Raw genomic sequence first — 57,671 nt, forward strand, 5'->3', positions numbered from 1 at the left:
CCGTCATATAATATATATATTTTTTTTTTTTACATCTTACCCTCTCTCCCTCCCCCCCCCGTCACAGGCCGGCCAGGGAAAAAGTTTTAAAAAAAACAAAAAATTTCTCCCCCCCTCTCCCCCCCCCCCCCCACGTGTGTGGTGTCAGCCCACCCCCACCAACAACTCCCCCATCTCTCTTGGGATGGTTTGTTTCCCACCGGGAAAAATATTTTTATTGCGCGGTTGGATGTGTTGTGGTGTTTTTTTTTTTCTGGGAGAGGTGGGTGATTTTTTTTTTTCGGCGGGGGCGGGGGGGAGATAAAGCTCCGGGTGGGGGACTTAAAGGAAAGAAAAATAAAATCACCTCTCCAACATCACTTTTTCTTTTCTTTTTTTTTCCACCATTTCTTCCTCTTATAAAAAAAAACCATTACACCCCCGCCAGAGGGAGGGCCTCCTGAGAGGTTTTTTGGTAAATTCACCGTGAATTTTTCTCCCCTTTAAGATTATCTCCCTAATAAGGACAATAGGGTGCACCTTATGTTTATTAAGATGAACAGGAATCATAATGTTTAAAAAATATTACATAAAATTTCCCAAAACCTTCTTAAAATTCTACTAATNTCAAATTTAAAAAANCCTTNATGGCCACCGGGGTGACTAGTCAGAGGGGGGGGGATCATCTCCCATGCCCAGTACGACGGTTTTCATCTGGTCGGTCAGCATTACCTTTGGGATGCCCCCAAAATATTCAAAAGCATGAATCAAGCAACGAAGAAAGCTGTGAATGTCACAACGCTTAGTGAACTCTATATAGGTGGAACGAGAGTACCCCAATACCATGACAAATACCGGCACTTTTCGGACTGTACCGTCCAAATCTACGTAATCACACAGTCCCCAGTCGACCTGTGCATATTCACCAGGTTTCGTCTCGTAACGAAGAACAGCGGGAACTTGTTTGGGAGGACGGAAGTCCTTCACATAGTCTTTCAAGATGGTACGTCCCCCGGTATACCCCTTTTCTCGTAGAAGATCGAATAAAACCTCGCAGTTATAGATACCTTCTTGAAGACGTTCCTGCAGGAACGGTTTATACGGATCAAGCTTGGAACCACGAGATTTACGGGTTCCCTTTTCGGGGGAGAATTCACCCCGGAGATATCGGCGAACTGTATTTCGAGAATGCCCCGTTAGACGGGCAATTTCACGAATACTCTTGCCTTCTGCCCTCATGGTATGTAACGATATCACTATCCCACTCCTTAGCATGTGTCTCCCTCCGAAGATTAACTTGGCCGTTAATTACGAAGGGGATATATTCGCTAAGGGTGGGTCATTTTCTTTCCGGCGAACCTGGGTCAATTATATCCCGGCGGTGACATAAGGCCGACTTATAATGCAGTTCGAAAATAAGTTTACTAAAATCCTTGTCAACCTTCTTCTTTCTAGTAAAAAGCCTTTTAAATATAGACATAGTAGCACCCTAAGAGGTTTTTGGTAATTTTATGTAATATTTCTACACATTATGATTCTATTCCTCTTATTAATATAGGTGCAAATAATGTCGCAATAAGGCGATAAGTTTATAAAACCAACTCCTCCTTTATTTTATCTATAGATAAAAGGGGGGTGAATGCTAAAAAGATATGTACTTATAAACTAAGAAAAAGTTAAAAAAGAGAGGAAGGAAGCATTGATGAAAAGAAAATCTTTAATGGCAATTATTATTTCTAGCATAATGTTACTGTCTTATTGCATGAACGCATTTGCAGGTATTGTAACCCCGCAAGTTGATTATCCGGACATTACTTCTAGCTTCAGTCAAAAAATGATTAGTAACGCCGCAAATATCGCTTATTATGCTCAGGTCGAAAAAGGACAAGGAACTTACCCACTAGCTACTGGTGAGTATTTTGCCAGTAAAGTAAAGTCTGGGGGAGCTTGGGACTACAAACGTACCTATGGAACATCTTCTTTGTACTATTTCAAAGGAAATATTAAATCAGGAGAAGACCTTGGTAATATGCACTATGGTTATGTAGGAAGAGCAGCTGGTTTTAGTAGCACCATACTTAAAACTGCAGCCGGAGCTTACCAAATATACTCTGGCACATCATACATTGGTTGGTACAATTCTTATTTTGATGATCCCAGAGACCAGACTCAAATCACCTACGGTATCAGCCTTTGGGATAACAATACCTTGCTGAGTAGCAGCATGAGTGCAGAAAGCCTAATTGAAACATTATCTGTTGAAGAGAAGGAAAAAATTAAACAACAAGTTATAGAAGATGTTAAAAAGATTAAAGAAAAGCAAAAAAACAAAGAATAATAATTTAATACAGCCACTAGTAGCTTCTAGTGGCTGTTACAGTACCTATTGAATATTTTTAAAGACCTATCATAAAATGGTATAGGGGTATAAATATGCTAAAAAAATCTTATTACAAAATAATAGCTGTAATATCTTTATTTTTGCTTTTTGCATACTTCGGTATACACTATTTCTTATTCTCACTTTCCTATCTGCCTGAAGGCACACTAATAAAACAATCATTATCTCCAAATGGAGAGTATACCGTTAATGCATATCTAGTAGATGGAGGATCACTTTCATCAAATGCTGTTCGAGTGGAGTTACAAAACAATAAAAGTGGTAAGAAGAGAAACATCTATTGGGACTATCGGATAAATACAGTTGAATTAACTTGGATAAATGATACCGATATCATTATCAACGGACATAAGATAGATGTTAAAAAAGATACATATGATTGGCGTAGAGATAAAACAAAGACACAATAGTATAAAATAAAAGGCGAAAACATGACACACCGGAGGGAATATCAAAGGTGAGAAACCCTACTTTTAAAAAGATATTAGAGCCAATTGCAAAATTCTTAGACCATATAACACACGGGTCTAAGAAGCGTAAGCGACAAACCAGCCGTCACCTAGAATCACAAATACAAAACTGATACACTGGGCTATGAAAAACTTGAAAAACCACTAGTGGTAAATCAAGACGAACAGGAGTATCAGCAATATGAATACTAGAGAAATTGCTGCGGAATACCGCCTGGCACACTGGGCACAGATAGTGCGCAGAAAAAATGAAAGTGGCCTTAGTATTAAAGCCTTCTGTGCAAGCGAGGGATTCCGTGAAAACACCTACTACTATTGGCAACGGAAACTGCGAGAGGCTGCCTGTGAACAACTGACAGAAATTCGAACTGAGCATACAAAGTTGTCTTGCCTAGTCCCACCAGGATTTGCCGAGTTGAAAATTACAGAAGCACCTGAAAAGCTGCCTGTCCAGAATGATGCCAAACAGAGTGAAATCCGCATTGAACTTGGAGGAGTGCGGATTGCTGCGGACAGTACCTATCCGGTAGAAAAGATAGCCGCACTGCTTGGCCTGTTTAAACAGCTATGCTAAGCCTTGCCGGAAAAAGGGTATTTCTTGCCTGCGGTCACACAGATATGCGGAAAAGCATCAACGGGCTTGCCGCCATAGTGGAAGGGAGTTTCAAACTTGACCCATGTGACGGGGCAGTGTTCGTATTCTGCAACAGAAGCCGCGACCGCATAAAAATATTGGAATGGGATGGCGACGGGTTCTGGCTTCACTTCAAACGTCTGGAAAAAGGACATTTTCGGTGGCCAACGTCCGGTGAAGAACAGACCCTTGTGCTAACAGGTGAGGAATTGTCAATTCTTTTAGGTGGGACAAGGGTGGCATTAAAGCTAAGGCGAGAAGAACTGATGGGAAAAAGAATTACATAAAAACAAGCAGAAAATCAACTAAAATAGACAAAATTACTTGCTTTTCAAAGTTTTCCATGAGAACATGGAGATATGGAAACTGCAAACAACTGGATCGAAATAATAGCCAAAAAGGATGCCCGTATAGCCGAACTGGAGATGCTCGTAAAATTTTACGAGGAACAGTTTCGGCTTTCTAAACATCGCCAATTTGGACCATCAAGCGAAAAGGGTACTTTGCCCGGTCAGCTTGGTCTGTTTGACGAGGTTGAAAAAGAGGCTGATTTACAAAAAACCGAGCCGGAGCTCGAAAAAATTGCCTATACCCGCCGCAAACGCATTGTGGCCACGCTTCGTCTAGTCAGGGGGGGGGGGGTGGAGACGGTGGAACATACACTTCCCGAAGAAGAACGAGTTTGCCCAGAATGCGGCGGGATGCTGCATGAAATGGGACATGATACCCGGCGCGAGCTTGTAATCATTCCGCCTCAGGTTAAGGTTGTGGAGCATAAACGTGCCGTACTATCCTGCCGGAACTGCGAAAAAAATGGCGACCATGTGCCTATAGTAAAGGCGGAAATGCCCAAGCCGCTAATCAGCGGAAGCCTTGCTTCGCCATCCGCAGTGGCCCACATCATAACACAAAAATATGTTCAGCATATCCCACTATTGGGGCAGGGTCGAGTAGTCAAAAGGCAAGGGGTGCGGCTTTCCCGCCAGACTATGGCCAACTGGGTCATCCGCTGCAGTGAGGATTGGCTGTTGCCCATTTATGAGCGAATGAAGGCTATATTCTGACGCAGGATGTGCTTCATGCTGACGAGACCACTGTGCAGGTTTTACGGGAACCTGGGAAGACTGCCGTTTCAAACAGCTATATGTGGTTGTACAGGACAAGTGGGGATACAAAACGGCAGATTGTTCTCTTTGAGTATCAACCCAGCCGGTCAAGCACCCATCCGCAGCAGTTTTTAAAGGGTTTTAGGGGCTTCCTGCACACAGACGGCTATGCTGCCTATCACACATTGCCCGAGGTCACAGTTGTGGGCTGTTGGGTTCATATGCGGCGTAAATTCGAGGATGCCCTTAAGGCCATTCCAGATTCCGAAAGGGCTGTATCATCAGCAAGTGATGCCGTTAGGCGCATCGGCTTACTTTTCCACCTGGAAGAACAGTGGGAAAGTTTAACCCCTGAAGAACGCTACAAACTGAGATTAGAGAAATCTAAGCCTCTGGCTGAGGCTTTTTTTGGCTGGCTTCAAACGCTGACTGTCCTTCCCAAAACCGCTATGGGAAAGGCGGTGCATTATGCATTGGAACAGAGCGAATGGCTAATGAATGTCTATCTTGACGGGCGTACCGAACTTTCGAACAACCGGTCAGAAAATGCCGTACGTCCCTTTGCCTTGGGCCGCAAAAATTGGTTGTTCTGCAATACGGTCAAAGGAGCTATATCAAGCTCGGTAGTTTATTCCATCGTAGAAACCGCCAAAGCAAACGGGCTGCTGCCCTTTGAATATATGAAATTCCTACTTGAAACTGTTCCATCTACATCAGTTGGGGAATTGGATGCCCTATTGCCTTGGGGCGAAGCCATCCCTGAAAAATGTCGCATGCCATTAACAAAGGAGAGTGCCTAAGATGTCCAGAGGCAGCGCAACTAAATTTATGATGACCTTTGTCCAGGAATATCTGGACGGAAAGCGTAGTCGCTTAGATTTTGATCTAGATTTTAACAAAGCACTATGCAAAAATGGAACGAGAAAATCCGGATCTTGCAGAGTGCTTTAATTATTACCTGGCTGAAGAGGGATTTGACCAAGCGGTGGGCCTGTCGGATGACCGGCACAGAAGGTTAATTCAAAAACAATTTAATAAATTCAAAGCAGCTCTGTGTGATGGATTTTTCTAGGGTGGAGTCAGTTATCCATATCCCCTTCATCCATTCCTGGGCGCTTTTTTTATATGTTAGCATACCCGTAGTGCTGACACTAGGTGATGTAGGGTTTGACGCTTACACATAATCAGTTATAAACTAAAATTATAATTAGGCCCTTATGTTTTTTTAGTGTTTATAGCATTTAGTAACTGTGTTTTCGTTTATTTTCAAAGTCGGAGAAGATGTGCCAAGTGCTTGAAGTGTCAAGAAGCAGTTATTATAGCTGGCGTAAAAGGCCAAAAAGCAAACGTAAAAAGGCTAATGAAAAATTGTTGGAAGAGATCAAGGACATCCATAGAAGATCCCGGGGATGCCTCCCGGCGAGGGCTGGGGTTTGGGGGCAGGCCCCCAAGGGAAATGGTGTAATACTGTGATTCACTTAAAAGTAGCAGTTCCGCGTGTCTATTTAATCGGGAACACCCCAAACTGAGTTGTTAAAATATCTAGAGAATTGGTTAATCAAATTTAGAAACTTTTTTATCACCGGATCGGTGAGTGAGTTATTATGTCTGCCCAGTTGTTAAGTTTTTGTACTTAAAATTATAAGGTTGGGAATCTTAGAGTTCCCAACCTTTTTGTTTAAAAAATATTGTACTTAACTCATAGCCATGAGAATTTTATTGTATAGTTCATCCTTCCGCTTTTGAAAAAAGGTGTTAAAGTCATCATTACGGATCGCATTTACATCAATAACATGTGTTCTTAACAATTGATCCAGATTTGCAGCGGGGATGTTATACTTGTTTTGCAGATTGTTTAAGTAAGTGCTTGGGGCATTGCCGCCAATAATTCCATTTGTCCTGCTGGATAAGGGGGTTTTATTGATTACAGAATTATAATCTTCTGGTGGTATTCCTTTACTGCGGCAGTAGGCAACCGGGAAAATATGGTGAATATCAATACTATCGTTGTAATATGTCTGAAGGTCAATAGGAACCCCCGATAAAAAGTCTTTACTACCCTCCCGCATAAGTAAGACGTGAACACCTTTATATGCAGCACTGTTTCTGGTTCTAAGACTCAACAGTCGGTTGGGATCAAAGTATGCCTCGGTAATTGTGTCCGGTAAGGCACCTCCCTTAATCCACTCAACCACCTGTGGTAAGTCCCGGGCAAACCGTGTTTCTACGGCACCCCCATATAGTTCTCCAAAAACGCCACACCAGTACCAGCGGGCAATCATTTGCCTAACTGTTTGGTTATGTGCCAGTGTTCCTAACTCCACAAAGATAGTGGCCAGGGGTATTAGCTGGGTGGCATAAGGTAAATCACGGTTGGAAAAGATTTTTTGCTCCATCAAAAACTTGGCGGCATCGTAGAATCCCTGTGTAACCTTGTCCGCCCATGTTTTGTAATCTTGTAAACTCAATTTTAAAATATCCTTACGTTTGCAACTCACTGCAGCTGAAGGGTTAGCTTTCTTCCGTTGATATGTTACCAGTAACGTAATGGCCTGTAAAAAATCAGTGTTGCTGAGTCCTTGTAGAATTGGGTCTTGTTTAAGGTGTGTATTAAATGTGTGACTTGCAGGACATTTGCTTCCTTCGGAGCGGCATTGCCAATCTTCACGAAGGGAAAAATTTTCGGCCGCAAAGCTGGCGGTCAGCAATTCAAATACCGTCAATGAAACGCCGCCGGTATTAACATTTTCAAACACCTGACAAACGGCATCTTTAGGAGTTGTGTTTAATAGCATAATGACCGGCACTTGATATTGGGTGAAAGCAGACTGGACAAAGGTGGTAAATTGAACCCATTTTACAGAACGCTCAGCTAGTTTTTGGTTGTCGCCTCCCAGATAATCGGCTTGCCATTTGAATAACTCCGGGGGGTTCATTATTAAGTGAACCGGAACGACACCGGCAGCACATTCCTTTTCTCTGGTTGAGTAATCTGCGATAACCTGATTGTGCATTCCACGCACAAGTTTATCCTCAGGAACCGAGAGTACGGCTTCTTCTTTATCCGAGTTAGGGTCTATGCACTTTTCAATGTCCAGGTAATACCAACGTTTTACTTTATTACCTCTGGTATCTTTGGTTATAACTGGTTTACCGGTGCACAGGGCTTGGTAAAGAGAGGTAAGGCGTTGCTGTCCGTCAAGTATCAAGCGATCGGGGTTAATCGGCCCATTTAAACTGACCCCTTCTATGGGACGGGGCAAGAAGTTCACATTGGGATTACCGGTTTGCAATAGCATAACAGCACCGATGGGGTACGACTGTAAGACACTGGCCAGGATACGGCGAATCCGCTCATCGTCCCAAACCCAATCCCGCTGGAAGTCCGGTAACTGGGTTTTTCCTGAACCAATGGAATCTAACAAAGTTGTTAGTAGCTCGGATGTACTGTGAAAAATAGTTGGCAAATGTTTCTCCCCCCGTTAATCAATAAATAATTAGGTTTTACTTTCTATGGACTTTGGTCATATCCTTTTAGCTTTAATTAACTTTTTGGTACTGGTATTGTTTTGACTCACAATTACAAATAACGAGAGTTTTGGCTTCCATCAATCTACATACGGTTAGGTTATATAAATCGCTCAAAAAATGGGGCGTTTTTTTATGCCACTGACAAACTGTGGTCGTGCCGGGTTGTTAACATTTAAGCAAAAGAATTGGTATAAATGCAGCCTTGTGTTGCAGAAATCCCGGTAGTTATCAATTAAACGGTGGTGCCTATGTTTCTGAAAATTTGTCCCGTGTGTGATAACAAATCCTACAGTGCAGCTTCAAAAGGACAGTGGATTTGCCCCTACTGTGGCAGTGATATCAGTAAAGAGCCATGCCAGCCGCTTAGGGAGAAAAAGAGAGATAAGGAGGTCAACCATAATGGAACAAATTAAAGTTGATCTGGCGTTAGACAAAACTTTTCTGCTACCCGGCAATAAGCAGGCGGCCTATCTCATGATTAAACTTACTGCACCGGAGCAAGTAGTTAAGGAAAGACCGGTGCAGAATCTTTCCTTTGTCATTGATCGTAGCGGCAGTATGTCCGGAGAAAAGCTGGACTACACCAAAAAGGCAGTTACCTTTGCCGTTGGCCATCTTAGTCCTCAGGACTATTGTTCGGTGGTGGCCTTTGATGACATGGTTACGATGGTGGCCCCATCCCACAAGGTGGAGAACAAAGATGATCTTAAGATGGCGGTGGAAAGTATCTATCCCGGTGGCAGCACCAATTTAAGCGGAGGCATGCTGCTGGGTTTAAGGGAAGTTAAGCTGGCTCACAAGGAAAACCAAATTAATAGGGTGCTGCTGTTGACGGATGGTATGGCCAATGTGGGAGTGACGGACCACGGTGCCCTGGTGGAGAAGGCGCGGGAAATGGCAGCCGGTGGGGTTAATCTCTCTATTTTTGGATTGGGTGATGACTTTGAAGAAGATTTGCTGCAGGCAATGGCCGAGGCCGGTGGAGGTAACTTTTATTATATAGAAACACCGGACCAAATTCCGGGGATTTTTGATCAAGAGCTGACCGGTTTACTCAATATTGTAGCCCAAAACCTGTCAGTGAAAGTGAAACCGGGTCAGGATGTAGCAATAACCGGGGTATTTGGCTATCCCTTTACCACCGGTGAAGGGGTTACCGTGAACCTGCCTGATATATATAGTGGGGAAACAAAAATTTTGCTGCTGGAACTGGTGATATTGCCGCTGGCTGAAGGGACCCATAAGCTCCTTAGTGTAGAGCTGGATTATGCAGACGTTCGGGAAAACCTGGCACTGGTTAACCTCAAGGCCGACCTGAGCGTAAATGCCAGTGCAGAACCGGGTGACGGACCTGCTGAAAACGTAGAAGTAATCAAGCAGGTGGAACTGTTCCGCTGTGCCCAGGCTAAGGAAGAAGCCATCCGCCTGGCTGATCAGGAGGATTTTGAGGCCAGTCGCTTTGTCCTGGAAAAGCAACTTTTAAAAATGCAGTCCCTGGGAGCTAGCTTATCCTGCAGTGAGATTAATATGGAAGTGAACGAACTGCAAGAAAACCTTTCTTATATGTCTGAAGGCAGTTATGACAAGGTTTTAAGGAAGAAAATGTCCTTTAATGTGTACCAGCGGAAGAAAGGGAGAGGTAATAATAAGGCATTTACAGGGTAGAGATGTTTTCAAGAGGCTGCAGAAAAAAGGGAGGACCATACAAATACCGGACCAATTGGGTTAAAGAACTGGATAAATATGTATTCTGTGGATGATTTAGGATAGTTTGAGAAGGTTTTTGTATAATCCCGCCGAATATTAAACATATGGAATATCCATTTGGAATTAGGGCGGGAGGTACCGGTATGAGTGTACGGCCAAAGAAAGATGCCACCCGGGGATTACGGCTTAATATGATGATCGATCTCATTAATAAAAAAACACCCTATGGCGGGGTAACTGTAAAAGAATTGATGGATAAGTTTGAAGTTTCCGAACGGCAAATTCACCGGGATTTAAACACCATTGTGAATGAAATGAGAGTCCCTTTAATAAAGCATGAGCGGGTTATCGAGGGCAGCAAGAGAACCTGCTACTGCCTGGAAGTTGGCTATTTACCCAGCCTGAGTCCGGAAAAGGCTACGGTGCTATTTTTAAGCCTGCTGCAGCAGAAGGGATCTGCCCTGACGGGTCATTTAAATGAATTAAAGGATGCGTTGGTATCTACCTTGTTCAAGTACCATTACGACCCCAAAGAGTTGGCAGTGGAAAAGCTGCAGAACCGTATCCACCTGGTGGAGGAAACCCTGGTGGAACCGGAACGGGTTGGTGAAATGTTCTCCAAGTTAGTCCAGGCCTTAAAGGATTGCCACAGAGTCAAGATTCGCTACTTTGTCACCCACAGCCAGAGGGAAACCGAACGAGTGGTGGAACCCTATGGCCTGATCTGCAAGCGGCAAAACTGGTACCTGGTGGGCAAATGCCTTACCCGTAACGCCATCCGGGTTTTCCGGGTTGATCAAATTAGAGATGTATTTCCCTATACCTCAGAAAAGTACCAATATCCCGCCGATTTTAATTTAAAAAAATACATGGCCCACAGCTGGGGCGTCATCAACGACGGTGAGGTCTGCCGGGTTAGGCTAAAGTTTAACCACCGGGTAGCCCACCGGGTAAAGAATTTGATTTACCATCCCTCGCAAGTGCTGGAGGAAGAACTGCCTGACGGTTCCATTATTGTTTCCTTTATGGTTTGTGGTATCAAGGAGATGAAAACCTGGATTGTCCAATGGGGGGATAATGTAGAAGTATTGGAACCGGGCTGGTTAAGAGAAGATATGTGTAAATTGGCGAAGGGGATTTGGCAGGTTTATCGGGATGCAAATTGAGATCTGTGCCTAAAAGAAGGTTTTTTATGAAAAGGTTAAAAACAGGGTTACTATCCTTGTGTTGTTCGGCTTTTCTATTTACTGCTGCAGCCTGTTCCTCTGGACCGTCTCCGATAGACGTTTCAAAAGGGTTTCTGGGGGCATTGAAAGAAGCAAATTATGAAAAAGCAGGTTTATACGGGTGGCAAATAAACAAATAAATTTGTTCCCCTGACACAGAAAAAGGCTTCTGGCAAAATTGCTAGAAGCCTTGATTTTACTGGCGTCCCAGAAGGGATTCGAACCCCTGACCTACGGATTAGAAGTCCGTTGCTCTATCCAGCTGAGCTACTGGGACATTTTTTTAATCAACACATGATATTTTAACATATGGTTTTGCGAAATACAAGCTAAAATTATTGTTTTATTTATAAACAGATTATACTTCCGGTAAAGTTTGGCAGTAAAATTTATGCCTCACGGTGGAAGGTTTTCTTTTTCAATCAAAAAGGAAAAACCCTGCCTTTTAGCAGAGTTAATTTACTGGTTGCGGGAGGAGGACTTGAACCTCCGACCTTCGGGTTATGAGCCCGACGAGCTGCCAACTGCTCTATCCCGCGCCAACCATCTTATTATAACTGGACTTTTAGGTAAAGTCAAATATTATTTGAGACATACCCTTGTTAGTTTTTCAACGGTTGGATCGTATGCGCTCACATATTTCATAAATAGCGGCCAACTCATCCTGGTCTGCTGTGGCCAACTTATTTAAGAAGTTGATTAGGCTTTCATCCATGTTCTTCTGATTTAGCTTAATTCTTTCCTGTTCGGAAAGAGGGGGGCGTTTACCCGTCTGTATTTCATGCAGCATCTCCATCATTTGTTTGGCGCTTTCTTCGCTCAATTGCATGGGAATATACATTTTCAACAATTCCTTTTCCTCCTCAGTGATAGAGGCAGGCTGAATTTGGTTTTCATTTTGCATATCCTGGCGCAACCTGTTGAGCAGATTAACCAGATCGTCTTTGGTAAGGTGGGACATTAATAAACCTCCAATCTGAAAGATAATAACACAATTTAATTTTATCAGAAAAATTTAGACAAATAAAACATTATCTTAAATATGTATACAGTTTAAATTTATTGATTTTTTTCTTAACTGCTTATATGATTGGCTTTATAGAACTGCAAGGTGGGTGAAAAATGTTAACAGACTATCATATTCATGTGGAACAAGGGCCATACACTGTAGAATGGCTATCGAAGTTTGCGCGCCGGGCCGAGGCGGCGGGGATTGAGGAGTGGGGAATTTCAGAACATGCTTACAGGTTTGTAGAGACCCGTCATATTTTCTGGAATGATTGGGTGGAAGCAAGGCAAAACCAGAGAATGGAAGAATATTTAGAGATGATTCTGAAAGCCCGGCAAGCGGGAATCAGGGTAAAGTTTGGCATTGAGATGGATTACTTTCCGGGCAAAGAAAAAGAAATAGAAGCATTTATTAAAAATTATCCTTTTGACTACGTTATAGGTTCGGTACACTGGATTGATGAATGGGGTATCGACCTGTCGGAGATGAAAGAGGAATGGAACCGGAGAAAAGTTGAGGAGGTTTGGCTGGCTTATTTTGAACGAGTTGAGAGTTTGGCACAGAGCAAGTTATTTGATATTGCCGGGCACCTTGACTTAGCTAAAATTTTTAAGTATGTACCGGAAGATGTAAACTTTCTTAAGGAGTTATACGACCGGGTTGCCAGGCTGCTGGCGGCCAACGGCACATGTATAGAGATCAGTACAGCCGGTTTAAGGAAACCGGTGGGGGAAATATATCCTCACCCGTTATTGCTGGAAGCATGCTATAAACAAGGGGTACCCATTGTCATCAGCTCAGATGCCCACTGCCCGAAGGATGTAGGGGCGAATTTTTCGCAAGCCGTTGCTTTGGCCAAACGGGTGGGCTATCGGGAGATACAGGTGTTTTCAAACCGGCAGGCAGTTGCCCGCCCATTGGGTTAAGAAGCAAAGGCGCTGAAATTACGAGCGCCTTTTTCTTTTTACATAAAAAAACAAATCTTACCTTGATTTATAGGGGGGTTGTTCACATGCCTTTATCCGGGATATTTCACTTTGTGGGTGCCAGAATACTAAAAACGGGAATTGCGGTTGCCCTGTCCATGTATATATGCACCCTGCTGCAAATTGAACCTAAAGTCTTTGCTGCCGTCAGTGCGGTGATTAATGTACAACCATCCATCTATCGTTCTTTCCGTAATGCGGTGGAACAAGTTATAACTCATATTATCTCGGTGCTTATAGCAGTTATTTGTGGCTATACGTTTGGTACAGGACCGATAATAATGGGTCTGGTCACCGTCCTCATCATTTCTACTAACGTCAAGCTAAATCTAAAACAGGGTATTTCTATGGGGGTTGTGGCCGGGATTTTTGTACTTGATGCACCGCAACATGATTTTCTGCAGCACGCCTTAACCAGGTCATATGTTATTTTTATCGGATTAGGCTCAGCACTTTTCATAAACAGTTTTTTATCCCAGCCCCGCTATAGCAACAATTTTTTAGTCCAACTGGCTAAATTAAATGAATTAACTGCCGGTTTTTTTACAGAATTGGTAAAAGGTTTTATTAAGCTGGAGCCGCTCAACAGAGATGAATATGAGAAGAAGCGAGCGGAGATTAAGGAAGTGCTGGCAGTATCGAAAAACCTGTTTGCTTTACACAAGGAGCAAAACCGCTATTTAAAGCATGTTCCGCAAGAAATGCAGGAATTATGGGAAAAATACTTGGATTTTAATGTAAAGTTATTTTATAAAAGTCAAGAAATTTACAGTGCCACCGAACAGCGTTTGATTTGGCGCATGGAAAGGGGAAACCCACCTATTTCGGATGAGTTTAACATGGTGTTAGCAATGCTGGAGAGGGGTATCGCATCTTTTGAAAAGTTAAATGAGGGCTTGTCTGAACATGTTTCACAGGGTAAACCCTTGCCGCCGGTACAAGTTAATGAGCAATTTTGGGAAGAATTAAGTTTTTTTATCGACCAATGGCACAGCAGGTTGACCGGTGCCGACTTTTTGCATGCCTTTATGTATGTGTCAGTGGTGGCAAATGATATCAAGTGGGCCAGCCGGAGCATTAAGGATTTTTCCCTGACGCAAAGGCAGGATAAGCCGACAGCTTTTTGAATAATTTTAACAAGTTTGTTGATATTTAACTTATTAGACAAAATTTTTATCATCACAACTAAATTGGCTATTTCATAGATTGGTAGAAAAAAGGGGTTGATCTGATGCCTTATGCAGAATCCTGCAATAACAACTTCTGGCTGCCGATTATTTGCTGTATTTTTCTTTTCCTGCTCATTATAGCGATAATTGTTCTGCTTATCTGGTTCTTATAATTTTGAGAACAGCACTGCTGCCGGCAGTGCTTTTTTCGTTGGCCGGCATATTTAATTGACTATGCATAACCGGCTCGTTAAAAAGCTAAACTAGTGAAGGTATTAATAAAGGCAAAGGGTATACGGCGTTATGTACATCAAAGGCCCTTATAAAAAAAACAGTCTCCCCTGGTTATGGCTTGCTTTTCTTATAGTTTTTATAGGCTTGGGATTTTTCCTCAAAGGTATCGCTGACAGGTCGGAAGCCCTAAATAAGCCAGGGCCTCAGCGCAAACCCCTGCCACAGCAACCGGTGGTTATCATTGACCCGGGCCATGGGGGCAGCGATCCGGGCGCATGCCGGGAGGGAGTTATGGAAAAAGACATTAACCTGGCGATTGCCAAACGGGTGGCCAGGCATGCAAAGGGTTGTAAAATAAAACTAACCAGGGATAAGGATATAGACTTTACCGGGGACGGCGTATATTCCAAGGAAGCTGAACGGCAGGATTTAGACAAGAGGATAGAACTGGCCCGCCAATACCGGGGTGATGTTTTCATCAGCATTCATGTCAACACCGGGCTGGGCCGGGACAGGGGGGCAATTACATATTATGATGCGGCCAACCCCGGCAGCACCCGTTTGGCTTATGCAGTTCAAAAGGAAATAAACCGGCTGCCCGGCATGCCGGTAAAAGAACCAAGGGCAGACACCTTCTATTTGTTTAAACATTTAGATATACCGGTTGTTATTGTCGAAACCGGTTGGCTTTGCAACCTGGAAGAAAGAAACAGGTTGCAAAATCCGCAGTACCAGGAACAACTGGCCAAAGCCATCGGACGTGGAACTATTCAATTCCTCACAAAAGACAACCCTAAAATACATTAAGAGAACTGTCAGGTAGCTGCCGGCCACTTGCCCAAGCATGAGCGAAGAAAGAAATCGGGGTGGCGCCCACGTCATGCGGGCGCCGGCCGAACCGGGCCATCCTGGCCCGGTTGAGACGATCCCAAGGGCGACCGTAGCAAATCATAGCGCTGTCGGTGCGTAGACCGGGGCCAAAGGAATCATAAACCACAGTTAAAGTTTGTCGACACTCTGAACAGTCCCCGGGGGGACTGTTCAGTATGCATCTTATGTTTGCGGTTGTACCGGTTGGCGGTTCATCCAACGTCCGCCGCCCATGCCGGGGCCTTTGCCAAAGCATCCCTGACCGCCGCCGGGGCAAATGTAACCGTTTTTAGCATGCCATTCCTTCATTTGGTCGAAATGCTGCTGCCAGGCTTGCCCCTGTTCCGGTGTCAGTTGGCCGTTTTTAACAGCCTGTTCAACCCAGGCCTTTTTGGCAGCAAACTTTTGGTCGAACCATGCTTTAGCCTGAGAGCTGACATCGTCAGCGGCAAAGGCGGTGGGAACTGTAAAGGCAATTACTGCCATAATTAAGAGGCCCACCAGGATTAAACGTTTGTTCATGTTCTCAACTCCTTTCTTTGTTTATTTATATAATAACCAGAAAGTTTTACAAACCAGTCTCCTAAATGTTACAAAAGTGTCACAGTTTTACCGGTTGCCTGTTTTAACGGGGCGGCAGTTAATGGTATAATGCTTTTTGTTATGCAGCAATACAGCAGCGGATAACAGGAGTGGGTGAAGATGAAAAGGTTAATTATACTGGCTTTAGCAGTAATCATGCTGGTGACAACCGGCTGCAGCCGGAATGCCCGTGATACTGCCGGTTTGCCAACGGCAGCCGTCAGTCCGGGTACAATGAAAGTTCATTTTATTGATGTGGGGCAGGCGGATGCCATTCTGGTACAAGTGGGCCAACAGAGCATGTTGGTTGACGCCGGTAATAACGATGACGGCGAAGCGGTGGTAAATTACCTCAAACAGCTGGGCATAAAGAAGCTGGCGGTAATTATGGGAACCCATCCCCACGAGGATCATATAGGCGGCCTGGATGATGTAATAAAGGCCTTTGAAGTTGAGAAAATATATTTGCCCAAAGTAAATCACAATACCAAAACCTACCGAGATGTTTTATTGGCTGTCAAAGAAAAAAAACTAAAAGCAATTGCTGCCCGGGGCGGACAAAGTTTCTCGCTGGGGGAAGCCAGGGTAGATATTTTGGCCCCTAACAGTGACAGTTACCAGGAACTAAACGAATACAGCATTGTTTGCAAAGTAACCTTTGGTGCCAGCAGGTTTCTTTTGACCGGGGATGCTGAAAAGGTATCCGAGAGTGAGATGTTGCAAAATAACTACGACCTGCAAGCAGATGTTTTGAAAATAGCTCATCACGGCAGCAGTTCGTCCACCGGTAAAAAGTTTTTAAAAGCGGTGGCACCCCAAATGGCGGTTATTTCTGTAGGGTCTGGCAACGATTACGGCCATCCGCACCGGGAAACCCTGCAAAAACTGGCGTCAGCCGGCATTAAAGTTTACCGCACCGACCTGATGGGCACAATTGTAATGACCACAGACGGCCAAAAAATTGAAGCGGCCACCCAAAGGACAGCTGCCGCAGGCAAATAGCCGGGTGTTTGGGAGGGGAAAACAGTGAAAGCAGTGATTGACCGTTTTGAAGGCGGCTGGGCAGTATTAGAGGCAGAGGGCCAAATTATGTGGAATGTGCCCAGGCAATTCCTGCCTCCGGAGGCCGGAGAAGGAGATGCGATAGAATTTACTTTTACGATTATCTCCCAACCGGAGTATAATAACAAAAACTTAGTAGATGAAATATTTGAATGATGTCGTTTTTGGTAAAAAATGTATAACAATCAATAAATTGGGTAACAATAACTACCGTAATCATAAATCTTTTCTGGAGGAGTGATAGCGGTGGAAATGTTATCCAGAGTTGCTTTGGTGCTGGTCATTGTAGGAGCTCTCAACTGGTTGCTGGTGGGGCTTTTCAGCTGGGACCTGGTGGCTGCCCTGTTGGGTGGGGATGCAACACGGGAATCATCCATGCTCAGTAAGATTATCTACAGCCTGATTGGTGTTTCCGGACTGATTCTCATCCCAACCCTGTTTCGTGACAGAGCACCGGTAGAAAACAAGTAAGTTATGAACAACAAAACCCTTTGCCTCTCCGGCAGGGGTTTTGTTGTTGGCGTAACAAACAACCTGTTCAGGCGTCTGAGGGTTGGTTATAATTGTAACATAACAGTTCCATAGGGAGTGCCTGTCATGTCAAAAGTCAAGTTTATACATTGTTCAGATATTCACCTGGGCCGGCAGCGGCTGGACGGTAAGCTGCCGGATACGGATTTTGCCCGGGCTCTTAATTTTATTGTGCGGTATACCATTGAACAAAAAGCGGATGCCCTGCTGATAGCAGGCGACCTTTTTGATTCGCCCAACATCCAGCCGCCGGTTCTCCAGCAGGCAACCGCCTGTTTGATGCCGCTGCAACAAGCCGGTATTCCTGTTTTTGCCATAGAAGGCAACCACGACCGGGCTACGCTGACCGGCGAGTCCCCTACCTGGGTGAAGTATTTAAATGATATTGGTTTGTTGCATCTGCTGACCATTCCTTTTACCTCCCGGGGACCGGTGATTACTCCCTGGGATGAGACCCGGCGATGCGGTTCCTATATAGATTTTAAAGGAATCCGCCTGGTGGGGGCAGGCTACCTGGGGGCCGGCACGGTAAAGCGGGCCCGGTTGATTGCGGAGGTGCTGTCCGGTTGGCGGCAAACAGCTGAGCCGGCTGCCCTGGTTATGCTGCTGCACGCCGGTCCGGACTATATCGTGCAGGAAGGCGGGGGGTTTTCACGGGAGAATTTGGAGTTTCTCCATGGGTGTGTGGATTACCTGGCCTTAGGGCATATACATAAACCCATGCATCATGGCGGGTGGGCTGTTAACCCCGGTTCTCCGGAACATGTAAGGCTGGAAGAAAGCCGTTATGATGGCCGGCCCAGGGGGTTGGCAGTGGTGGAGATAGACCCGGCTCACACCGTCCCCCTGCGGCGGGCAGAGATAATTGAAGTTCCCAAGCGCCGCGTTCTTAATTTGCGTTACGATTGTTCTCCCCACGGGAACAAAACCAAGCGGGCCATGGAAGCCATACAGTCCGATATTATAAACAACCTGCGTTCTTTGGGAGCATTGCCCGAGGATGCGGTGAGATTGGAATTAACCGGTAGCGTCAACCTGGGAAGGATTCGCTTGGATACTGAAGCACTGGCTGCTTATTTGCAGGAAAGCCTGCCGGTAATGGCGGTGGAAGTAATTTCCGGCGGCTTGCAGCCGGCGCTGGGCGAAGCAGCCGCGGCGGTTAAGCAGGCGGGTTCTACCAGGGAAGAACTTGAGTTGTCCGCCATCCATGAGGTGCTGCGGCAAAACCCCCTGCCCGGTTTAGAACAGCAGACTGAGCTGTTAGCCGGTCTGCTTTACCGGTTGAAAGAGGATGTGCGCAACCAGGTGTCGGCTCAGGAAATCAGGGAACGGTTGCATAACCATCCGCTGGTGGAGCAACTGCTGGCTGCAATTGTTGACGAAAAACAGGCAAAATTTGTCGCCGCTGCCAAGGACGGTGAAGGCTAATGTGGATACAAAAAATCAGACTGAAAAACATCAAAAGTTACGGCGAGGGCGAGAACGGCCGTGGTATTACCATATATCTGGAACCCGGCGTTAACCAGATTGCCGGTAAAAACGGATCCGGCAAAAGCACGCTCATTGAGGCTATCGGGTATGTTTTGTTTGACGCCGAGCCTGTTCGGGGCAATGCCAGGATGGCCAAAAACACCTACCTGCTAAGAAACGGCAGCAAGGCCGGGGAAATAGATGTCTGGGTGTGGCATCAGGATTGCCTTTACCGGGTGGAAAGGGACGTAGGCAACGGTGGCAGGCGCTGGAAGGTTGTGCGTGAGGATGATGATTTCATCGAAGCCGAAGGAGAACAGGAAGTACGAAAATTTCTGGCCCGACTGGCCGGCGTGGCAAAGCCTGAGCGCCTGACGGAAGTTTTCCACAGCCTGCTGGGAGTGAAACAGGGCCGCTTTACCCTTCCCTTTGACCTGAAGCCCGGAGATGCGAAAAACCACTTTGACCCTTTGTTAGATGTGGATATTTTCCGCCAGTGTTTTGAGTATTTAAAGCAGCCTTGTGATGAAATAGGGCAGGATATTGTCCGCCAGGAGGTTATGATCAGCCGGCTGGAGGGTCAGTTGGCCCAGCTGGCGGATGCACCGGATAAGCTGGCGGAGGTTCTTGGGCAGCAAGCCGCGTTGGCGCAGTTGGTGCAGCAGTGCCAAGAACGCTTGGACGATGCGGCACGCCGGCTGGCTGAGTATGACCTTTTACAAACCAAATACCAAACAGCCAAGCTGCAACTGGGAGAGGCCCGGGGCAAACGGGAGCAGGCCGGGGCAGCGGTGGCGGCAGACACCGCCAGATGGGAAGAAGCCCGGCGGGCGGCAGAACTTTTGCAGCAAACCAGGGAGGATTATGAAGCATATATTAAGCTGGAAAAACTTATTAACCAGTTAGAAAAGCAACGGCTTGAACGGGATAACTTAAATAAGGAACTAACATTTCTGCAAAAGGAAGAAACCATATTGAGCAAAGACCTGGCAGCGAAACAGCAGGAGGCGGCCAGGGATAAAGAAAGCGCAGCCGGCAAAGAGCGGCAGTATCAAGAAAGACTGGCGGTCTGGCAGCAGCAGGTGCAGTGCCACCGGGCCGGCGAAGCGGATGCCCGGCGCTGCAAGCAGCAGGCAGAGGAGCTAAAAAACTGCCTGGTGCAGGTGGTGGAGTGGCTCAGGGCCATGAGTGCCGTAAACAAACCGGCCATCCAGCAACTGGCGGAACTGGCGCATAACCTTAACCTGCTGGATAACCAGGTGGCTGCCCGGCTGGCGCTGGCCAAAGACAGATTGGCCGAAGCAGAATCCCGGGAACGTGCTTGTTGGGATAACCTGGAAAGAGCAAAGCGAGACAAGGTTATCCTGGAACAGCAGCTGGAGAAGCTGTCCGGCGGACAGTGCCCCCTGCTGGGTACTGCCTGCAGCCAGTTTAATCCGGACAAGGCCCGCCAGGATTTGCAGCAGCTTAACCGCAAAATTTCCGTTGCGGCTGCCGAACACCAGGAAAAACTTAAACTGCTGGCGGAAGCCGGAGAACGGTTGGAAGAATGGCGGGCTTTAGAAAAAGAACAACTGGAAAAGCAAGCTCGCATCCGTCAGCTGGGCAAGAGCATAGCCGGCTTATACCAACAACTGGAAGACAGCCGGGGCAGGCAGGCGGCTGCCGTACTGGCAGCCGCACTAAAAATCGGGGAACAGCCGCCCAAACTAAAGGGCTTAACCGTCAAAGACGAGATTAACCTGGATGTTTACCGGGCTGCTGTGCAGGAAATGAAAGAATTGCAAAAGCTGCTTTATGATAACTTTGAAAAGTGGAAGCCGCTGGTAGAACAACAATACAACGCCGCACAGGAAAACCTCACCGTGCGTCTGGCGCACAGCAAAGAGCTGGCGGCGGAAGAAAAAGCGCTGCAAGCATTGGCCGGGGAAATTGCCTCACTGCATCAAAGCTCCGCTGAGGCAGCCAGACAGGCGGCAGATCTTGCTGACTCCCTGGTTGCCACCCGGCGGCGAATTCAGGAACTGGAATCTCTGCTGCAGCCCTTTGCCGACCTGGACGAAAAACTGGCCTCAGCCAACCGGCAAAAAATTTGCCACCAGGCCGGTTACACCACTTACCTGGAAAACCGGCCGGTGGCTGAACGAATACAAGAATACCAGAACCGGCTGGCCCAAAGCACCGACCAACTGCGGCAGGCGGAGATTGCCCTGGCAGCGGCAGAACTGGCCTGCCAGGCTGCGGAAGCTGCCTACCGGCCGGATCAGCATCAAGAACTAAAAGAAATTTATGCCAGGGCTAACCTTGAGTTGGGGGAGGCTGCCAGTAAATTGGCTGAGGCTAACCGGGCGGTAGAGGAACAAACTCAGCGGGTCAACCTTTTAAACGGTTTGCAGAGGCAAAGGGACGAACAGGTCAAGGAACTGCTGCACCTGCAGGCGCAGAAAAGTATTCTGGAAAAGGCCCGGCAGGTGCTGAAAAACGCCCAGGAACCCTTGGTCCGCAATTTAACCGGGCGGGTAGCTGCCCAGGCTCAGGTTATCTATAATTCGATGAGCAACGAAGCAGCCCAGTTTCAGTGGCGTGCCGCTGATTACAGCCTGACCGTCGCTACGGTTTCCGGAGAAAAAAGATTTGCCAGCCTGTCCGGCGGGCAACAAATGAAAGCGGCTCTGGCCATGCAGCTGGCCCTGGTGAAAGAATTTTCAGCTGCCGGTTTTTGCGCCTTTGACGAACCAACCTATGGTCTGGACGCCGAAAGCCGGCAAATGTTGGCCGAGGCTGTTATGAAAGCACAACAGGAGTGCCGGTTTGAACAACTGCTGCTGGTTTCCCACGATCAGGCCTTTGATGACAAGGTGGAGCACGCCTTGCATTTAAACTATTCACCGGTGGAGGGAACCAAACTTTAAGTAATTGAATTTATGTAGGCTAAAAATTTGCGGAAGGTTATATTGAAACCGGCAATTTGACGCTTTAGCTGCTCATTAACCTGCAGCAGATTAGCCACAGACTCCTTGAGTTCCATTTTGCACACTCCTTCGCTTTTTTTACAAGCATACAATACAGGTATTAAACAGATATAAACTGTGTGTAAAATTTACCAAACACTCGGATTTAGGGGCGTAAATATTAACCGTCCGGTAAAAGGCAGAATTAATTTCCGGTTTTCAAAGATCAACATGATATAAATAATAAAGGGTTTATATTACCGTTCTTTTTAGGACTCTAAATATATGACACGAGGGGGTGTTTGTTTTGAAGCCTTCCATAAAAGGTTTTTTCTTTTTGGTGGGGGCGACCTTCTTATGGGGTGTTTCCGGGACAGTGGCGAAAATTTTATTTAACCATCAGGTTAACCCCATGCACCTGGTCACAATCCGGCTTACTTTATCATTCGCGGTGCTGCTGCTTTACCTGGCAGTTTGGCAGCCGCACCTGTTAAAGGTAAAAAAATCCCAGTTGCCCTACCTGGCGGTTCTGGGTACCGCCGGCGTCGGGCTGGTTCAGTTCAGCTACCTTTTTACCATCAGCCAAACTAACGTGGCAACAGCGGTGTTCTTACAGTATTTGGCGCCGGCTCTTGTGGCTGTCTACGCATTTTTGCGCCAGAGGGAGTCAAAAAGTCCCGTAAAACTGTTGGCTTTATTGCTTACTGCCGGGGGCGGCTATTTAATTGTCAGCGGAGTCCCGGGAGGAGGACTGGCAGTTAACTGGCCTGGGCTGGCAAGCGGCTTGGTTTCCGCAGCCAGCTTGGCTTTTTATACCCTTTACGGCAAAAAGGGCCTGGCTACTATGAATCACTGGACCATGCTTTTGTACTGTTTCGGCTTCGGGGCGCTGGTCTGGAATATTTTTCAACCGCCCTGGGTTGCCATGGTGGGGCACAGCCTTACCGAGTGGTACTTCTTCCTGTACATAGCTGTGTTTGCCACTGTGCTGCCCTTTGGTTTTTATTTTTGCGGCTTAAACTGCCTCACGCCGGTTATTACCAGCTTAACCAGCACCATGGAACCGGTGGTGGCTGCTGTGGTGGCTTTTTTGGCGTTGGGAGAAACTTTATACCCGCTGCAGTTGGTTGGCTGTTCCATGATTTTAATCGGTGTCATAGCTATCCAGTGTGTGCCGGAACAAGAAAAGTTGCCTGACAAGCAATCTGTCAGCCAAGAGGGATAATGTCCTTGCATATTTTAAAGATAATAGTTGACAACTAATATTAGCATACATATAATAAATAATTGTTCACGACAATATGTCTTATGCGGTATGGCAAAACACTTTAGTTTATGAAAAGTTATAAGCGCAATAACCCTTGACAAACATTAAAGTGTTTGCTAATATAATTTGTGCGAGTCAGCAAGTTGTTGTGGTGGATATAGCTCAGTTGGTCAGAGCACCAGATTGTGGCTCTGGGGGTCGTGGGTTCGAGTCCCATTATCCACCCCATAATATTTAAATATAGTTTACTGGGGCGTCGCCAAGCGGTAAGGCACCGGTCTTTGGAATCGGCATTCGTTGGTTCGAATCCAGCCGCCCCAGCCATTTTAGCGTGACCCATTAGCTCAGTCGGTAGAGCACCTGACTTTTAATCAGGGTGTCCCGCGTTCGAGTCGCGGATGGGTCACCATTTTGCATATATTGTGTTTTTTAATGCTTGCTACTTGCGGATGTGGCGGAATTGGCAGACGCGCCAGACTTAGGATCTGGTGCCCGCAAGGCGTGGGGGTTCAAGTCCCTTCATCCGCACCACTTGCTGCAAAACCCGAGGGTAAACTCCTCGGGTTTTAGATTTATTTTATGATTGCTCCGCCGCCTGGCGAATTAAGCAAAGAGGCCTAAGGATTGGGTAAAATCTGTGCGCCGGTGAAGGTAATCGGGCCGATTACGTTGGCTTGAGTACCGGTTAACGGAAGTTCTGCTGTCAAGAAATAACTTATTTTTTGGTGGCAGTGTTTATCACAGGGATCAAGGGGCAGCAGCGGCAGATCCACATGAGTAAATGTGGTGGTTTCATAATCACCGGCTTCTGCCGTCTGGCGGCAACTGAAAATTAAAGGACCGGATACCGGAGCTTCACGATAGATTTTAAACAATACATCTACCCTTCCCTGGCGGGATGTGTTGTCCGTCGCTTGCCAGCCAACGGTGGCAGTCAGGCATACCCGGCTGCAAACATCTAAAATATTTAAGGCGTCATGGCCCGTCAGTGCAGCAATGGTGGTGGGAGTTGATGTTAAAGGAACAGTTGTGGCGCCGCTGGTGTTTGATGGCTGCAGAGTTTTAAATGTAAACTGGGCCAGTAAACCCCGCCTGCCCAAAAAACCTGAAGATGTAATGGCGGCGTCTTGCTGGCTGACCTCGTCCGGGCTTTGTGTTTCTTTTAAATCATCCGTCATAGAGTTGAACCTCCCATGCTTGAAATATTTCTTTACAGTAATTGTATGTGAGAATACTTGGAAAGGTTACCGGAAAAAACAAAAACCGGTATCAATAACCGGTCAGTCAACACTGTTCATCAATTGATTGGCATAACATTCCGTGCAAATGTGCTCTTTTTTATACACACAAATGAGATGGCGGAAACAGATCCACTGTTTACAGATACTGCATTGCTCACTGCAAGAGGGGCATATCTCATGACCGCAAACGGCACATTCCAGGGGCTTGGGTATTGTCTTTTGACAAATATAACAGACATTTGACATCTTTCGCAATCCTCCGTTAAAATTATATTAACACAATTTTCAGTGTTTTTTCAATTATATAATTAATCTTGATAAAAAAATAATTGTTATATTAAGAAGTGTAAGTAATTGTTTGTAAAAGTTTTGCAAACCCATAACATTATGGTATAATTGTAGTAATTAGAGTAGCCAGGGTTATGCCCTGGTATTTTAATTATTGAGCATACTGGAAAAAATTGCCCTTTTTGGCTGGAAATGATTCTAACTTAAGCAGGAGTTAGATAACCCTTCGTAGAACTAAAAGCAGTATCCTTAACTGTAATTGGTTATACTACAAGGCCTATAAATAGCATCAGCCAGGGGAGGGTGTAATTTTATATAAAAACTCAAACGAATACTCTAACAAAACATGTAACTAAGGAGGAACATTGTTAATGAAAGCTACAGCAGAAAGGATAGAAAAAAACACCGTCCTTTTGGAAGTTGAAGTAGAAACCGAAAAAGTGGAGCAGGCCATGCAGCAGGCCTACCGTAATATTGTAAAAAAGGTGAACATCCCTGGCTTCCGCAAGGGTAAAGCCCCCAGGGCCCTGGTGGAGCGTTTTGTAGGCAAAGAGACCCTGTTTGGTGAAGCTGCTGAAATCATCGTTCCTGAGGCATACATGCAAGCCCTGGAAGAAACCAAAACCGAACCTATCGACCGGCCCAAAATTGACATTGTACAGGGAGAACCGGGTAAACCCCTTATTTTCAAAGCTACCGTAGAGGTTAAACCGGAGGTAACCCTTGGCGAATATAAAGGCATCGAAGTAAAGCGCCCGTCCACTGAGGTTTCCGATGAAGATGTTCAGGCAGAACTGGCACGCCTGCAAAATCGTTATGCCAAACTGGTTACCGTTGAAGAAGGCGAAGTGCAAAAAGACGACATAACCATTATTGATTTTGCCGGTTATGTTGACGGGGAAGCCTTCCCTGGCGGCACAGCGGAAAATTATTCCCTGACCATTGGTTCCGGAGCCTTCATCCCCGGCTTTGAAGACCAGCTTATCGGTGCCAAAGTTGGCGAAGAAAAAGAAGTTAACGTGACTTTCCCGCAAGAGTACCATGCTGAAGACCTGGCCGGCAAACCTGCTACCTTCAAAGTAACTGTTAAGGAAATTAAACGTAAGGAATTAGCGCCCCTGGATGACGAATTTGCCAAAGACGTCAGCGAATTTGATACCCTGGAAGAATTAAAGTCAGATATTCGGAATAAATTAAAGGAAGCTGCCGAGGCCAGGGCTAAATCAGCCGTAGAAAACGGCGTGGTGGAAGCTGTGGCAGCCAATGCCAGCGTGGAAATTCCCGCCGCCATGATAGAACAAAAAGTTGACGAAATGCTTAACAGCGTTGGTCAGCGACTGGCCCAGCAGGGCATCAACCTGGATCAGTATTTCCAGTTCACCAATACCAGCCTTGCTGACATGCGGCAGCGCATGAAGCCGGATGCTGAAAAAACCGTGAAAAACGAGCTGGTTCTGGATGCGGTTGCCCGGGCGGAAAACATTCAGGTTTCCGAAGAGGAAATTAACCAGGAGATCCGGAAGATTGCCGATTATGTTAAACAGGATGCGGAAATTGTACGCAAAACCCTGGAATTACAAGGTGAGCTGGGGCATATATCTCAAGATATAGCCCGCCGCAAAGCGGTTTCCTTCCTGGTGGAAAATGCCAGCATTGTTGAAGACACCGTCCAGGCATAAATTGCATAGATTGGAAAGAGTAAGCCCAAAATAGCCGTTTCATCAAAGATCTCTATAGATCAAGGAGGCGAGGGATTTGTCAGGCTTAGTACCAATTGTTGTAGAACAAACCAACCGGGGCGAGCGGGCCTACGATATTTATTCCAGACTGTTAAAGGATCGCATTATTTTTATCGGCGGCCCAATTGATGACCATGTGGCAGACTTGGTCATTGCCCAATTCCTGTTCCTGGAGGCGGAGGATCCGGAAAAGGATATTCATCTTTACATTAATTCACCGGGTGGTGTTGTAACGGCAGGTTTAGCCATTTACGACACTATGCAGTATATTAAACCTCCTGTATCCACCATCTGCCTGGGGCAGGCTTCCAGTATGGGTTCTTTCCTGCTGGCGGCCGGCACCAAGGGTAAGCGTTATGCTCTGCCCATGGCAAGAATTATGATTCACCAACCCCTAGGCGGTGTACAGGGGCAGGCTACCGATATAGATATTCATGCCAAAGAAATTTTGCGGATGAAAGATCTGTTAAACGAAAAATTGGCTTATCATACCGGACAGCCTTTGGAAAAGGTGGCCAGAGATACCGAGCGTGACTTCTTTATGTCTGCTGAAGAGGCTAAACAGTATGGAATCATCGATGAGGTGATGCCGTATAGGAAGTAAAGATAAAAGAGGTGGAAATATGTTTAACGAGAAAGGCCAGCTTAAATGCTCCTTCTGCGGCAAACTGCAGGACCAGGTCAAGAAGCTTGTGGCCGGGCCCGGAGTATATATCTGCGATGAATGCATTGAATTATGCAACGAAATCATCGAAGAAGAGTTAAGCGACGATCTCGGCCTGGACATGGGCGACCTGCCAAAGCCCAAAGAAATTAAAGCTATTTTAGACCAGTATGTCATTGGTCAGGAAAATGCCAAACGACAACTGGCTGTGGCCGTATACAACCATTACAAGCGTATTAATCTGGGGGGCAAGGTAGAGGATGTCGAATTGTCCAAGAGCAATATCGTCATGCTTGGCCCTACCGGGTGCGGTAAAACTTTGCTGGCCCAGACATTGGCTCGCCTGTTAAACGTGCCATTTGCCATTGCAGATGCCACCTCTTTAACCGAGGCAGGATATGTTGGCGAAGACGTTGAGAATATCCTGCTGAAACTGATTCAAGCTGCCGATTACGATGTTGAGAAGGCCGAAAAAGGTATCGTATATATTGACGAAATAGATAAAATTGCCCGCAAGTCAGAAAATCCTTCTATTACGAGGGATGTTTCCGGCGAGGGAGTTCAACAGGCCTTATTAAAAATCCTGGAGGGAACGGTGGCCAGCGTGCCGCCTCAGGGCGGGCGCAAGCATCCGCACCAGGAGTTCATCCAACTGGATACCACCAATATTTTATTTATCTGCGGCGGCGCCTTCGATGGCATTGAAAAAATAATTCAAAACCGCATCGGCAAGAAGCAAATGGGCTTCGGAGCAGAAATCCAGACCAAGAAGGAACAAAAAATCGGTGAAATTCTGGCGCACATTTTACCGGAAGACCTGCTTAAATTTGGGTTAATTCCTGAATTTGTGGGCCGCCTGCCGGTGATTGTTACGCTGGATGCCCTGGATGAAGATGCTCTGGTGCAGATTCTTACAGAACCCAAAAATGCTCTGGCCAAACAATATGAAAAGTTGTTTGAGCTGGACGGGGTAGCCCTGGAAATTCAGCCGGACGCACTGCGGGAGGTAGCCAGAGAGGCACTGAAGCGCAATACCGGCGCCCGCGGTCTCAGGGCCATTATGGAAGAGGTTATGCTGAATATCATGTATGACATTCCTTCCCGTAAGGATATTGCAAAAGTCATTATTACCAAAGAAGCTATTCTCAAGAAGGGTGAACCGCTTCTTATTACCGTTGATAATAAAAAGAAAAAAGAAGAATCGGCCTAACGGTTCAAAAAACACGGAGTTGCTGCTCCGTGTTTTTTGTTATGTGCCAAGAAATCCATCCAGTAATGTGTAAAACATGGCCTTTTTAGCAATAATACAATAAGGAACTGAACCTAAAGGAGGCAATGCTATGGGGGAACTTACCGGTCTGGGGGGGTTTCTCACCTTTATACAGGTATTCTTTGCGGTGGTTATCGGCCTTTACTTTTGGAATTTGCTAAAGGCACAGCAGAACAATAAAACCGCGGTAGAAAAAGAATCACGCAAAGAAATGGAGAAACTGCAGCGTTTGCGGGCTATTTCATTAACTGAACCGCTGGCGGAAAAAACCAGACCTAAACACTTTAATGAAATTATCGGCCAGGAAGAAGGCCTTAAATCTCTCCGGGCGGCCCTCTGCGGGCCCAACCCGCAACACGTTATTATCTATGGGCCGCCGGGGGTAGGCAAAACGGCAGCTGCTCGCCTGGTACTGGAAGAAGCCAAAAAATCGCCCAACTCACCCTTTAAAGAAAACGCTAAGTTTGTTGAGCTGGATGCCACCACCGCCCGTTTTGACGAGAGGGGCATTGCCGACCCGCTGATTGGCTCGGTACATGATCCCATTTACCAGGGGGCCGGCCCCATGGGTATGGCGGGCATACCCCAGCCCAAACCGGGTGCGGTTACCAAAGCACACGGGGGAATGTTGTTTATTGATGAAATCGGCGAACTGCACCCGATTCAAATGAATAAGTTGTTAAAAGTGCTGGAAGACCGCAAGGTTTTTTTAGAGAGCGCCTACTACAGCTCAGAAGACAGCAACATCCCTACCCATATTCATGACATATTTCAAAACGGTTTGCCGGCCGATTTTCGCATGGTGGGGGCCACTACCAGAACGCCCGAAGAAATACCCCCGGCTATCCGTTCCCGGTGTCTGGAAATCTTCTTTCGCCCGCTGCTGCCGGATGAAATTGAAAAAATTGCAGCCAACGCAGCTGAAAAAATTGGTTTTCCCTTGGAAGAAGGTGCCCTGGATGTCATTAAACGCTATGCCACCAATGGCCGGGAAGCAGTCAATATCATTCAAATTGGCGGCGGCATTGCCCTTACCGAGGGACGGCAAAATATCTTGGTGCGTGACATTGAGTGGGTAATCAACAGCGGTCAGTATACCCCGCGACCGGAACGGAAAATAAACCCGCAACCCCAGGTGGGAGTGGTTAACGGCCTGGCAGTATACGGGCCTAATATGGGTATCCTGTCCGAGGTGGAGGCCACTGTCATTCCGGCAGCTGCGGCATCAGGCAGAATTATTGTCACCGGTGTGGTAGAAGAGGAGGAAATCGGGGGCGGCAGCAAAAAAATACGCCGCAAAAGCATGGCCCGCAGTTCGGTGGAAAATGTTGTGACAGTATTGAGGCGGGTGATGGATGTAGATCCGCGCAACTATGATATTCATGTTAACTTTTTAGGCAGCGGTCTGGTGGACGGCCCGTCTGCCGGGGTTACCATTGCCACCGCCATATATTCTGCCATCAAGGGCATTCCGGTAGACAATACGGTGGCCATGACAGGGGAAATATCTATCAGAGGCTTGGTGAAACCGGTGGGCGGTGTTGTGGCTAAGGTTGAGGCAGCTCGCCAGGCGGGTGTGAAAAAAGTTTTTATTCCCCGGGAAAATTACCAGGAAATATTTAAAAACATGTCCGATATTACCGTGGTGGCGGTAGAAACCCTGGACGAAGTAATCAACGGGGCCTTGCTGAGCCAAACAACCGCTGAAGAACACAAATGGCAGCCCTTACCCAGCGGGCTGGAATTACCTGCGGCAGCCTTTTTATCGCAAGAAGCTGCCAAATCCTGAATATACATTTAAAAAATGCGAGATATGAAACAACCTGTCAGACAGCAGTGACAAATTTGCTGCTCTTAGCTTAAAAAACCCGGCAATTGCTGGGTTTTTTCCGTTACTGGGAATTATTGTTGTGGCGGGATTCTTATTTTTTATGTTATGATTACTGTATTCTAAATCAATTAGTCAACTATCACAGGATTAGTATACAAGGAGGTGCAGCAGTGAATTCCGTAATAAAATCTCTACCTCTGCTTCCTCTGCGGGGTATTCTGGTATTTCCTTATATGGTTATTCACCTGGACGTGGGTCGGGAAAAATCGGTGCAGGCCATAGAAGAAGCCATGGTACAAGACAGAATAATTTTTCTGGCCACCCAAAAAGAAGCCCAGACCGATGAGCCGACAGCAGACGATATTTACCAGGTAGGGACCGTGGCTGAAGTTAAGCAGCTGCTAAAACTGCCTGGCGGCACCATCAGGGTGCTGGTGGAGGGCATTGCCCGGGCCCGCATTGTTCAATATCAACACATGGAACCATATTTTAGGGTGGAAATTGAGCAGTACAGCGAAGAATTTGAGAAAAACCCTGAAATTGAAGCCCTCATGCGCAGTCTGGTTTACCAGTTTGAGCAATATGTAAAACTATCCAAACGCATTCCCCCGGAAACTGTGGTTTCGGTAGTTAACCTGGAAGAACCGGGACGCCTGGCGGATATTATTGCTTCTCACTTGGCACTGCGTATTGAGGATAAGCAAAAAGTACTGGAAGCGGTTGAAATCGTCGATCGGCTGGAAAAACTCTGCGCCATCGTTGCCAGAGAGCTGGAAATTGTTGAGCTGGAAAGAAAGATTAACATCCGGGTTCGCAAACAAATGGAAAAAACCCAGAAGGAATATTACCTCAGGGAACAAATGAAGGCGATCCAAAAAGAACTGGGAGAAAAGGACGAACGGGTAGCCGAGTGTGAGGAACTGCGGGAAAAAATTGCCAAAGCCAAATTGCCTAAAGAGGCTGAGGAGAAAGCCCTTAAGGAAGTAGACCGCCTGGAAAAAATGCCGCCCATGGCGGCGGAAGCCACAGTGGTGCGCAATTACCTGGACTGGCTTTTGAGCCTTCCTTGGAGCAAGAGCACCAGGGATCGTATTGATATTAAAGCCGCCCAGGAAGTGCTGGATAACGACCACTATGGGTTGAAGGATCCCAAAGAAAGAATTATTGAATACCTGGCCATTCGTAAGTTGGCTAAGAAAATGAAAGGCCCTATCCTCTGCCTGGTAGGCCCGCCGGGGGTGGGTAAAACCTCCCTGGGCCGTTCTATCGCTCGCGCCTTGGATCGCAAGTTTGTCCGCATTTCTCTGGGCGGTGTGCGGGATGAAGCTGAAATCAGGGGCCACCGGCGGACCTATGTGGGCGCCATGCCGGGCCGGATTATCCAGGGAATGCGCAATGCCGGTTCCAAAAACCCTGTTTTTCTGCTGGATGAAATCGACAAGATGGCCAGTGATTTTCGGGGTGATCCGGCTGCGGCGCTGCTGGAAGTGTTGGATCCGGAACAAAACAGCACCTTCAGCGATCATTACATTGAAACACCCTTTGATCTTTCCAACGTAATGTTCATTACTACCGCCAACAACATGTGGTCCATTCCCCGCCCACTGCTGGATCGTATGGAAGTTATTCAGATTTCTGGGTATACTGAAGATGAAAAATTGCAAATTGCTAAGCGCCACCTGCTGCCCAAGCAAATTAAGGAACACGGTCTGACGGGTGAAATGATTGGCGTTTCGGATAACACCATCCTGAAAGTGATTCGGGAGTATACCCGAGAGTCCGGGGTGCGCAACCTGGAACGCAAAATTGCTACCCTTTGCCGGAAAACCGCCAAGAAAATTGTGGCCGGTGAGGCAGCTAAAGTTAAAATTACGGCGCAAAACCTGGAGCAATTTTTGGGGATTCCCCGCTACCGCTACGGGGTGGCGGAGAAAAACGATGAGGTGGGGATTGTTACCGGCCTGGCCTGGACCGAAGTGGGCGGCGACACACTGGTGATCGAAGTAACCACCTATAAAGGCAATGGTCGCCTGACCCTGACCGGCAAGCTGGGCGATGTAATGAAAGAATCCGCCCAGGCCGGCTACAGCTATGTGCGCAGCCGGGCCCAGGATTTAGGCATAGACCAGGAGCTGTTTGAAAAGTGGGACTTACACATCCACATTCCGGAGGGAGCCATTCCCAAGGACGGTCCTTCGGCAGGCATTACCATGGCCACCGCTATGGCTTCGGTACTTACCGGACGCAAGGTGCGCCACGAAGTGGCGATGACCGGCGAAATTACCCTGCGGGGGCGGGTGCTGCCGGTGGGCGGCATTAAAGAAAAAGTTATGGCTGCGCACCGGGCGGGCAATAAAGTAATTGTGTTGCCGCTGGATAACAAAAAGGATCTGGAAGAAATACCCCAAAACATTAAAAAGCAGCTGGAGTTCAAACTGGTTGATCATATGGACCAAGTGCTTGATCTTGCCCTGCTGGAAAAAGAGGCAGCTGAAGCTGTGGTAGAGCCGGAAGCGGCAGCTGCCCTGGATGACGCTCACTTGCCGACCATGAACCACCAGGAAGTCCAGCCGCAAGGAGGAACCCAGTTACCGTCGTGAAAATAGTTGCCGCTGAGTTTCTAACCAGTGCAGTTAACCCCGGGGGTTATCCCCCGGGGGATTTACCGGAAATAGCCTTTGTCGGGCGTTCCAATGTAGGCAAGTCATCTCTCATCAACCGCCTGGTTAACCGTAAAGGTTTGGCCAGAACCAGCAGTACGCCGGGCAGGACGCAACTGATTAATTTTTTTAAAATTAATGACCGATTTATCATGGTTGACCTGCCTGGCTACGGCTATGCCAGGGTGCCGGAAGAAGTTAAGGCCAGGTGGGGCAAAATGATAGAAGGCTACCTGAAAAACAGGGAAAACCTGCGTGGTGTATGCCTGCTGTTGGACTGCCGCCATACCCCCACAGCCCAGGATATTCAAATGTACCGGTGGCTGCAGTATTACCGGCTGCCGGCGGCGGTGGTGGCCACCAAGGCAGATAAGCTGTCTAACAATCAATGGGCCAAGCAGCAGTCAGTAATTAAAAAAACCCTGTCCCTGGCGCCGGAACATTCTTTAATTGCCTTTTCCGCAGAAACCGGCCGGGGAAGGGATGAGCTGCTGGATGTTATTAAAGACTGGCTTCAGGCTGATCAGCCAAGAAATACTGAACAAGAGTAACGCCGGTTAAGCCGGCGTTTTTTTGTTAGAGCTTGCCGCCCCAGTTGCGAATAAATTGAAAAATATCGCCGGCATATTTTAAAATCGGGAAATTGGTATTGTAAATTAACTGTTTAATCACAGGAAAGGTGGCGGTGGCAACCAACCGGTCATAATCGTTATTGTCCATGGTGTTGATAATTTCCCGCAAACGGACAGATCTTTTCATTTCCAAATCTAATTCATTAACCATCTTGGTAAAACTACGGTTTTGTTTAATGGCCCGGGCCGCCAGGATACCGCTGCGCAAAGAAGAAACCGTGCCAAAGCCCAGAAAAGATTCCATAAAACCGCCGGCCGTACCCACCAGAATAACATTTCCCACCTGATGGGGGTAAACCGTACCGGACACATGCTCCAGCAAAAAATTTTCTTCAATGTGATAATTAAGATTTTCTTTCTTTAAAAAATCAGACCAGTATCCTTCCATTTCTTCCGGTTTGGCATTGGCGTAAATCAGCACCAAGCTGGCCCGGTCAGTGTTAAAGGCGGTTAAATAGGCATACGCTCCTTTGGCATAATCGTTGTCTACCCACATGATCAGTTCTTCCGGGTCAAACTTGCCTTGCACAACCGCTCCTCTGACTTTGGTACTGAAAATGTCTTTCCATAGGCCAAGGGTTGCGGGAATCTGCCGGTTGCCGGTGGCTACCACCACATAATCATACTCCCTGGCCAGGGCTGAGTAATCGGCGCGACAGTTAAAATGAATCCGGCTGCGGAGGCTGTGGGCCAACTGGGTTTCCAGGGAACGGTGGCTTTGCCCCCGTTCCACGAAGTAGCCAAATTTGCCCGAACGGGCAACTCCTTTAACCTTGGGCGCGTGCATGGTAATTTTTTTCCAGACGGCCAGCGGTTGGATCTTAATATAATAATCTTTTTCTAACCACACCAAGGGATCCCGCACCGGCCGGTGCATCAATTGCAGAATACCGGCCACATGAGGAAAAAGCTCGCCGCAGCGGGGTCGTTCTTCAAAAATATCCGGGACAAGGCCCAGCCGCTCCAATTCGTGGGCACAGGCCAGGCCGGACACGCCGGCCCCGATAATGGCAACGCGCAAGGGGGGGCACCTCCGATAACAGTCTGTTATTTATAGTGTGCCCGTCAACGCTTTGATTATTTCTTACTTAAAATCAAGGGTTTTAAGTTTCTCCCACCAGGTTTTTTCCTGTTGCCGGGACGGCGGTACATATTCTACCGTCTTGGCCGCCTTTTTGGCAAATTTTGCATACACGCCGTCCTGATAGCTTACCGGATTGCTTAATTCACCGGCTTTTTTTACATACAACTGCAAACTTTCATATTCCGGCTGCCCGATGAGGGGGCTTTTACCCCACAGGCCCAGCTTTTTATATTGATCAATGATGCCGGTTAAGGTTTGGTGGTCCAGCTCGGGAAAATAGCGGGCCACCGCCTTGGCTGCTTCAGCCGCGCTGTGATAATCCAGCCAGAGCAGCCCTTTGCACAAACCGTTAACCAACTGCTGGCACTGTCTGCTGTGTTCGGCCGGATAAGCCGGCGGCGCCAGCAGAGCCAGAGAAGGTATTGGGTTTACCGCTCCGCCCAGAAAGACGGCTTTTTGGCCAAATCCTTTTTGTTCGGTGAAAGTAGCCTGCGGTTCGGGCAGTTGGACAAAATGGCCGACCCCGGCCTCAAAGGCTCCCTCCTTTAAATCAGGCGGCAGGTTTTGGATAATAATAACCTGATGCTGCAGGGCCAGTTTATTTTGCCGGAGAGCTTCTTCCAAAACAATGTTGGCCTGGCTGTCGGGAGCATCCCCCAGGATGCTTTTCTTTTTCAAGCTATTCCAGGTAAAGGGCTGATTTATTTGACGCCCCAGGAGAAAAGACCCTTCCAGGCGGGCCAACCCGGCCAGGGCCACCAGTTCTGCACCGGTTCCCAGGGGACGGGTAAAGACCGCTTGGCAAAGGTTGCCCAGGTAAACATCAGCCCGGTTTGACAACTGCAGGTCTGCTTGAGTTGACTTATCCAACACAAAAGATGTTACCTGGAGGTTTTGCTCGCGGTAAAAACCCTGGGCCAGAGCAACATAATGGGGCAATCCCAGCAATGACCGTTCCAGTTCCCCCACTTTGATGACAGCCGGCTGAGCCGGCTCTTTACTGTATAAAAGGTAAGTTTTCACCCCGTGTGCGCCAAGGCCGGCCATCAGCGCCAGCAGCAGCGCCAGCACAAGCCACCTGCCGTATTTTTTCAGAAAGACCAACCCCTTTCCGGCAAATGCTTTTTTATTATGTTTATGGGGCAAAATCATGTTCCATAACTATATTTTGGTTTTAAGGCATATTTTTGCCTGAGCAGCATACATATGTAAGAGAATTATATAAGGGGGTTTGAAGGGATGGGCAGACTAACCTTTGTACACTGGCAAAAACAGGGGGTAAAAGGGGACAGGCCCTTTAAAAAGGGAGCGGTCGGGACAGGCCTGGCTCAGGCCTTCAGCGTTACTCTGGCAGTATTTTTAATGATGGGCTTTGTGGTGCTGATTACCAATCAGCCGGTTTATCAATTTTCTACCGCTGTCCTGCTTACCATTCTGGCCTCCGCCGCCCTGGGAGGCTGCGGTGCCGGTGCGGCGGCGGGTATCCGGGGCTGGCAGCACGGCGGCATGACCGGGCTGCTTTACGGTATAATCTTTGTTGCCTTTGGTGCCTTGATGGGATTGCCTGCACCGGACCCGGTTTTGCTGCCGCTGGCTATGGCCCTGCTGGGGGCGGCCGGGGGCATCCTGGGTGTTAACCTGCCTGCTGTAAGAAAGCGTGCAGTACAACGAAGATACCTTAATCCTGGCAAATAGGCCATGTTGACACCAAGCATGAAAGAGATTAAACTATTGGGTAGGTAAAGTCGAAGAAGGGGAGTTCCGGGATTTTTTTGGTCGCAGAGAGGAAGGCCCATGGCTGTAAGGCCTTCTGTCCAAAGCCCCAGGATGTAGCCCCGGAGACGCCAGGCTGAACCAAACCAGTAGGCCTTGGCCGGGATGGCCCGTTACAGCCCGTTGAGCTGCCACCCCCATATGGTTTGGCCGGTGGGTGGAAACAAGGTGGTACCGCGGAAAACAGCTTCCGTCCTTGAATTGGACGGGAGCTTTATTTTTTACAGCTATCAATATAAAAGGAGCAGTGATCAGCGTGGCCGAACAAAACATACCAACCGTGTATAATCCGGGTGAGGTGGAAGACAAATGGTACCGTCACTGGGAAAACAACAAGTATTTTGCAGCCTCTGTGGAGAAGGATAAAACCCCCTTCTGCATTATCATGCCGCCGCCTAACGTTACCGGGCAGCTGCATATGGGACATGCCCTGGACAATACTCTGCAGGATATATTAACCCGCTGGCGCCGCATGCAGGGCTATAATGCCTTGTGGGTGCCAGGTACTGACCATGCGGGTATTGCCACCCAGGCAAAAGTGGAAGAACAACTGGCGAAAGAAGGACTGTCTAAATACGACCTGGGCCGGGAAAAGTTTTTGGAGCGGGTATGGGCCTGGAAGGAACAATACGGTAACCGCATTACCACCCAGTTGCGCCGTCTGGGTGCCTCCTGCGACTGGGATCGGGAGCGCTTTACCATGGACGCAGGCTGTTCCCGGGCAGTACTGGAAGTTTTTGTGCGATTGTTTGAGCAGGGCTTGATTTACCGGGATTACTATATTACCAACTGGTGTCCTCACTGCCAGACCACCATTTCAGACATCGAGGTGGAACACCAGGATAAACCCGGGCAGCTGTACTACATTAAATATCCCGCCAAGGATAACCCGGACGAATATATAGTTATTGCCACCACCCGGCCGGAAACCATGCTGGGTGACGTGGCGGTTGCCGTTAACCCCGAGGACGAACGCTACCGGCACCTGGTGGGCAAAACCTTGCTGCTGCCCATTGTAGGGCGGGAATTGCCGGTAATTGCAGATGACTACTGTGATCCTGCCTTTGGTACCGGTGCAGTTAAGATGACACCGGCCCATGATCCTAACGACTTTGAAATTGGCCGCCGGCACGGGCTGCCTGAGGTTGTGGTTATTGACAAATACGGCAAAATGAATGAACAAGCCGGTCAATACCAGGGTTTGGATCGCTGGGAATGCCGCAAACAAATTGTGCGCGACCTGGAAAAAATGGGTTACCTGGTGAAAACAGAAGATATCAGCCACGCAGTGGGGCATTGCTACCGCTGCAACACAGCCATTGAACCCATGCTGTCTAAACAATGGTTTGTAAAAATGAGACCCCTGGCTGAACCGGCCATTCAGGCTGTAAAAGAGGGCCGCATTACTTTTATTCCGGAACGATTTACTAAAATATACTTGAATTGGATGGAGAACATCCGTGATTGGTGCATATCCCGTCAGCTTTGGTGGGGTCATCGTATACCGGTGTATTACTGCCAGGATTGCGGTGAAATTACCGCTTCCCTTACCCCGGTAAACCGTTGTGTTAAATGCGGCGGGCAGACAGAACAAGACCCTGACGTGCTGGATACCTGGTTTTCATCGGCCCTGTGGCCCTTTTCAACCCTGGGCTGGCCTGATAAGACGCCCGAGCTGGAGCATTTTTATCCTACTTCGGTACTGGTCACCGGCCGTGACATTATTTTCTTCTGGGTGGCCCGCATGATATTTTCCGGCCTGCGCTTTATGGATCAGGAGCCCTTTAAAGAAGTCTTCATCCACGGGCTGGTGCTGGATTCCCTGGGACGCAAAATGAGCAAGTCCCTGGGCAACGGGGTGGACCCCCTGGATGTTATAGAAAGCCACGGGGCTGATTCCCTGCGGTTTATGCTGATAACCGGCAATACCCCGGGCAACGACCTGCGCTTCCATTTTGAACGGTTGGACGGTGCCCGGAATTTTGCCAACAAGTTATGGAATGCTTCCCGTTTTGTCATGATGAACCTGGGCGATTATGACCCGGCTGCCCAGGGAGAACCATATACCCTGGCGGATCGCTGGATTTTAAGCCGCCTGCAGGGTGCCGTTAGCCAGGTTACCGATTACCTTGAGCGTTACGAATTGGGTGAAGCGGCCCGGGTGCTGTATGATTTTATCTGGAGCGAGTTTTGCGATTGGTATATTGAGCTGGCCAAACCGCGCTTATTTGGCAAAACCACCCCGGGCGACCGCATTACAGCCCAGCAGGTATTGGTGCAAGTGTTGCGGCAGACCCTGGAATTGCTGCACCCTTTCATGCCCTTCATTACCGAAGAAATCTGGCAGAAACTGCCTCACCGGGGAGAAACCGTCATGCTGGCCCCCTGGCCTACCCCGGATGACCGCCTGCATGATGAAACCGCAGAGAAAGAAATGGCTGTATTAATTGAAGTTATTACCGCCATCCGCCGGATTCGGGGGGAAATGAACGTGCCGCCGGGTAAAAAGGCCGAGTCCCTGCTGGTTGCCGGTGACTCTTACTACCGCAGTATCCTGGAAAGGAATACCGCCTATATCCAGGGGCTGGCCAACACTCAGGTGCAAGTGCTGGTTGCCCTGCAGCAAAAGCCGGAGCAGTCCGCCGGTGCGGTGACCCGCGGGGTAGAGATTTTTGTGCCCTTGAAAGGCTTAATTGACCTGGAAAAAGAGCTGGCCCGCATAAACAAAGAATTAAAATCCGTGCAGGGCGAGCTGGCCCGGGTGCAGGGCAAGCTGAACAACCAAGGTTTTCTGGCTAAAGCTCCGGCAGAAGTTATTGAAAAGGAGCGGGCCAAGGAGCAGGAGCTCACCATGAAAGTCCGGGCCTTGCAGGACCGCCTGGCCATGTTGAGCTAATGATAAAAGGTGAGGTGTGCAAAATGCCGCTGCAATTTGAAGAATTTCTTTCGCCCCTGCCCAAGGGTGGTTTGGAAGGCGAAATAAAAGTACGCATTCGGGTGCAGGTGCATGAAGATTGTGAGGACGGCGGTTACTATGCCGTAACGCCGGACGTGCCGGGCTGTGCTTCTCGCGGCGCCACCATAGAGGAGGCCGTGGAAAACTTTAAGGAAGCCATCAAGTACTTCTTAATTGAAAACGACGGACATTAAACAGCAACCATATGCGCCGGCCGCTATAGCTAACTTGATACAGAAAGGATAAGGCACTTGAATTACCACCAGGCTATACAATACCTTAAAGGGCTGACCAAATTCGGCATGAATCTGGGCCTGGACCGTATCCGGGAACTGTTGCGGCGGTTGGGCAATCCCCACCGGCACTTAAAGATTATCCATATCGGCGGAACAAACGGCAAAGGCTCCACCACAGCCATGATCAGCAGCATATTAAGGGCAGCGGGGTTTAAAACAGGCATGTTTACCTCGCCCCACTTGCACAGCTACACCGAGCGCTTCATCATTAACGGTCAGCCTGTTGCACCAAGCCAATTGGCTGAATTAATTTCAGAAATTCGCCCGCACTTGGATGATATGGTTAAAGAGGGCTTTGAACACCCCACCGAATTTGAAGTGAGCACCGCCCTGGCTCTCCTTTACTTTGCCAGGCAACAAGTTGATTACGTGGCTCTGGAGGTGGGGCTGGGAGGCGCCATTGATTCAACCAACGTAGTTATTCCGCAGGTATCGGTTATTACCAATGTGGCTCTGGACCATATGGACCTTTTAGGCCAGACAGTGGAAGAAATTGCCCGGGTGAAGGCGGGCATCATTAAAAAGGGTGTGCCGGTGGTTACGGCTGCCACGGGAACCGCACTGGAAGTGATACGACAGGTGGCGGCAGCCAACCAAAGCAGGCTGGTTACGGTGGGCCGAGAGGTATCCTGGCATACCGGGCAGTCGCCTGGCCAGGGGGGCTGCCGGCAGTTGGTTATTAACGGGCAGTACCATAACTACCATATCAAGCTGCCGCTGCTGGGCCGGCACCAGCAGATTAACGCCGCTACCGCGGTGGCGGCGGTAGAAACATTGTTTTCCGGCTGCCGTAGGCTGCCGGCTGCTGTGGTGGAAGAAGGACTACGCAGGGTTGAATGGCCGGGCCGCCTGGAGGTGGTTGGTCAAAACCCCACCGTTTTGCTGGACGGAGCCCATAATCATGCGGGTGCCCAAGCGTTGCGGCAGGCTTTGCAGGAATATTTCGCCAACCGGCAGGTTATTTTTGTACTGGGCATGCTGGCAGACAAACAAAGGCAGCAAGTGGTGGATGAGCTGGCCCCGCTGGCCAAAGCAGTAATCGTTACCCGGCCCGGCCACCCCCGGGCAGGTGACTGGTACCGGCTGGCTGAGTATGTCAAAAAATACCTGCCCAATGTTGAAATTGTTGAAGAAGTGCCGCAGGCCGTCAACCGCGCCTTGGCGAAAGCCGGTGCAGCCGATGTGGTTTGCATCACCGGCTCACTGTACATGGTGGCAGACGCCCGGTCCGCTTTGTTGAAAAAATAATCTTAACTTAAATCACTTCGGACAACCATGCCGGAGTGATTTTTAATGTTTATGTGAAAAAACAATCAGGCACAATGCTATTCAAATAGAAAAAAATATTATCTGCAAAAAATAACATAAAATGTTATAATACCTATATAAATGTCGAAAACGGTCATAAATAACACTGTAAAATTGTCATGTCAGCGACAAAATTTGAACTTTGCATAAAAAAGTAATGTCATAAGATTCACAAATGCCCTTTGCAACCTGCAGGTTTGGCACTATAATATTAAATATAAATTAGCCGGAAAAATAACAGCAATGAAATGATATGATAATATTTTCGGATAAGGGAGGGGACCTGGTGAAAGCACTCAAGATCCCGGAAGCAACCATAACTAGGTTATCGATATACTCCAGGTTTTTAAAAAGGCTGGACAAAAAGGGTATAACCACAGTTTCTTCAGGCGATATTGCCGAAGGGGTTGGGGTAAGCCCGGCTCAGGTGCGCAAAGACCTGGCTTACTTTGGCGAGTTCGGCACCCGGGGCGTAGGTTATAATGTTAAGGATCTAATCCGCTACACTGTAAAAATACTGGGCTTGTCGGAACCCTGGAACCTGGTAATGGTGGGGGCAGGCAATCTTGGTTCCGCCCTGGTAACTTATAAGGAGTTTAAAGACCGCGGTTTTACCATTGTAGGGGTCTTTGACAACGACCTGACCAAAATAGGTAAGCGGATAGCTGATTTAGAGGTGCTTCCCCTGGAGGAACTGCCCAGGGTGGTAAAAGAGAGCAACGTTCGCATAGGAATTATTGCGGTGCCTGCTAAAGCGGCCCAGGAAATTGCAGACATTATGGTAAAGGCAGGCTTGGAGGCAATCCTTAACTTTGCTCCCATCTCCCTTAACCTGCCTGATCATATAGAAGTCAGGAATGTGGATCTTTCGGTTAAACTGGAGATATTAACCTTTAACCTGGCGCTGAAGGAAAAATAAATCAATTAATGGTGGGCTTTGCCCACCTTCAAAATTTTTAGGGATATTTCTATCTGCTGCGGGGACAACTAAAGTACCTGTAATTGCTTGTCAGATAAAAGGGTGGATGATAAACTTATAAGAAGTAATTCCAATCCTTTCCTGACAGGTGAAGCTATGAGCAAGACGTTTCGCACCGGCAAAGGTCCGCTCAGTTTAATAATCTTATTGTTGTCTGGGGGCGTTATCGGCAGTGCCCTGGGGCAAGCGGCGGCACCTTACCTGCCGGTATTAAAAAATTTTACAACCATTGGTTTGAACAATACCACTGTTAATTTGCACTTTCTCAAGATTTCTTTTGGTATCACCATGTCGCTGGGCCCTGTGACAGGGCTGGGCATGTTGCTTGGTTTTTTAGCCTACCGCAAACTATAGCTGATTAATTGCAGATACAGGGGGTAACCTTGTGCGGCCGATTATACTTGCCTCTGCCTCACCCCGGCGCCGGGAACTGCTGGCCAACCTGGGGCTGCCTTTTGAGGTGAGGGTTAGTGATGTAGATGAAACATTTGATGAAACCTTGCCGGTGGCTCAGCAGGCAGAACAGCTGGCACTGCGCAAAGCAACCGCTGTGGCTGCTCAATGTGGCGAAGGTTTGGTGATCGGGGCGGATACTATTGTGGTTTTGGATAACAAGCCCCTGGGCAAACCGACCCACCGGCAGGAAGCGGTACAAATGCTGCAAAGTTTACAGGGCAGAAGCCACGAGGTATATACCGGGTTGGCGGTTATTGATGCCGGCACCGGCCAAAGGGTGGTAACCCACCAGGTAACAACCGTGCGGTTTAAACCTTTAACCATAAAACAAATTGAGCGTTATGTAAATACCGGGGAACCTATGGATAAAGCCGGCGCCTACGCGGTACAAGGCAAGGCAGCCGTCTTTGTTGAAGGCATTGCAGGCTGTTATTTTAATGTGGTTGGCCTGCCGGTGGCAAAACTGGCAGACTCATTAAAACTGTTTGGAGTCGAAATTATATGACTTATCCGGTGATGCGCCAATTGCCCCCGGAACAAAGACCCCGGGAGCGTATGCTTAAAGAAGGGGCGGCCAGTCTTTCTGATATTGATTTACTAGCCATTATGCTGCGTACCGGCACGGCCAAAACTTCAGCCATGGAACTGGCGGCGGAAATTTTTAGCCGTTTTAACGACCTGCGTTCCCTTGCCCAGGCCACCATCGAAGAATTAAGTCAAGTAAAAGGAGTGGGGCCGGTTAAAGCTGTTCAGGTCAAGGCTGCCCTGGAACTGGGCAAAAGGCTGGCGGCCTTGCCGGCGGAGGAACGGCCGGTGATTCGCTGTCCCGAGGATGTGTGCGCACTGGTTATGGAAGATTTAAGGAATAAAGACCGGGAGTACTTTCAAGCCTTGCTTCTTAATACCAAAAACCAGGTGCTGGCCAGGGAAACCATTTCTATCGGCACCTTAAGTTCTTCGGTGGTGCATCCGCGGGAACTGTTTAAGGTTGCCATCCGACGCAGTGCGGCATCCCTCATTTTATTGCACAATCATCCCAGTGGCGACCCGACACCCAGCCGGGAGGATATTGCCCTTACTAAAAGGTTGGTGGAAGCAGGACAAATTCTTGGTATTGATGTCCTAGACCATATCGTAATTGGAGATAATAGATTTGCCAGCATGAAATCGCAAGGATTAATCTAACAAACCCTAAGGGAGGACGAAAAAATGAAACTTGGTATGTTTTCCAAGGACATGGGCATAGATTTAGGCACCGCCAACTCTCTGGTTTATGTAAAAGGCAAAGGCATTGTTCTGAGAGAACCTTCGGTGGTGGCTATTCAAAGAGAAACCGGCCATGTGCTGGCTGTTGGGGAGGAGGCCAAGCAAATGATCGGCCGTACCCCTGGCAACATTGTGGCTATCCGTCCCATGAAAGACGGTGTTATTGCTGATTTTGACGTTACCCAAAGCATGATTAAATATTTCATTAATAAAGCCCTGCGGGGGCGTTCCTTTATTGTTAAGCCAAGGGTGGTAGTCAGCGTGCCTTCCGGCGTGACAGCGGTGGAAGAACGGGCGGTGCGTGAGGCTGCCCTGCAGGCCGGGGCCAGAGAGGCTTATCTTATTGAGGAGCCCATGGCGGCAGCCATTGGCGCCGGTTTGCCGGTACATGAACCCACCGGTAATATGATTGTGGATATCGGGGGCGGCACCACCGAAGTGGCTGTGATCTCTCTGGGCGGCATTGTTACCAGCAAGTCTATCCGTATTGCCGGGGATGAGATGGATGATGCCATAATCCAGCACGTTAAACGCACCTATAATTTAATGATTGGCGAGCGTACTGCGGAGCAAATTAAGATCAATATCGGCACCGCCTACCCCTTGGAGGTGGAGGAAACCGAGGAAATCAGGGGCCGCGACCTGGTATCCGGTTTGCCCAAAACCCTGCAAATCACCTCCACGGAAATTTATAAAGCGTTGTCTGAACCGGTGGCCGCTATCCTGGAAGCTATTAAGGTAACCCTGGAAAAAACCCCCCCGGAGCTGGCGGCAGATATTATGGACAGGGGCATTGTGATGGCCGGCGGCGGCTCCCTGCTGCGGGGGCTTGACCGTTTGGTCAGCGATCAAACCGGTATGCCGGTGCATTTGGCTGAAGAACCCCTGTTGGCCGTGGCCTATGGCTCGGGCAGGGTGCTGGAAAATATCGATGTATTAAGACGTGTGTTAATCCAACCGAAAAAGTTAGCCTAAGGGTGTGAGAAGGTTTGCCCCGGTTTGTATCTTATAAGAACTTTTTTTTGCTAACCGTTTTGGTAGGGGTTACCCTGCTGGTGATGCGTTTTACCCATCTGGAGCGTCCCCGGCTAACACCCTTGGAAGCAGCTGTGAAAGACAGCTTGGCGCCGGTGCAGGGTGTCCTTATGAAAATGGCCGGCACCCTGCGCAACGGGACTCAGTTTATTGTTTCCCTGGGTCGGCTGGAGGAAGAAAACAAAGAGTTAAAAGAACAAGTATCTCTGCTTAAGGGCCGGCTGTATTTGCAGGAAGAGCTGAAACAAGAAAACAAGCGACTTAAGGAACTGTTACAATATAAGGACCGCTATCAGCAAAATTTCAGTGTAAAAACAGCGGCAGTGATTGGGCGTGATCCCGGAAACTGGTTTGGTGTCGTTACCTTGAATAAGGGGAGTAAGGATGGTATATTAAAGAATATGCCGGTGGTAACCCCGGCGGGCCTGGTGGGAAAAATTGTGGCTGTTTCTGCTACTACCGCTCAATTAATGCTGATTACAGACCCCCGCAGCGGGGTGGGAGCAATGGTGCAGGAAACCCGTATTCCGGGCGTGTTGGAGGGGAGTACGGCCGGCAGCGAAGAAACCAGGCTGATTCATGTACCCAAGGATACAGAGCTGGCCAACGGGCAAACCATTATTACTTCAGGTATCGGGGGCACCTTCCCCAAGGGGATTCCTATCGGCAAGATTACTGCCGTTTCGGATGAACCAACAGGTTTGTTTAAAACCGCCACCGTAGTTCCCTTTGCTGATCTCCACCGTTTGGAGGAAGTGCTGGTGATAACCACCGTCTATAACCCGGATCTGCTTCCTCCCATGGAGGGTAATTAATGCGAAATATAGTTTTTTTATTATTAATTTTCATGGCCCTGCTGTTACAATCTACTATCTTTACCTTTTTCCAGGTGGCCGGGATAAAGCCCGACCTGGTATTAATGCTGGTGGTGTTTAACGGCTTCCTCCGGGGTTCCCGGGAGGGGGCTTTTTTGGGTTTTGTAGCCGGTCTGACAGAGGATGTGTTTTCCGGCAGTTATATCGGGTTAAACGCCCTTACCAAAATGCTGGCGGGCTTCCTGGTGGGCCTGGCAGAAGCCAGGTTTTACAAAGAGAGCGTGATCATAGTATCCCTGGTCACCTTTATGGTGGCCATAATCAACCAGCTGGCTTGTTACACCTTGTTATTTTATCTAAACATTGCAGTGGCTCCTTCCTTTGCCTTGGCCCAAGTTATGTTGCCGGCAGCCGTATATACCGCCCTTTTGGTGCCTTTGACCTATTGGAAATTTTACAGCTCCTACGAAAAGGGGTGGCTAAGGGAAAGGGAGCACTAATTCCTGTTTGAGGAGGAGTTTATGGACAGAAAAGTTATTGAAAAAAAGACCCGTGTGCTCCTCTGTTTAATTGTTGTAATTTTTACAGTTTTAATCGGCCGTTTGGCATATATGCAGTTGCTGGAAACCCAACGTTTTGAAACCCTGGCCAAGCAAAACCATATGAGGTTAAACCCCATCATTGCCCCCCGGGGCGAGATTTACGACCGCAAGGGTGTCAAGATAGTTGGTAACAAGCCTGTTTATACGGTCTCCCTGGTTTATTTGGGCTTAAAGGATACCGACCGGGTGGTTAACCGGGTAGCCGGCATACTGGGCATGGATCCCAGGGAAATAATGAAAAAATTGGAAGAACAGCAGCTCCGGCTGTACCAGCCGGTGCGGTTGGCAACCGATGTCCCGCTGGAAACCATCACCGTCCTGGAAGAGCAGCGGCTGGATTTGCCCGGCGTGGTAATTGATGTGGAGCCGGTGCGAAGTTACCCCTTTAAATCAATGCTGGCTCATGTGCTGGGATATGTTCAGGAAATTAAACAGGAGCAGCTGAAAAAGAACCAGGATAAAGGTTACCGCCTGGGTGACATGTACGGCCAGGACGGTCTGGAAAACGCTTTTGAACCCTACCTGCGGGGGCAGGACGGGGCCCGGCAGGTGGAGGTGGATGCCCAGGCCCGGCCGGTCAGAGATCTGGGCATTAAAGAACCGGTACCCGGCAATAACCTGGTTTTAACCATTGATGCAGAATTGCAAAAAACCGCCGAAGCGTCCCTGGAAAAACAGGTTTTGCTGATGCGCAAACAGGGCTACGAGTCTAAAGGCGGCGCTACGGTGATGATAGATGTACGAACCGGTGCTATCCGGGCCATGGCCAGCTACCCCACTTACGACCCGGCCATCTGGATAAAAGGATTAAGTCAAAAACAATGGGAGGATCTGCAAAAAAGCGGGGCCTTGCCCAACCGGGTGTTGCAGCTTTACCCGCCGGCCTCTACATTTAAAATGATTTTGGCTGTTGCCGGAATGGATACCGGTAAAGTGGATCCTGCCTGGGCTATCGCCGATCCGGGTTATTATCACTTTGGCGACCGGGCCTTCAACGACTGGAAGCCCGGCGGTCATGGCAGGGTAGACATGCGTAAGGCCATTTCGGAATCCTGCGACACTTACTTTTGGTATCTGGGACACCGGTTACTGGGGGTTGACCTGATTGGCAAATATGCCCGCAAGTTTGGTCTGGGCGAGCGTACCGGCATTGAAATACCCGGCGAACCTGCCGGTGTGGTGCCTACCCCGGATTATAAGTACAAGCGCAATAAAGCCTATTTGGACGCCATTTACGGACCTAAATTTAAAGCTGTAGAAGAAAAATACAAATCTCTGCTGGCAAGTGCCGTCGACCCGGCTGAACGTGAGAAACTGGAAAAAGCCAAACAAAGGGAACTGCGGGCGGTACAAAACCAGTACGACCAGTATAAATGGGATTTAGACTGGCAGGTATATGACACGCTGAATATGTCCATCGGTCAAGGTTACAACCTGTACACGCCGTTACAGCTGGTCAATTATATTGCCGCCCTTGCCAACAACGGCACCCTCTGGAAGCCTTATCTGGTAGAAAAGGTTATTAGCCCTGACGGCAAAGTAATTAAGGAATATCAACCGCAAAAAATAGGACAGGTGGACGTTAAGCCGGAAGCCCTGCAGGTAGCCCGGGAAGGTATGCGGATGGTTACCACAGTGGGTACCGCTGCCGGCATTTTCAGCGGTTTTCCCGTTGAAGTGGCGGGTAAAACCGGTACCGGTGAGGTGTTTGGCCATGACAACCATGCCTTGTTTGTGGCCTTTGCCCCTTACGACAAGCCGGAAGTAGCTGTGGCCACCGTTATTGACTATGGCGGGCACGGCGGATCGGCAGCAGGCCCGGTGGCCAGGGACTTGTTTGCTGCTTACTTTGGCGTAGCCAACCTGCCTCAAAGAGTGGTTTACAGTCCGGAATAAACCGTATAATGTCTAATTTTCGTATTATATTGAGGCTTATGGCCTCTTTTTTTTATCCATCTTTAGAAGGATTTGGTACTTGAGCGTAGAATTGAAGTATAGGGTAAGCGGGAGGGAATGGTTTTGACAAAAGATACAAAGATACACTTTACTGAAAAAAATCAGTCTCCTGGCAATTTTCCGGCTGAGTTAGACGGATTAGCGGATGAAAACACGGTTTTAGTGCAAAGAACCCTGCGTTCCGGCCAGAGTGTTTATCATGACGGTAACGTAGTGGTACTGGGCGATGTTAACCCTGGAGCGGAAGTAGTGGCCGCCGGCAATATCATTGTCATGGGTTCGCTGCGGGGGGTTGTCCACGCCGGGGCTAAAGGAGACACCGGTGCCGTTATTTTAGCCTTCCGGCTCAGGCCAACTCAATTAAGGATTGCCAATCACATCACCCGACCGCCGGAGGACGAAGTATCCGACCCGGATTACCCGGAATTAGCCCGGATTAAAAACGGTGTCGTGACGATAGAAACTTTTAATGCTGTAATCAGATAACCAGGCACTGTAATTCGGTTGCATTTGGCATAGTCATAGTAAGGAGGACTTAAAATATGGGTGAAGTCATTGTAGTCACTTCCGGCAAGGGGGGCGTGGGCAAAACTACCACCACCGCCAACCTGGGGATGGGTTTGGCCTCCCACGGGAAAAAAGTGTGTTTGGTGGATGCTGATATCGGGTTGCGCAACCTGGATGTTGTGCTGGGGTTAGAAAACCGTATTGTTTATGACATTGTGGATGTTACCAGCGGGGTATGCCGTATCCGCCAGGCATTAATCAAAGACAAACGCTGTGAGGGCCTGCACCTGCTGCCGGCTGCCCAGACTAAAGATAAAACGGCAGTCAATCCGGACCAAATGCAAGAACTTTGCCAGGAATTAAAAAAGGAATTTGATTATGTTATTATCGACTGCCCGGCGGGCATTGAGCAAGGTTTTAAAAATGCCATTGCCGGGGCAGATAAAGCTATTGTGGTGACTACACCGGAAGTTTCTGCCGTGCGGGATGCCGACCGCATTATCGGGCTTCTGGAAGCCGCCGACCTGCGGGAACCCAAGCTGATCATCAACCGCTACCGTCCCAAGATGGTAAACCGCGGCGACATGATGAGCATTGATGATATGAACGAAATTCTGGCCATTGACCTGCTGGGAGTGGTGCCGGAGGATGAGCAGGTGGTGGTCACCACCAATAAAGGAGAAACGGTGGTGCGAGATGAAAAATCCCAGAGCGGTCAGGCTTACCGTAACATAACCCGCCGTATCCTGGGCGAAAACGTACCGTTAATGAATCTGGAGGAGCAGAGCGGTTTATTCAGCGCTTTAAAGAAAATGATCGGACTTAAGTAGGAAAGGGGGTACCGGAGTGTTAGAATTTCTTAGCAGGGTTTTTGGTCGTGAGTCAACGGGCAGCAAGAATGTGGCAAAGGAAAGATTAAGGCTGGTGCTGGTACACGACCGGGCCAATATTTCACCCGAACTACTTTCGTCCCTAAAAAACGACCTTATTAAAGTAATTTCAAACTATATGGAAATAGACGAACAAGCCCTGGAGGTCAGCCTGGACAGCAATGACCAGCAGGTTGCCCTGGTGGCCAATATTCCGGTAAAAAGCATGAAACGGGCCAAAAGCCTGGCCTAAAAAAGAGATGCGCGGCATCTCTTTTTTGTTGCCGTCGTTCTTCAGGGCCGCCTGACAGCCGGCGGGGCTTTCATTTCTAACAGAAGTATTATATAATTTTTAAGGTTAAGGGTCTGAATTGTGAGGTGAAGGCCTTATGGTGGAAAAACGGCTTCTCAAAAACCTTGATTATATATTGTTGACAGCAGTCATCTTAATTATCTGCTTCAGCCTGGTAATTATCAGCAGCGCTACCCTGGTCAACAGTCCCATGGATTACCGGCAGCAGCAAGAGCTGTGGTCTAAGGATATACAGGGCTTAAACGGAGAAACGCCAAGCGAACCGCTGGGAACAGTCATAATTAAATATGCCAAACTGTTTTTCAGCAGTTTTGTCAAAAAACAAATCTTATTTGTGTTTATTGGCTTACTGGTCATGGTTTTTATCATGTCAGTGCCCTATGAAGACTTGCGGCGGCACCGCAAAGCCATATATATTCTTAATTTATTACTGCTGCTTGTTGTGTTATCACCCCTGGGCCACAGTGCCAAGGGGGCCACCAGGTGGATAAATTTAGGACCTTTTTTGTTGCAGCCGTCAGAGTTTGCCAAAATTTTTATCATCATCACCTTTGCTGATTTTTTAACCAGGCGGGAGGGGAAGTTAAATACCTTAAAAGACTTTATTCCCTGTTTTGTGCATGTGGGGGTTCCCATGCTGCTGATTTTAAAACAGCCTGATCTGGGAACTTCGCTGGTGTTTATTGGCATAATGTTTGCCATGCTGTTTGTGGCGGGAGCCAACAGCAAATTGGTAGCGGGTTTGTTTGTGGGTGGCTGGGCCTTTGCCGTTGCCTGGGTGTGGATGCACTTTAAATTTGGCCTGTGGATACCCCTGAAGGAATATCAATTGGACCGGCTGCTGGTTTTTATTGACCCGTGGAAACAGTGGCACGGTGCCGGTTATCACGTGGTGCAATCACAAATAGCCATTGGTTCCGGCGGATTGGAAGGCAAAGGAATCTACAACGGCAGCCAGAACCAGTTGAACTTTTTACCGGAACAGCACACAGACTTCATTTTTTCAGTGGTGGGCGAAGAAATGGGCTTTATCGGAGTTACTGCCCTGCTGATTTTATTTTTCATTTTGCTGTACCGCGGTATTCGGATTGCTGCCCAGGCCAGGGATTTATACGGCACTTTACTGGCCACCGGCATTGTGGCTATGATCTCTTTTCATATTCTTGTCAATGTAGGCATGGTATCCGGCATCATGCCGGTAACGGGTGTACCCCTGCCCCTGTTCAGCTATGGCGGCAGCAGCATGATGACGAATATGATTGCCGTCGGCATATTACTGAACGTTTATATGCGGCGGCAGAAGATTTTGTTTTAGTTGCTCAGCCAGGGCTTGTCATATTTGTCCCTCCCGCCCAATATACTGTACCAGCGGTGAAACTCCGGAAATACCCGCGGGAGGGAAAGATATGAAAATAGGAAGGTATAATTTTAACCTGTTTAAAAAGAAAAAACGTGACCCTTTAGCAAGCTATTATGCTTACGGCTCTGATGATTGGAGCAGTTCTTACCACACCGGCAGCCGGTGGAAACGCTCCCCCAAACCTGGCAGAAACCGGCAAACCCTGTACCGGTTGGCGGCGGCAGCAGCCATTCTGGTCATATTATTGGTATTAAAAGAGTCTTCCCATCCCTGGAGCCAACAGGCCCGGGAAGGATTGCGCGTGGCCTTGACCACCGAATGGGATGTCACCCCCGTATTGGATAAAGCCATTGCCATTGGCCTGCAAACAGTTAACATGGACTGGCCCATGTTTAACAACGAGTTAACTGAACCGGTTTTGCCAACCACCGCTGATTCTGCCGGGAAAGATGACTGGGCCGTTCCGGTATCCGGCCGGTTAGTGCAGGAGTTTGGCTGGGTTAAAAGCCCGGTGGACAATTTGGAACGTTTTAACCCCGGCATCGATATCAGCGCCCCGGCAGGTGCACCGGTTAAAGCGGTACAGTCCGGTACTGTCAGCCGCCTGGGCCATGACCGCACCTATGGTGACTTTGTGCTGATTGAGCACCGTGCCGGTGAGTATGCGTTATATGCCGGCTTAACCGACATTGCGGTGCTGGAGGGACACCGGGTGCAAACCGGGCAAGTTATTGGGAAAGTAGCGGCGGCAGCCGACGGTGAACCGGTGCTGCATTTTGAAGCAAGAGAAAACAACAAACTGATAGACCCCTTGAAAAAAATTAACCTGACCGACCGGCAGGAGAGTTTCCGGCCATGAGGGTAGGAAGCCTGTGGGGTATTGATGTGCATGTCAACCTGCTGTTTTTGCTTCTCTTGGGTTTATATTTCGTGGCCGGCGTGTTAGAAAAGGGCCTGCTCATTTTTGCCCTGGTTTTATGGCATGAGCTGGCCCATACAATGGCAGCCAGGTTGCTTGCTGTGCGGGTTATCGATGTAGAAATATTGCCTTTTGGCGGCGTAGCCCGGCTGGGCGGCGAAATGAGTGTGCAGCCCGGCAAGGAAATAGCAGTGGCTCTGGCCGGTCCGGCCGCTAACCTGTTTTTGGTGGGGCTGGCCATGGGATTGAAAAATTACGGCTTCTGGTCAGCTGAGCTGGGCCCCTTCTTTATTCAAACCAACCTGATGCTGGCCTTTTTTAATCTTTTACCCGCCCTGCCGCTGGACGGGGGCAGGATTCTGCGGGCTCTTTTATCACTGCAAGTGGGGTTGGCGGAGGCCACACTGCTGGCCGCCCGCTTGGGACAGGTAATAGCCGTGGGGGTAGCCTGCCTGGGTGTGGTGGGTGTGCTGCACCGGACAGTGGGCTTGGATGTGGTAGTGATTGCCTTGTTTGTCCTGTATGCAGCCACCAAAGAAAAAAACCTGGCGCCTTACTTGTTTGTGCGCCACCTGGCCTATAAAAAAGAGGAACTGGTTCAAGCCGGCGTGTTGCCGGCTGAGCAGCTGGTGGCACGGGCTGATGTGCCCGTCAAAGAAATTGTGCGTTTGTTTGTACCCCAAAAGTTTTTTATTATTTTGTTGCTGGACCGACAGCTGGCTACCTTAGGGCAGGTTAATGAGGTGCAAGTGGTTGACGCCCTGTTTAACTATGGCCTGGAATATCCTGTTGGTTCCCTCTTAAAGCCCAAAATATAATTTTAAGCTGCGGACCCTTAACGGGGGCCGCTCTTTTTTGGCGAGGTTAAGTGCTGCCCGGATGTGCCGGAGTTGACTAAGCAGGATTTATTTTATCGGGCGTAGAACATGTTTAAGGAATATTTTTCTAAAGATAAATGGCAATAATAGAAATAATTGTTTTTACAGACACGCATTATTGGAGGCAGATATGAATAAGTTGGAAAAAATTTTGGCCCGGGTAGAAAAACCAGGCCGCTATGTTGGCGGCGAGTGGAATGCCGTTAAAAAAGACTGGCAACAAGCAGACGTCAGGATAGCCTTTGCCTTTCCCGACGTTTATGAAGTGGGCATGTCTCACCTGGGTTTGCAAATACTCTACCATGTGGTAAACAAAAGGCCGGATACCTTGATGGAAAGGGTTTTTGCCCCTTGGGTTGATATGGAGGAACAGCTTCGCCGGGAGAAACTTTTTTTATTCAGCCTGGAATCCCAGCGTCCCCTAGGGGATTTTGACATGCTGGGCTTTACTTTGCAGTACGAAATGAGTTTTAGCAATATCCTGAACATGCTGGATCTGGCCGGGCTGCCGGTACGTTCCGCACAACGGGGCCATACCATGCCGCTGGTCATTGCCGGGGGCCCCTGCGCCTTTAACCCGGAACCGCTGGCCGAATTCATTGACCTGTTTGTGATTGGCGAAGGGGAAGAAGTCATTCATGAATTAATTGATGCTTACAAAGAAATGAAACAGCAAGGCGTCGGCCGCCGGGACATGTTGCGGCAGTTTGCCAAAACCATACCGGGCATTTATGTGCCTTCCCTGTATACAGTGCAGTATAACCGGGACAACACTGTGGCCTCAATAAACCCGGTGGCGGAGGGATTGCCTGCCCGCATTAGCAAACGGGTAGTGCGGGATTTCGATAATGTAGATTTTCCCACCAACCCCATTGTGCCATCGCTGGGCGTGGTACACGACCGGGCCATGTTAGAAGTGCTGCGCGGCTGCACCCGGGGTTGCCGCTTTTGCCAGGCAGGGGTCTTATACCGGCCGGTGCGGGAGAAAAAACCGGAAACATTGATCCGCCAGGCAGAACAAATGATTGCCGGCACCGGCCACGATGAGATTGCCCTCACCTCCTTAAGTACCGCTGATTATACCGGGGTTGCCCGGCTGGTGAAAAACCTGCTCGATATTTACGGCGAGCGGGGCGTCAATGTGTCATTGCCCTCCCTGCGCTTGGATGCTTTTTCCATTGAGCTGGCCAAAGAGGTACAAAAGGTGCGCAAAAGCGGCCTGACCTTTGCGCCGGAGGCCGGCACCCAGCGGTTGCGGGATGTCATAAATAAAAACGTTACCGAACAAAACCTGGTGGATGCAGTCAGCTCAGCCTTTCAAAACGGCTGGTCAGCGGTTAAGCTGTATTTTATGATTGGCCTGCCCACCGAAACATACCAGGACTTGGACGGTATTGCCGACATGGCTAAAAAAGTCATAGAGATCGGCCGGGCCTGCGGTGTGCCCAAAAACAGGCTGAAAGTTACCGTAAGCACCTCCTCCTTTGTGCCCAAGGCTCATACCGCTTTCCAGTGGGAACCGCAAAATTCCTTGCAGGAGCTGCGTGAAAAGCAAAAGTATCTTAAGGAAAAACTGCGGGATAAGAGTATCAACTATAACTGGCATGACCCGGCCACCAGCTTTTTGGAAGCGGTCTTTGCCAAGGGCGACCGCCGCCTGGGCAGAGTGCTGGAGAAGGCCTGGGCTGACGGCGCCCGTTTTGACGGTTGGTCCGAGCATTTTAACTTTGACCTGTGGATGGCTGCCTTTGCAGCCGAGGGAATTGACCCTGCCTGGTACGCATACCGAAAAATTTCCTACGAAGAAGTTTTGCCCTGGGATCATATTGATGCGGGTGTCAGCAAGCGGTTTTTAATCAGAGAGCATAAAAAAGCAATGGCTGAACAGCCAACGGCAGATTGCCGCACCGGCAAGTGTCCCGGCTGTGGCTTGTGTCCGGCCTTTGAAATTAAACCAAGTATTCTGGGAGGTGCGGAGATTGCCCCGTTACAGAGTGAAGTTTAGCAAAGACGGCCCCGCCCGCTACAGTTCCCATCTGGATATGGTACGCTTTTTTGACCGTTCGACCAGACGGGCCGGACTTCCGGTGGCATTTTCCGAGGGTTTTAATCCCCACCCTAAATTCAGCTTTGCAGCCCCGTTGCCGGTGGGAGTGGCGGGTCTGGAAGAATATATGGATATGGAGTTGAAGGAATACCTGGCACCGGATGAGATTGCCCGCCGGCTGGCGGAAAATTTACCGGCGGGTTATGCCATACGGGGCATTAAGGAAGTGCCCGGCCAGGCCCCTGCTTTAATGTCCCGGGTATCCAGAGCTGCTTACCGGGCTGTGACTGCTGCACCCGACAGCTACAGCGAAAGAGCATTGCAGGCAGTTATTGAGCGGTTGATGTCCCGGCAAGAGATTTACATTTCCCGGCAGAGCAAAGGCAAAAGCAAGGATGTTAATATCCGCCCCGGCATTTTTAGACTGGCAGGCAGCCTAAAAGGGCATATACTAGAAATAAATATGGAACTGTTAATCGGCAGCACAGGGAATGTTCGTCCCGAAGAAGTTTTGCGCCTGTTGTCCGGAGACGGGGGAATTCCCGTAGATCCGGAAGATTTTCGCATTTACCGTACCGCTCTGTTGGCCGAGGGTGATACCGGGCCCGTTTCTCTGTGGGAGGCATAAGGACCGGGGCAGGAGAGGAAAAATTATGCTGAAAGAAATTGTGATTAACGTGCAGGAAGAAGAAACCAGGGTTGCCGTGCTGGAAGACAGGGTGCTAATGGAAGTATATATAGAGCGTTCCCAAAACCAGCGGCTGGTTGGCAATATTTTTAAAGGAAAGGTAGAAAACGTCCTGCCGGGCATGCAAGCGGCCTTTGTAGATATCGGTCTGGAGAAAAATGCCTTTTTATATGTAGAAGACGCGCAGCCCTCGCGCCACCCGGAAGCAGCCCATCAAACGGGTTTGCATGTCAACATCGGCGATATCCTAAAACAAGGACAGGAAATAATCGTACAAATTGTCAAGGAACCCATAGGTACCAAAGGTCCCCGGGTAACCACCCATATTACGCTGCCCGGCCGCTACCTGGTACTTATGCCCACGGTTGACTATATCGGGATTTCCCGCCGCATTGAGTCAGAAAAAGAGCGGGAACGGCTGAAAGAGTTGGCTGCCCGGGTAAAGCCGGAAGGCATGGGCGTTATTGTGCGCACGGTGGCTGAAGGGGTAGAGGAAGAAGAATTCCGCCAGGATATCCTGTTATTAAGCAAACTGTGGCGTAAAATTCAAAACCGGGCCGCCAATACCGCCGCTCCCAACCTGCTGCACAGGGATTTGGAGCTGGTGCAGCGGATGCTGCGGGATATTTTCAGCGAAGACGTGGATCGCCTTACTTTAGATTCCCGCAGCGAATACGAAAAAACCCTGGAAATTTTGGATATGATTAATCCCCGGCTCAAACAAAAGGTTTTCCTGGATGAGCGGGAAAATATATTCGAAGATTACGGCATAGCCGTTGAGCTGGAAAAAGCCCTTAAACGCAAGGTATGGCTTAAATGCGGGGCTTACCTGGTGATCGACCAGGCCGAAGCCCTGACAGCCATAGACGTCAACACCGGCAAATATGTGGGCAGCACCACCCTGGAGGATACTGTCTTAAAAACTAATTTGGATGCTGCGGTGGAGATTGCCCGGCAGCTGCGGTTAAGAAATATTGGCGGCATTATTATTGTTGATTTTATCGACATGGCGGAAGAAGAACACCGCCAACAAGTACTGGCGACGCTGGAGGAAGAAATTAAAAAAGATAAAACCAAAACCAATATTCTTGGCATTACCCAACTGGGGCTGGTAGAAATGACCCGCAAAAAAGTCCGCCCCTCGCTGGCGGAAGTGGTGCAAAAACCATGTCCCTATTGTGAAGGCCGAGGAAAGGTGCTTTCAGAAGAAACCGTCAGTATCCAGTTAAAAAGCCAAATCTATCAATTGGCCCGCCAGACGGCGGCAGAAACCATACTGGTGGAGGCCAACCCGGTGGTGGCAGCCAGATTAATTGGCGCCGGCGGGGTGAATTTGCGGGAATTGGAACATAAAACCGGCAAAAACCTCTATATCCGCGGCTCGGCTACCCATCATTTAGAACAGGTTTCCATCAAGCCCTTATCCGAGCAGGAAGAAATATCATCCCAGACCGTACCGGTTAAAGCCGGGGAGATTATTGAGCTAAAGGTAGAAGAACCCCACATTTCCAATCCCAGCGACGGCATCGCCAGGTTGGAAGGCTTTATTATCGACGTGGAAGGCGGCGGCGCCCTGGTGGGAGAAGTTGTGACGGTGGAAATTGTTAAAGTACACCGCACCTATGCCAAAGCCAGATTAATTTAAACCCCTTACATTGACAAATAACTCGGATGTGGTAAAATATAAATCTGTAGGTGCTTTTTTGCCCACATACCGCTCAGCAGAGGTTTTAAACCGGCCCGGCCGGTACCTTGATGGCGAGTCCTGACAGGGGGAGGTGTAGTTATGTACGCAGTGATAGTTACCGGTGGCAAGCAGTACAAGGTTCAGGAAGGCGATACCCTGTACATTGAAAAATTGCCTGCCGAAGCAGGTCAAAAGGTTGAAGTAACCGATGTCCTGCTGGTGGAAAAGGATGGCCAACTGAAGGTAGGTACCCCTAAAGTAGAAGGGGCCAAAGTAATCCTGGATGTTGTACGCCATGGCAAAGGCAAAAAAATTATTGTCTTCAAATACAAGCCTAAGAAAAACTACCGCCGCAAGAAAGGCCATC

51 protein-coding genes, 6 tRNA genes and 3 pseudogenes (1 of these 60 running past the window's edge) are annotated in these 57,671 nt (G+C 48.5%); 50 read left to right on the forward strand and 10 right to left on the reverse strand.

All coding sequences use genetic code 11. From position 1 onward, the window contains the following. Nucleotides 1-651: 651 nt before the first annotated feature. A pseudogene (gene istA / locus DESHY_RS03970) lies at nt 652-1,254 on the reverse strand (IS21 family transposase); the annotation flags it as partial. Between the two features lie 427 nt (nt 1,255-1,681). On the opposite strand from istA, the gene DESHY_RS03975 reads away from it, so the two are divergent. The 7 genes and pseudogenes from DESHY_RS03975 to DESHY_RS14515 form a co-directional block, all read left to right on the forward strand. Beyond that, nucleotides 1,682-2,317: a polymorphic toxin type 44 domain-containing protein gene (locus tag DESHY_RS03975; protein WP_008410605.1), complete on the forward strand. Its 636-nt coding sequence runs from the start codon at nt 1,682-1,684 to the stop codon at nt 2,315-2,317. A 95-nt stretch (nt 2,318-2,412) separates the two neighbouring features. Beyond that, complete coding sequence (locus tag DESHY_RS03980; RefSeq protein ID WP_052307677.1) at nt 2,413-2,790, forward strand: DUF5412 family protein; 378 nt, start codon at nt 2,413-2,415, stop codon at nt 2,788-2,790. A gap of 241 nt (nt 2,791-3,031) precedes the next feature. Further along, nucleotides 3,032-3,424: an IS66 family insertion sequence element accessory protein TnpA gene (gene tnpA / locus DESHY_RS03985; protein WP_008410606.1), complete on the forward strand. Its 393-nt coding sequence runs from the start codon at nt 3,032-3,034 to the stop codon at nt 3,422-3,424. Between the two features lie 44 nt (nt 3,425-3,468). Next, nucleotides 3,469-3,771 (forward strand): IS66 family insertion sequence element accessory protein TnpB, encoded by a 303-nt coding sequence (tnpB, locus tag DESHY_RS14840; protein WP_235695512.1) that lies wholly within the window; start codon nt 3,469-3,471, stop codon nt 3,769-3,771. Nucleotides 3,772-3,909: 138 nt separating this feature from the next. Beyond that, a pseudogene (gene tnpC / locus DESHY_RS03995) lies at nt 3,910-5,228 on the forward strand (IS66 family transposase); the annotation flags it as partial. Continuing rightward, nucleotides 5,226-5,390: a transposase domain-containing protein gene (locus DESHY_RS14510; protein ID WP_476580436.1), complete on the forward strand. Its 165-nt coding sequence runs from the start codon at nt 5,226-5,228 to the stop codon at nt 5,388-5,390. The pseudogene tnpC and the gene DESHY_RS14510, both read left to right, overlap by 3 nt. Nucleotides 5,391-5,865: 475 nt before the next feature. Next, nucleotides 5,866-5,997: pseudogene (locus DESHY_RS14515) on the forward strand (IS3 family transposase); the annotation flags it as partial. Between the two features lie 287 nt (nt 5,998-6,284). On the opposite strand, the gene DESHY_RS04000 reads toward DESHY_RS14515, so the two are convergent. Further along, nucleotides 6,285-8,057, reverse strand: coding sequence for a GmrSD restriction endonuclease domain-containing protein (locus DESHY_RS04000; RefSeq protein WP_008410611.1), 1,773 nt, complete (start codon nt 8,055-8,057; stop codon nt 6,285-6,287). 463 nt (nt 8,058-8,520) lie between these two features. Here DESHY_RS04000 and DESHY_RS04005 point away from each other — a divergent pair, with 463 nt between their 5' ends. Both DESHY_RS04005 and DESHY_RS04010 read left to right on the forward strand, forming a co-directional pair. Continuing rightward, nucleotides 8,521-9,786 (forward strand): vWA domain-containing protein, encoded by a 1,266-nt coding sequence (locus DESHY_RS04005; protein ID WP_008410613.1) that lies wholly within the window; start codon nt 8,521-8,523, stop codon nt 9,784-9,786. A 185-nt stretch (nt 9,787-9,971) separates the two neighbouring features. Then, nucleotides 9,972-10,994 carry a helix-turn-helix transcriptional regulator gene (locus tag DESHY_RS04010; protein ID WP_008410615.1) on the forward strand — a complete coding sequence of 341 codons (1,023 nt, stop codon included), beginning with the start codon at nt 9,972-9,974 and terminating at the stop codon, nt 10,992-10,994. A gap of 260 nt (nt 10,995-11,254) precedes the next feature. On the opposite strand, the gene DESHY_RS04015 is transcribed toward DESHY_RS04010, so the two are convergent. The 3 genes from DESHY_RS04015 to DESHY_RS04025 form a co-directional block, all read right to left on the reverse strand. Continuing rightward, nucleotides 11,255-11,331, reverse strand: a tRNA-Arg gene (locus DESHY_RS04015). 186 nt (nt 11,332-11,517) lie between these two features. After that, a tRNA-Met gene (locus DESHY_RS04020) sits at nt 11,518-11,593 on the reverse strand. 71 nt (nt 11,594-11,664) lie between these two features. Next, on the reverse strand, nt 11,665-12,015 hold the full coding sequence (locus tag DESHY_RS04025) for a hypothetical protein (protein WP_008410619.1): 351 nt from the start codon (nt 12,013-12,015) through the stop codon (nt 11,665-11,667). Nucleotides 12,016-12,176: 161 nt separating this feature from the next. Between DESHY_RS04025 and DESHY_RS04030 the strand changes: the two genes are divergently transcribed. The 3 genes from DESHY_RS04030 (at nt 12,177) to DESHY_RS04040 (ending at nt 15,259) form a co-directional block, all read left to right on the forward strand. Beyond that, the gene (locus tag DESHY_RS04030) at nt 12,177-12,989 is read left to right on the forward strand and encodes a histidinol-phosphatase (RefSeq protein WP_008410621.1); all 813 of its coding nucleotides are present in this window, start codon (nt 12,177-12,179) and stop codon (nt 12,987-12,989) included. An 86-nt stretch (nt 12,990-13,075) separates the two neighbouring features. Then, nucleotides 13,076-14,176, forward strand: a complete 1,101-nt coding sequence (locus tag DESHY_RS04035) for an FUSC family protein (RefSeq protein WP_008410622.1) — start codon at nt 13,076-13,078, stop codon at nt 14,174-14,176. A gap of 345 nt (nt 14,177-14,521) precedes the next feature. Then, complete coding sequence (locus DESHY_RS04040; RefSeq protein ID WP_008410623.1) at nt 14,522-15,259, forward strand: N-acetylmuramoyl-L-alanine amidase family protein; 738 nt, start codon at nt 14,522-14,524, stop codon at nt 15,257-15,259. Here DESHY_RS04040 and DESHY_RS13510 read toward each other — a convergent pair. Beyond that, a complete protein-coding gene (locus DESHY_RS13510; RefSeq protein WP_143147827.1) occupies nt 15,246-15,542 on the reverse strand; it encodes a hypothetical protein in 297 nt (98 codons plus the stop codon). The genes DESHY_RS04040 and DESHY_RS13510 overlap by 14 nt on opposite strands. Next, entirely contained in the window at nt 15,506-15,844 is a 339-nt protein-coding gene (locus tag DESHY_RS04045) for a DUF2680 domain-containing protein (RefSeq protein ID WP_008410626.1), read from the reverse strand. The genes DESHY_RS13510 and DESHY_RS04045 overlap by 37 nt, the downstream gene beginning before the upstream one ends. 180 nt (nt 15,845-16,024) lie before the next feature. On the opposite strand from DESHY_RS04045, the gene DESHY_RS04050 reads away from it, so the two are divergent. The 10 genes from DESHY_RS04050 (at nt 16,025) to DESHY_RS04095 (ending at nt 23,716) form a co-directional block, all read left to right on the forward strand. Next, a complete protein-coding gene (locus DESHY_RS04050; RefSeq protein ID WP_008410627.1) occupies nt 16,025-16,906 on the forward strand; it encodes a ComEC/Rec2 family competence protein in 882 nt (293 codons plus the stop codon). A 24-nt stretch (nt 16,907-16,930) separates the two neighbouring features. After that, the gene (locus DESHY_RS04055) at nt 16,931-17,122 is read left to right on the forward strand and encodes a DUF3006 domain-containing protein (RefSeq protein ID WP_008410629.1); all 192 of its coding nucleotides are present in this window, start codon (nt 16,931-16,933) and stop codon (nt 17,120-17,122) included. Between the two features lie 90 nt (nt 17,123-17,212). Beyond that, a complete protein-coding gene (locus DESHY_RS04060; RefSeq protein ID WP_008410631.1) occupies nt 17,213-17,437 on the forward strand; it encodes a DUF378 domain-containing protein in 225 nt (74 codons plus the stop codon). Nucleotides 17,438-17,563: 126 nt separating this feature from the next. After that, the gene (locus DESHY_RS04065) at nt 17,564-18,925 is read left to right on the forward strand and encodes a metallophosphoesterase family protein (protein WP_008410632.1); all 1,362 of its coding nucleotides are present in this window, start codon (nt 17,564-17,566) and stop codon (nt 18,923-18,925) included. Continuing rightward, on the forward strand, nt 18,925-21,879 hold the full coding sequence (locus DESHY_RS04070; RefSeq protein ID WP_008410633.1) for an AAA family ATPase: 2,955 nt from the start codon (nt 18,925-18,927) through the stop codon (nt 21,877-21,879). Before DESHY_RS04065 ends, DESHY_RS04070 begins: the two co-directional genes overlap by 1 nt. Nucleotides 21,880-22,216: 337 nt before the next feature. Beyond that, nucleotides 22,217-23,143: a DMT family transporter gene (locus DESHY_RS04075; protein ID WP_420795109.1), complete on the forward strand. Its 927-nt coding sequence runs from the start codon at nt 22,217-22,219 to the stop codon at nt 23,141-23,143. 193 nt (nt 23,144-23,336) lie between these two features. Continuing rightward, a tRNA-His gene (locus tag DESHY_RS04080) sits at nt 23,337-23,413 on the forward strand. Nucleotides 23,414-23,434: 21 nt separating this feature from the next. Further along, nucleotides 23,435-23,509, forward strand: a tRNA-Gln gene (locus DESHY_RS04085). 9 nt (nt 23,510-23,518) lie between these two features. Then, a tRNA-Lys gene (locus DESHY_RS04090) sits at nt 23,519-23,594 on the forward strand. Between the two features lie 36 nt (nt 23,595-23,630). Then, nucleotides 23,631-23,716 (forward strand) — tRNA-Leu (locus DESHY_RS04095). Between the two features lie 86 nt (nt 23,717-23,802). Here DESHY_RS04095 and DESHY_RS04100 read toward each other — a convergent pair. Continuing rightward, nucleotides 23,803-24,363, reverse strand: coding sequence for a hypothetical protein (locus tag DESHY_RS04100; RefSeq protein WP_008410636.1), 561 nt, complete (start codon nt 24,361-24,363; stop codon nt 23,803-23,805). A 722-nt stretch (nt 24,364-25,085) separates the two neighbouring features. Here DESHY_RS04100 and tig point away from each other — a divergent pair. The 6 genes from tig to yihA all read left to right on the forward strand — a co-directional run bounded on the left by tig (nt 25,086) and on the right by yihA (nt 33,429). Then, nucleotides 25,086-26,393, forward strand: a complete 1,308-nt coding sequence (gene tig / locus DESHY_RS04105) for a trigger factor (RefSeq protein ID WP_008410637.1) — start codon at nt 25,086-25,088, stop codon at nt 26,391-26,393. 76 nt (nt 26,394-26,469) lie between these two features. Continuing rightward, nucleotides 26,470-27,057: an ATP-dependent Clp endopeptidase proteolytic subunit ClpP gene (clpP, locus tag DESHY_RS04110; RefSeq protein WP_008410638.1), complete on the forward strand. Its 588-nt coding sequence runs from the start codon at nt 26,470-26,472 to the stop codon at nt 27,055-27,057. A gap of 19 nt (nt 27,058-27,076) precedes the next feature. Next, nucleotides 27,077-28,327, forward strand: a complete 1,251-nt coding sequence (gene clpX / locus DESHY_RS04115; protein WP_008410641.1) for an ATP-dependent Clp protease ATP-binding subunit ClpX — start codon at nt 27,077-27,079, stop codon at nt 28,325-28,327. Nucleotides 28,328-28,457: 130 nt separating this feature from the next. Then, nucleotides 28,458-30,176, forward strand: a complete 1,719-nt coding sequence (lonB, locus tag DESHY_RS04120; protein WP_008410642.1) for an ATP-dependent protease LonB — start codon at nt 28,458-28,460, stop codon at nt 30,174-30,176. Nucleotides 30,177-30,388: 212 nt separating this feature from the next. Continuing rightward, nucleotides 30,389-32,818, forward strand: coding sequence for an endopeptidase La (gene lon, locus DESHY_RS04125; RefSeq protein ID WP_008410645.1), 2,430 nt, complete (start codon nt 30,389-30,391; stop codon nt 32,816-32,818). Further along, on the forward strand, nt 32,815-33,429 hold the full coding sequence (yihA, locus tag DESHY_RS04130) for a ribosome biogenesis GTP-binding protein YihA/YsxC (protein WP_008410646.1): 615 nt from the start codon (nt 32,815-32,817) through the stop codon (nt 33,427-33,429). Before lon ends, yihA begins: the two co-directional genes overlap by 4 nt. A 25-nt stretch (nt 33,430-33,454) precedes the next feature. On the opposite strand, the gene DESHY_RS04135 is transcribed toward yihA, so the two are convergent. Then, entirely contained in the window at nt 33,455-34,531 is a 1,077-nt protein-coding gene (locus DESHY_RS04135; RefSeq protein WP_008410648.1) for an NAD(P)/FAD-dependent oxidoreductase, read from the reverse strand. Nucleotides 34,532-34,594: 63 nt separating this feature from the next. After that, nucleotides 34,595-35,698, reverse strand: a complete 1,104-nt coding sequence (locus DESHY_RS04140) for an ABC transporter substrate-binding protein (RefSeq protein ID WP_235695514.1) — start codon at nt 35,696-35,698, stop codon at nt 34,595-34,597. Nucleotides 35,699-35,833: 135 nt separating this feature from the next. Here DESHY_RS04140 and DESHY_RS04145 point away from each other — a divergent pair, with 135 nt between their 5' ends. From DESHY_RS04145 to rplU, 22 genes are all read left to right on the forward strand, one after another. Beyond that, nucleotides 35,834-36,289 (forward strand): TIGR04086 family membrane protein, encoded by a 456-nt coding sequence (locus DESHY_RS04145; RefSeq protein WP_008410650.1) that lies wholly within the window; start codon nt 35,834-35,836, stop codon nt 36,287-36,289. Between the two features lie 334 nt (nt 36,290-36,623). After that, the gene (locus DESHY_RS04150) at nt 36,624-39,263 is read left to right on the forward strand and encodes a valine--tRNA ligase (RefSeq protein WP_008410652.1); all 2,640 of its coding nucleotides are present in this window, start codon (nt 36,624-36,626) and stop codon (nt 39,261-39,263) included. Between the two features lie 23 nt (nt 39,264-39,286). Next, nucleotides 39,287-39,517: a type II toxin-antitoxin system HicB family antitoxin gene (locus tag DESHY_RS04155; protein ID WP_008410654.1), complete on the forward strand. Its 231-nt coding sequence runs from the start codon at nt 39,287-39,289 to the stop codon at nt 39,515-39,517. Between the two features lie 57 nt (nt 39,518-39,574). Next, entirely contained in the window at nt 39,575-40,867 is a 1,293-nt protein-coding gene (locus tag DESHY_RS04160) for a bifunctional folylpolyglutamate synthase/dihydrofolate synthase (protein ID WP_008410655.1), read from the forward strand. Nucleotides 40,868-41,213: 346 nt separating this feature from the next. After that, the gene (locus DESHY_RS04165; protein ID WP_008410657.1) at nt 41,214-41,846 is read left to right on the forward strand and encodes a redox-sensing transcriptional repressor Rex; all 633 of its coding nucleotides are present in this window, start codon (nt 41,214-41,216) and stop codon (nt 41,844-41,846) included. A 156-nt stretch (nt 41,847-42,002) separates the two neighbouring features. Further along, nucleotides 42,003-42,260: a DUF4321 domain-containing protein gene (locus DESHY_RS04170; RefSeq protein WP_048817873.1), complete on the forward strand. Its 258-nt coding sequence runs from the start codon at nt 42,003-42,005 to the stop codon at nt 42,258-42,260. Nucleotides 42,261-42,291: 31 nt separating this feature from the next. Next, a complete protein-coding gene (locus DESHY_RS04175) occupies nt 42,292-42,867 on the forward strand; it encodes a Maf family protein (RefSeq protein WP_008410660.1) in 576 nt (191 codons plus the stop codon). Next, nucleotides 42,864-43,547 (forward strand): RadC family protein, encoded by a 684-nt coding sequence (radC, locus tag DESHY_RS04180; protein ID WP_008410662.1) that lies wholly within the window; start codon nt 42,864-42,866, stop codon nt 43,545-43,547. The genes DESHY_RS04175 and radC overlap by 4 nt, the downstream gene beginning before the upstream one ends. A 24-nt stretch (nt 43,548-43,571) precedes the next feature. After that, complete coding sequence (locus DESHY_RS04185; RefSeq protein ID WP_008410663.1) at nt 43,572-44,603, forward strand: rod shape-determining protein; 1,032 nt, start codon at nt 43,572-43,574, stop codon at nt 44,601-44,603. A 14-nt stretch (nt 44,604-44,617) separates the two neighbouring features. Further along, entirely contained in the window at nt 44,618-45,478 is an 861-nt protein-coding gene (gene mreC / locus DESHY_RS04190) for a rod shape-determining protein MreC (protein ID WP_008410665.1), read from the forward strand. Continuing rightward, nucleotides 45,478-45,978, forward strand: a complete 501-nt coding sequence (gene mreD / locus DESHY_RS04195; RefSeq protein WP_008410666.1) for a rod shape-determining protein MreD — start codon at nt 45,478-45,480, stop codon at nt 45,976-45,978. Before mreC ends, mreD begins: the two co-directional genes overlap by 1 nt. Before the next feature lie 21 nt (nt 45,979-45,999). Next, nucleotides 46,000-47,976 (forward strand): penicillin-binding protein 2, encoded by a 1,977-nt coding sequence (gene mrdA / locus DESHY_RS04200; protein WP_008410669.1) that lies wholly within the window; start codon nt 46,000-46,002, stop codon nt 47,974-47,976. Nucleotides 47,977-48,093: 117 nt separating this feature from the next. Then, a complete protein-coding gene (gene minC / locus DESHY_RS04205) occupies nt 48,094-48,522 on the forward strand; it encodes a septum site-determining protein MinC (protein ID WP_048817874.1) in 429 nt (142 codons plus the stop codon). 56 nt (nt 48,523-48,578) lie between these two features. Then, complete coding sequence (gene minD, locus DESHY_RS04210; RefSeq protein ID WP_008410672.1) at nt 48,579-49,373, forward strand: septum site-determining protein MinD; 795 nt, start codon at nt 48,579-48,581, stop codon at nt 49,371-49,373. Between the two features lie 16 nt (nt 49,374-49,389). Continuing rightward, complete coding sequence (minE, locus tag DESHY_RS04215) at nt 49,390-49,665, forward strand: cell division topological specificity factor MinE (RefSeq protein ID WP_008410674.1); 276 nt, start codon at nt 49,390-49,392, stop codon at nt 49,663-49,665. A 136-nt stretch (nt 49,666-49,801) separates the two neighbouring features. Then, entirely contained in the window at nt 49,802-51,040 is a 1,239-nt protein-coding gene (gene rodA / locus DESHY_RS04220; protein WP_008410676.1) for a rod shape-determining protein RodA, read from the forward strand. A 91-nt stretch (nt 51,041-51,131) separates the two neighbouring features. Further along, nucleotides 51,132-51,944: a M23 family metallopeptidase gene (locus tag DESHY_RS04225; protein WP_008410678.1), complete on the forward strand. Its 813-nt coding sequence runs from the start codon at nt 51,132-51,134 to the stop codon at nt 51,942-51,944. After that, nucleotides 51,941-52,822: a M50 family metallopeptidase gene (locus DESHY_RS04230; RefSeq protein ID WP_008410679.1), complete on the forward strand. Its 882-nt coding sequence runs from the start codon at nt 51,941-51,943 to the stop codon at nt 52,820-52,822. The genes DESHY_RS04225 and DESHY_RS04230 overlap by 4 nt, the downstream gene beginning before the upstream one ends. A 190-nt stretch (nt 52,823-53,012) precedes the next feature. Continuing rightward, complete coding sequence (locus DESHY_RS04235) at nt 53,013-54,887, forward strand: TIGR03960 family B12-binding radical SAM protein (protein ID WP_008410680.1); 1,875 nt, start codon at nt 53,013-53,015, stop codon at nt 54,885-54,887. After that, nucleotides 54,853-55,557, forward strand: a complete 705-nt coding sequence (locus tag DESHY_RS04240; protein ID WP_008410683.1) for a TIGR03936 family radical SAM-associated protein — start codon at nt 54,853-54,855, stop codon at nt 55,555-55,557. The genes DESHY_RS04235 and DESHY_RS04240 overlap by 35 nt, the downstream gene beginning before the upstream one ends. A 25-nt stretch (nt 55,558-55,582) precedes the next feature. Then, nucleotides 55,583-57,262, forward strand: coding sequence for an Rne/Rng family ribonuclease (locus tag DESHY_RS04245; protein ID WP_008410684.1), 1,680 nt, complete (start codon nt 55,583-55,585; stop codon nt 57,260-57,262). Between the two features lie 141 nt (nt 57,263-57,403). Then, a protein-coding gene (rplU, locus tag DESHY_RS04250) for a 50S ribosomal protein L21 (RefSeq protein ID WP_008410686.1) crosses the window boundary here: on the forward strand, nt 57,404-57,671 show its 5' portion. 44 nt of this gene lie beyond the right edge of the window; 268 of the gene's 312 nt are visible here — the first part of the coding sequence; its start codon is at nt 57,404-57,406; its stop codon lies beyond the right edge, outside the window.

The sequence above is a fragment of the Desulforamulus hydrothermalis Lam5 = DSM 18033 genome (assembly GCF_000315365.1).
GTDB classification, from domain to species: domain Bacteria; phylum Bacillota; class Desulfotomaculia; order Desulfotomaculales; family Desulfotomaculaceae; genus Desulfotomaculum; species Desulfotomaculum hydrothermale.

What these genes read in the sequence shown, in the direction of transcription:
- DESHY_RS03975 (WP_008410605.1), top strand. Translation starts at nt 1,682, where the DNA reads ATGAAAAGAAAATCTTTAATGGCAATTATTATTTCTAGCATAATGTTA.
- DESHY_RS03980 (WP_052307677.1), top strand. Translation starts at nt 2,413, where the DNA reads ATGCTAAAAAAATCTTATTACAAAATAATAGCTGTAATATCTTTATTT.
- tnpA (WP_008410606.1), top strand. Translation starts at nt 3,032, where the DNA reads ATGAATACTAGAGAAATTGCTGCGGAATACCGCCTGGCACACTGGGCA.
- tnpB (WP_235695512.1), top strand. Translation starts at nt 3,469, where the DNA reads ATGCGGAAAAGCATCAACGGGCTTGCCGCCATAGTGGAAGGGAGTTTC.
- DESHY_RS04005 (WP_008410613.1), top strand. Translation starts at nt 8,521, where the DNA reads ATGGAACAAATTAAAGTTGATCTGGCGTTAGACAAAACTTTTCTGCTA.
- DESHY_RS04010 (WP_008410615.1), top strand. Translation starts at nt 9,972, where the DNA reads ATGAGTGTACGGCCAAAGAAAGATGCCACCCGGGGATTACGGCTTAAT.
- DESHY_RS04025 (WP_008410619.1), bottom strand. Translation starts at nt 12,015, where the DNA reads ATGTCCCACCTTACCAAAGACGATCTGGTTAATCTGCTCAACAGGTTG.
- DESHY_RS04030 (WP_008410621.1), top strand. Translation starts at nt 12,177, where the DNA reads ATGTTAACAGACTATCATATTCATGTGGAACAAGGGCCATACACTGTA.
- DESHY_RS04035 (WP_008410622.1), top strand. Translation starts at nt 13,076, where the DNA reads ATGCCTTTATCCGGGATATTTCACTTTGTGGGTGCCAGAATACTAAAA.
- DESHY_RS04040 (WP_008410623.1), top strand. Translation starts at nt 14,522, where the DNA reads ATGTACATCAAAGGCCCTTATAAAAAAAACAGTCTCCCCTGGTTATGG.
- DESHY_RS04045 (WP_008410626.1), bottom strand. Translation starts at nt 15,844, where the DNA reads ATGAACAAACGTTTAATCCTGGTGGGCCTCTTAATTATGGCAGTAATT.
- DESHY_RS04050 (WP_008410627.1), top strand. Translation starts at nt 16,025, where the DNA reads ATGAAAAGGTTAATTATACTGGCTTTAGCAGTAATCATGCTGGTGACA.
- DESHY_RS04065 (WP_008410632.1), top strand. Translation starts at nt 17,564, where the DNA reads ATGTCAAAAGTCAAGTTTATACATTGTTCAGATATTCACCTGGGCCGG.
- DESHY_RS04070 (WP_008410633.1), top strand. Translation starts at nt 18,925, where the DNA reads ATGTGGATACAAAAAATCAGACTGAAAAACATCAAAAGTTACGGCGAG.
- DESHY_RS04100 (WP_008410636.1), bottom strand. Translation starts at nt 24,363, where the DNA reads ATGACGGATGATTTAAAAGAAACACAAAGCCCGGACGAGGTCAGCCAG.
- tig (WP_008410637.1), top strand. Translation starts at nt 25,086, where the DNA reads ATGAAAGCTACAGCAGAAAGGATAGAAAAAAACACCGTCCTTTTGGAA.
- clpX (WP_008410641.1), top strand. Translation starts at nt 27,077, where the DNA reads ATGTTTAACGAGAAAGGCCAGCTTAAATGCTCCTTCTGCGGCAAACTG.
- lonB (WP_008410642.1), top strand. Translation starts at nt 28,458, where the DNA reads ATGGGGGAACTTACCGGTCTGGGGGGGTTTCTCACCTTTATACAGGTA.
- DESHY_RS04145 (WP_008410650.1), top strand. Translation starts at nt 35,834, where the DNA reads ATGGGCAGACTAACCTTTGTACACTGGCAAAAACAGGGGGTAAAAGGG.
- DESHY_RS04155 (WP_008410654.1), top strand. Translation starts at nt 39,287, where the DNA reads ATGCCGCTGCAATTTGAAGAATTTCTTTCGCCCCTGCCCAAGGGTGGT.
- DESHY_RS04170 (WP_048817873.1), top strand. Translation starts at nt 42,003, where the DNA reads ATGAGCAAGACGTTTCGCACCGGCAAAGGTCCGCTCAGTTTAATAATC.
- radC (WP_008410662.1), top strand. Translation starts at nt 42,864, where the DNA reads ATGACTTATCCGGTGATGCGCCAATTGCCCCCGGAACAAAGACCCCGG.
- DESHY_RS04185 (WP_008410663.1), top strand. Translation starts at nt 43,572, where the DNA reads ATGAAACTTGGTATGTTTTCCAAGGACATGGGCATAGATTTAGGCACC.
- mreD (WP_008410666.1), top strand. Translation starts at nt 45,478, where the DNA reads ATGCGAAATATAGTTTTTTTATTATTAATTTTCATGGCCCTGCTGTTA.
- mrdA (WP_008410669.1), top strand. Translation starts at nt 46,000, where the DNA reads ATGGACAGAAAAGTTATTGAAAAAAAGACCCGTGTGCTCCTCTGTTTA.
- minC (WP_048817874.1), top strand. Translation starts at nt 48,094, where the DNA reads ATGGTTTTGACAAAAGATACAAAGATACACTTTACTGAAAAAAATCAG.
- minD (WP_008410672.1), top strand. Translation starts at nt 48,579, where the DNA reads ATGGGTGAAGTCATTGTAGTCACTTCCGGCAAGGGGGGCGTGGGCAAA.
- rodA (WP_008410676.1), top strand. Translation starts at nt 49,802, where the DNA reads ATGGTGGAAAAACGGCTTCTCAAAAACCTTGATTATATATTGTTGACA.
- DESHY_RS04225 (WP_008410678.1), top strand. Translation starts at nt 51,132, where the DNA reads ATGAAAATAGGAAGGTATAATTTTAACCTGTTTAAAAAGAAAAAACGT.
- DESHY_RS04230 (WP_008410679.1), top strand. Translation starts at nt 51,941, where the DNA reads ATGAGGGTAGGAAGCCTGTGGGGTATTGATGTGCATGTCAACCTGCTG.
- DESHY_RS04235 (WP_008410680.1), top strand. Translation starts at nt 53,013, where the DNA reads ATGAATAAGTTGGAAAAAATTTTGGCCCGGGTAGAAAAACCAGGCCGC.
- DESHY_RS04245 (WP_008410684.1), top strand. Translation starts at nt 55,583, where the DNA reads ATGCTGAAAGAAATTGTGATTAACGTGCAGGAAGAAGAAACCAGGGTT.